This is a genomic window from Variovorax sp. IB41 (assembly GCF_016405905.1).
Lineage (GTDB): Bacteria > Pseudomonadota > Gammaproteobacteria > Burkholderiales > Burkholderiaceae_C > Variovorax.
The window spans coordinates 112,262-169,932 of the sequence record NZ_JAEFCB010000008.1 but is presented as its reverse complement, the minus strand read 5'-3'; the positions used below and the strand labels follow the sequence as shown (position 1 = coordinate 169,932).

Below are 57,671 nucleotides of genomic sequence, written 5' to 3'. Positions count from 1 at the left end.
TCCGCATGCGGTGCTCGCCGCCCTGCTCTTCACCGCTGCCGCCGCGTGGGCCCAGCAACCTCCCGCCGAGGAACCCGGATGGGCCAAAGGCCGACCGAAGAACGAAGCGGCCACGCGCCTCGCACCGGTGCCCTCTTTCCCGATTCCCACTGCGCCCGACCAGTTGCCCACGGCCAAGTTCAAGCTCCCGCCGGGCTTCAAGGTCGAGACCTGGGCGTCGGGCGTGCTCGATGCGCGCGAGTTGCGCCAGGGCGCCAAGGGCACCGTCTTCGTGAGCACGCTGTTCGTGGGCAACAAGGTCTATGCGATCGCCGAGAAGGGCGACCGCAAGCCCAGGACCATCATCGACAAGACCGAGTTCGCCACCGGCATCGAGTTCTACAAGGGCGCGCTCTTCCTGGCCACGCACAAGCAGATCGTGCGCTACGACGGCATCGAGGACAAGCTGGACAACCCCGGCACGCCCGTGGTGCTCAACGACAAGCTCCCCGGTGGACAGGACCACAGCTGGCGGTACCTGCGCATGCACGAGGGCAAGCTCTACTACGCGGTCGGCGCGCCCTGCAACCTGTGCGAGCCCGACGACGCGCATGCGCGCATCTTCCGCATGAACCCCGACGGCAGCGGCATCGAGACGATCGCGCGCGGCGTGCGCAACACGGTGGGCTTCGACTTCGACCCCAAGACCGGCAACCTCTGGTTCACCGACAACGGCCGCGACTGGCTCAGCGAAGACCTGCCCAACGACGAGCTCAACGTGGTGGCCAAGCCCGACCAGCACTTCGGCTACCCGTACTGCCACCAGGGCAACCTCCTCGATTCGGAATTCGGCTGGGGCAAGCGCTGCGACGACTACCAGAAGCCCGCCGCGCTGCTCGGCCCGCACGCCGCCGCGCTGGGCCTCACGTTCTACAACGGCAAGAGCTTCCCGGCCAAGTACCGCGGCGCGATGTTCATCGCCCGCCACGGCCCGTGGAACCGCACCACCAAGTACGCCGACATCGCGGTCGCCTGGCCCGACGGCAAGGGCGGCGCGAAGGTCGAGCCCTTCATGACGGGCTTCGTCGAGAACAACACCTACCTCGGCCGCCCGGTGGACTTTCTCGTGCTCAAGGACGGCTCGATGCTCGTGAGCGACGACCACGCCGGTGCGATCTACCGCATCAGCTACGGCGGACGATGAAGAGAGCCGGCGTCATTGCGAAAGCGATCGCGGCGGGCTTCATGGCGCTGGCGTTGTCATCGGCGATTGCGCAGGGCGCGAAGCCCGCGCCATCGGCCGCTTCGGCCGCATCGGCGCAGCCCAGCTATGCGCAGCGCTATGCGTCGCTGTGCGCCTCGTGCCACGGCGCGAGCGGCCGCAGCGACATGGCCGGCACGCCGGTGCTCGCGGGTCAGCACTCGTTCTATGCGATCACGCAGCTGTTTCTTTTTCGCGAGGGCCGGCGCGACAACCCGGCGATGACGGCGGTCGCCAAGACCATGACCGACGCCGACCTGCGCGGCTTCTCCGAGTTCATCGCCACCTTGCCCGCGGTACCGGCGCCAGCGGCCGCCACACCACCCGACGCCGCGCGCATGACGCGCGGCCAGGCGCTGGCGCAGGAGCATCGCTGCGTGATCTGCCACGGCGCCGACCTGAGCGGTGGCCAGCAGGTGCCGCGCATCGGGCAGCAGCATGAAGACTACCTGCAGCTTTCGCTGCAGGGCTTTCGCACCGGCAAGCGCCCGGGCTACACGCAGGCGATGGGCGAGGCGGTGAGCCGCATCGCGCCCGACGACCTGGACACCCTCGCGTACTACGTCGCGCGCTTTCCAGGCGCTCCCGCCAAGCCTCCACCGAAGTAACACCGTCGTACGACACCTGCGAGTGCGCCATGCGGACGCAGCGCACCGCGCACGCAAAAACGCCCCACCCCACCCCAAAACCACCCACATCGGAGCCGAATCTCTTGGAAGTCTCATTCAGCAAGGAAGTAGAAATGCTGCGTCTCGGCGCAGGCGATACCTTCCACGGCGAGGGCATCCTCGCCATCACCAAGGGCCTGCTGCAGTCGGGCGTGGCCTACGTGGGCGGCTACCAGGGCGCGCCCGTGTCGCACCTGCTCGACGTCATGGTGCAGGGCAAGGCCTACATGGACGAACTGGGCGTGCACGTCGAGGCGTGTTCCAACGAAGCCTCGGCCGCGGCGATGCTCGGCGCCTCCATCCACTACCCGTTGCGCGGCGCGGTGACCTGGAAGTCGATCGTCGGCACCAACGTGGCGGCCGATGCGCTGTCGAACCTCTCGTCGCCCGGCGTGACCGGCGGCGTGCTGATCGTCGTGGGCGAGGACTACGGCGAAGGCGCCAGCGTGATCCAGGAGCGCACGCATGCGTACGCGCTCAAGTCGAGCATGTGCCTCGTCGATCCGCGGCCCGAGCTCGGCACGATGGTGCGCATGGTCGAAGAGGGCTTTCGCCTTTCCGAAACCTCGAACATGCCCTGCCTCATGGAGCTGCGCATCCGCACCTGCCACGTGCGCGGCAGCTTCGCCTGCAAGGACAACGTGGCGCCCGCCGTTTCCACGCGCGCGCTGATGACCGAGCCCGCGGGCTTCGACTACATGCGTCTCGCGCACCCGCCCGTCACCTTCCGCCACGAGAAGCTCAAGGGCGACGCGCGCATCCCGGCGGCGCGGCGCTACATCGTCGAGCACGGGCTCAACGAGCTGATGCCGGGCGAGCGCCATGCGGACCTGGGCATCGTGGTGCAGGGCGGGCTCTACAACGCGTTGATCCGCAGCCTGCAGCAGCAGGGCCTGGCCGATGCGTTCGGCGAGACCGACATCCCGATCCTCGTGCTCAACGTGACCTACCCGCTGGTGCCCGAGCAGGTGGCCGACTTCTGCGTGGGAAAGCGCGCGGTGCTGGTGGTGGAAGAAGGCCAGCCCGAGTACATCGAGCAGGACATCGCGACGCTCCTGCGCCGGCGCGACATCCAGACGCCGCTGCACGGCAAGGACATGCTGCCCGCGGCCGGCGAGTACGGCGTGGAGGTGCTCTCGGGCGGCATCGGCGCCTTCGCCGCGAAGTACATCGAAGCGGGCGAAGCATTGTCGTCGGCGCAGGCGTGGCTCGCGGGCAACCGCGAACGCCGCGAAGCCGTCGCGCGCCAGCTCACCGCGCCGCTGCCCAACCGCCCGCCGAGTTTTTGCATCGGCTGTCCCGAGCGCCCGGTGTTCTCCGCGCTCAAGCTCGCGCAGCAGGAGACCGGCCCCGTGCACATCGCGGCGGACATCGGCTGCCATGCCTTCGGCACCTTCGAGCCGTTCTCGATGGGCCACTCGATCCTGGGCTACGGCATGAGCCTGGCGAGCCGCGCGGGCGTCGCCCCGATGATGAACCGCCGCACGCTCTCGATCATGGGCGACGGCGGCTTCTGGCACAACGGTCTGCTCACCGGCGTGCAGAGCGCGCTCTTCAACGACGACGACGCGGTGTTGCTGATCTTCAAGAACGGCTACACCTCGGCCACGGGCACGCAGGACATCATCTCCACGCCCGACGAAGAAACGAAGGAGCGCGCCGTCGACAAGCAGCAGAGCCTGGTCGACAAGAACCAGACCATCGAGGCCACGCTCACCGGCCTGGGCGTGAAGTGGATGCGCACTGTGACCACCTACGACGTGGAGCGCATGCGCCGGACGCTGACCGAGGCGCTCACCAGCGACTTCAACGGCCTGAAGGTGGTGATCGCCGAGGGCGAGTGCCAGCTGGAGCGCCAGCGCCGCATCAAGCCGTGGATCGCAGGCCTCCTCAAGAAAGGCGAGCGCGTGGTGCGCGTGAAATACGGCGTCGATGAAGACGTGTGCAACGGCGACCATGCGTGCATCCGCCTCTCGGGCTGCCCCACGCTCACGCTCAAGGACAACCCCGATCCGCTGAAGGTCGACCCGGTCGCCACCGTGATCGACGGCTGCGTGGGCTGTGGCCTGTGCGGCGCGAACGCGCATGCGGCCACGCTGTGCCCGAGCTTCTATCGCGCCGAGGTGGTGCAGAACCCGAAGTGGCACGAACGCCTCGTGCATTCGCTGCGCGGCGCGGTCGTTCGCGCGTTGCAACCCGCATGAGCCACCTGAGCCACATGAACCGCGCCATGGAACAGAACCGCCCCCTCACCCTCCTCGTCTGCGCCCTCGGCGGCGAAGGCGGCGGCGTGCTCACCGAATGGCTGGTGGACATCGCGCGCCACGCCGGCTACGCCGCGCAGAGCACCTCGATCCCCGGCGTCGCGCAGCGCACCGGCGCCACCACCTACTACATCGAGGTGTTCCCCGTGCCGCTCGCGCAGCTGGCCGGCAGGCGTCCGGTGTTCAGCCTGAGCCCGGTGCCGGGTGCGCTCGATGCGATCGTGTCCTCGGAACTGCTCGAGACCGCACGGCAGATCGGCAACGGCATGAGCGCGCCGTTGCGCACGCTGGTCATCAGCTCGTCGGCGCGCATCTTCACCACCGCCGAGCGCATGGAGCCCGGCGACGGGCGCGCCGATGCGCAGCGCCTGGTCGATGTGGTGAAAGCCTTCAGCCGCGAGCACCATGTGTTCGACATGAACGCCATCGCGCGCGACAGCGGCACGGTGGTGAGTGCGGTGATGCTCGGCGCCATCGCGGGCAGCGGCCTCTTCCCGTTCCCGCGCGAAGCCTACGAGCACGTGGTGCGCGGCGGCGACACGAGCGCGCCCGAGAAGCTCAACAAGATGGCCGCCGCCAGCCTGCGCGGCTTCGCGGCTGCGTTCGATGCCGTGAGCGCGCCGCGCACGCAAGCCGCGTTCGTCAACAGCGTGATGGCCGGCGACACCGCCGATGCGCCGCCGCCCGCGCGCGCGTTGCCCGACGAACTGGCGCGCCGCTTTCCGCCCGCGGTGCACGACATGCTCGCGCTCGGCCACGCGCGCGTGCTCGACTACCAGGACACCGCCTACGCGGCGCTGTACGCCGACCGGTTGGCCCAGGTGCTCGATGCCGAGCGCGCGGCCGACCCGGCCGGCGCGCACGGCTTCGCCATCACCCGCGAGGCCGCGCGCTGGCTCGCGCTGTGGATGGCGTTCGACGACATCGTGCGCGTGGCCGCGCTCAAGGGGCGCGCGAGCCGCGCGCAGCGTGTGCGGCAGGAAGTGCGCGCCACCGACGAAGACATCGTGAAGGTCTACGACCACTTCAAGCCCGGCGCCGCCGAGTTCGCCGCGCTGCTGCCGCCCGCGCTGTCGCGCCGCGTGACCGCGTGGGACCGCGGCCGGCAGGCGCGCGGACTCGCGCCGTGGGCGCTGCCGCTGAAGGTGGGCAGCCATTCGGTGTTCGGCATGGCGTCGCTGCGGCTCCTGTCTTCACTGCGTTGGCTGCGCCGCCGAGGCAGCCGCTTCGCCGAGGAACAGGCGCTGATCGAACGCTGGCTCGCTGCGGTGGAGCGCGGCACGCGCGAAGCCTGGGCGCTGGGCCACGAACTCGCACTGTGCGGCCGCCTCATCAAGGGCTACGGCAGCACCAACGAACGCGGCAAGGAGAACCTGCTGCACGTGACCGACCATCTCGCAGCGCAGCCCGGCCAGGCGCCGGCCGTGCGCGCGCAATCCATCGAAGCGGCACGCACTGCGGCATTGGCCGACGACGCCGGCCGCGCGCTCGATGCCGCGCTGGTCGCGCACGGCGCGCCCGCGCGCCCGGTCAAGGCCCAGCCCATCCGCTGGATGAAGCGCAAGCCCAACAGCGGCGCCTGAAGCGAGGAGCAACACGATGGCACTGCTCAACGTCGAAGACCACCGCCGTCGCGCGCGCCGGCTGCTGCCGCGCCTGGTGTTCGACTATGTCGACGGCGGCGCCGAGGACGAACGCTGCCTGCAGCGCAACCGCGATGCGCTCGAGCAGCTGCCGCTGATTCCCGAGTGCCTGCGCGACACCAGCGCGATGGACATCGGCATCGAGCTCTTCGGTCGCCGCTGGCGCGCGCCCTTCGCGGTCGCGCCCATCGGCCTCGCCGGCCTCGTGCGCCCGGGCGCCGATGCGCTGCTGGCCGGTGCCGCGCAATCCGCGGGCGTGCCTTTCATTCTCTCGACCGCATCGAACGTGCGCATCGAGGACGTGCGCGCGGCCGCGCCCGAGGCGGCGCTGTGGATGCAGCTCTATGTGATGGGCGAGCGCGCCATCGCCGAGCGCATCGTGAAGCGGGCCCGGGCGGCCGGCTTCGAGGCGTTGGTGCTCACGGTCGATGTGCCTGTGAGCGGCCTGCGGGAGCGGGACCTGCGCCACGGTTTCCGCGTGCCGATGCGCCTCACGCCCGGCACGCTGTTGGACATGGCGCGCCATCCCACGTGGCTGGCGCGGCTCGCTGGCAGCGGCATGCCGTTGTTCGCGAACCTGCTGCCGGACGACGACGACGCGCCGATGTCCGCGCAGACGCAGGCCGCGCTGCTCTCGCGCACCATGGACCGCACGCTCACCTGGGACAGCATCGCCTGGCTGCGCAGGCTCTGGGACGGGCCGCTCCTCATCAAGGGCCTGCTCGGCGCAGAGGACGCCAGGCGCGCCCTGCACCACGGCGCGGACGGCATCGTGGTCTCGAACCACGGCGGGCGCCAGCTCGATGCGGCGCCGGCCACCATCGGCGCCTTGCCGGCCATCCTGGACGCGGTCGAGGGCCGCATTCCCGTGCTGGTGGATGGCGGCATGCGGCGCGGCAGCGACATCGTGAAGGCGCTCGCGCTCGGCGCGCGCGCCGCGCTCGTGGGCCGCGCGCCGGTCTACGGCCTCGCGTGCGACGGCGGGCGCGGCGCGCTCTCGGTGCTGCAGCTGCTCGCGCAGGAAACCGAACGCACGATGACGCTCGTCGGCGTCAGGCGGGTGAGCGAGCTCGGCCGGCACCACGTCGGCCTGCCCGCGCCACCGCACCCCCAGGAAACCCCGCGCGGGAAAGCCTCCATTTACCCGGTGCACGCCGCTGCCTAGGCTGACCGGACTCGACGATTTCACACAGACCATAAAGAAGGAGACCATGAAAACCACCGTCCGCCATCCCCATCGCCACCGCTCGCCCCTCGCACTGCTGGCGGCCTGCGCCGCGCTCGTGCTCGGCACGCCCGCCGTGCAGGCGCAGGACAAGCCCGTGCAGCTCAAGCTCTCCAGCTGGGTGCCCGCGCAGCATCCGCTCAACCCCGCGCTGCAGGCGTGGGCCGACGACATCAAGAAGGAATCGAACGGCACCCTCACCGCGATCCTTTTTCCGTCGGAGCAACTGGGCAAGGCCTTCGACCACTACGACATGGCGCGCGACGGCATCGCTGACTTCTCGTACGTGAACCCGGGCTACCAGCCGGGGCGCTTTCCGGTGATGGCGGGTGCGTCGCTGCCGTTCCTCTTCGCCAACGGCAAGGAGGGCTCGGCCGCCATCGACGCCTGGTACCGCAACTACGCGGCCAAGGAGATGAAGGATGTGAAGTACTGCTTCGCGTTCGTGCACGACCCCGGCACTTTCCACTCGCGCAAGAAGATCACGCTGCCCACCGACATCAAGGGCATGAAGGTGCGCCCGGCCACGAGCACCGTGGGCCAGCTGATCACTTCGCTGGGCGGTACCAACGTGCAGGCCTCGGCGCCCGAGTCGCGCGACATGCTGGAGCGCGGCGTGGCCGATGCCATCACCTTCCCGTGGGGATCGATCGGCCTCTTCGGCATCGACAAGGTGGTGAAGTACCACATGGATGCGCCGCTGTACGTCACGCCCTTCGTGTGGGTGATGAACAAGGGCAAGTACGACGCGATGTCGGCGGGCCAGAAGAAGGTGATCGACGACCACTGCACCAGCGAGTGGGCGCAGAAGGTGGCCGGGCCCTGGGCCGACTTCGAGTTCGGCGGCCGCGCGAAGATCGCCGCGCAGCCGGGCCACGAGGTCTACAAGCTCACGCCCGAGCAACTCGATGCGTGGCGCAAGGCCGCCGCGCCGTCGGAAGCGCAATGGGCCGAGAGCGTGAAGAAGGTGGGCGAAGACCCGAAGGCCGTGATGGATGCGCTGAAAGGCAGCCTCACGAAATACAAGTCGGCGCTCTGAGCGATGGCAGCCCGGTCCGCCAGCTACATGGACCGCGCGATCAACACGATCGAATGGCTCGCCGCCATCTTCGTGGGGATCGTCGCGCTCAACATCTTCGTGGCCGTGGTGCTGCGCAAGTTCTTCGACACCTCGATCCCCGACGCCTACGACTTCGGCCGCATGCTGCTGGGCATCCTGATCTTCTGGGGCATCGCGGCCACCAGCTACCGGGGCGGCCACATCACGGTGGACCTGGTGTGGACGGCGGCGGGCCCGCGCATGAAGCGCGTGATCGACGTGTTCGCCACGCTCGTTCTCCTGTTCGTGGTGGCGGTGCAGACCGCGATGCTGTTTGACAAGGTGCGCAGCACCTACGTGGACAACGTGCTGACCTACGACATGAACATCCCCACCTGGCCGTTCTATGCAGTCGCGTGGGCGGGCGACGTGTGCGCCGTGCTGCTGATCGCGATCCGCACGTACCGGCTGATCTTCCATCCCGAGCAGCTCGAAGAAATCCACGCTGAACAGAAAGCCGACGAATGAGCCCCGACGCAGTTGCCATCCTGGGCTTCGTCGCCCTCTTCGTGCTGATGCTGTTGCGCGTGCCGGTCGGCATGGCGATGGGCTTGGTCGGCGTCACCGGCTACAGCTACCTCGTGGGCCCCGGGCCCGCGCTGAAGCTGGTGGGCCAGACCTCGATGCGCACCGTGACCGACTACACCTTCGGCGTGATCCCGATGTTCATGCTGATGGGCGCGCTGGTGTCGGTCTCGGGCGTGAGCCGCGAGCTCTTCAAGGCCGCCAACTCGATGATCGGCCACCTGCGCGGGGGCCTGGGCGTCGCCACCGTGGTGGCCTGCGGCGGGTTCGCGGCGATCTGCGGCTCGTCGGTGGCCACGGCCGCCACGTTCTCGGCGGTGGCGTATCCGGAGATGCGGCGCTTCAACTATCCGCAGTCGTTCTCCACCGGCGTGATCGCAGCGGGCGGCACGCTGGGCGCGATCTTGCCGCCCTCGACCGTGCTCGCGGTCTACGCGATCCTCACGCAGCAGGACATCGGCAAGCTCTTCATGGCGGGCATCGTGCCGGGCATTCTGGCGATGGCGATGTACGTGCTGACGATCGCGATCATCGTGAAGCTGCGGCCCGACTGGCTGCCCGGCGGCGAGGTGAAGCCCTGGTCGGAACGCTTCAAGGACCTGCGCAACGTGTGGGCGCCGTTGGTGCTTTTCGTGTTCGTGATCGGCGGGCTCTACGGCGGCTTCTTCACGCCCACCGAGGCGGGCGGCGTGGGCGCGAGCGGCGCGTTCATCCTCGGGCTCGTCAGGCGCAAGCTCGACGGCCCGAAGATCCGCGAGGCGCTGCTCTCGGCCACGCGCACGGCGGCGGCGGTGTTCACGGTGCTGATCGGCGCGCTGCTCTTCGGCTACTTCCTCACCATCACGCAGAGCCCGCAGAAGCTCACCGAATTCCTCACGGGCCTCGGGATCGGGCGCTACGGCGTGCTCGCGCTCATCATGCTGATGTACCTGGTGCTCGGCTGTCTCATGGACGCGATGGCGATGATCATCCTCACGGTGCCCATCATCTTCCCGGTGATCGTGCACCTGGGGTTCGACCCCATCTGGTTCGGCGTGATCATCGTGATGACGGTGGAGCTCGGGCTCATCCATCCACCGGTGGGGATGAACGTCTTCGTCATCAAGAGCGTGGTGAAGGACGTGAGCTTCACCACCATCTTCAAGGGCGTGCTGCCGTTCATCGTGACGGACATCGTGCGCCTGGTGATCCTGATCGCGTTCCCGGTCATCGCGCTGTGGCTGCCGACGAGAATGGGCTGATGAAGAACGAAGCGATGAACACAGGCAAAGAGATCACCTACACCGCGCGCGTCGAGTTCGGCGACTGCGACCCGGCCGGCATCGTCTGGTTTCCCAACTTCTTCCGCTGGATCGATGCGGCCTCGCGGCATTTCTTCGTCGGCTGCGGCGTGCCGCGGTGGGAAGAGACGGCGCGGACGCTCGGCGTGATCGGCACGCCGCTGGTCGATACGCACACGCGCTTCGTGAAGTCCGCGAGCTACGGCGACACGCTCGACATCGCGGTGCGCATCACCGAGTGGCGCGACAAGAGCTTCGTGCAGACCTACCGCGTGACGCGCGGCGACGAGTTGATCCTCGAATGCGAAGAAGTGCGGATCTTCGCGGCGAAGCGCGAAGGCGGGGGTATCCGCGCGGTGCCGATTCCGGCGGACATTCGCGCGCTGTGCGAATAGCCGGTCAGACGGCTTGGGCCTGAAGCTTCGCGAGCAGGCCCTCGACGCCGCGATCGATCAGGTCGAAAGCTTCGACGAAGGCCTCCCGGCCGCCGTACCAGGGGTCGGGCACATCGCCTTCGTCCGCTTCGGAAAACTCGGTGAGCAGGTGCACCTTGTGGGCGGTGCCCGCGGGCGCGAGACGGCGCAGCGCGGCGCAGTGGTGCGCCGTCATGCCGACGATCCAGTCGAAGCGCTCGAAGTCGCTCGCGCGGACCTGGCGCGCGCAGTGCGCGTGCATCTGGATGCCGCGCCGGCGCGCCTCGGCGATCGAACGCGGATCGGGCGGGTTGCCGCGCTCCTCGTCGGAGATTGCGGCGCTGTCGACGTCGATCGCCACGTTTGCGAGGCGCGCCTTGTGAAGCAGCAATGTGTGGGCGGTGGGGGAGCGGCAGATATTGCCGGTGCAGATGAACAGGACGGCAGGTTTCGTCATCGGAATGAAAGACTGTTGAAAGGTTGCGGAATGGGTCGACGCCAAATCGCAACAATGAGGCGATAACGACCCTGCTCGCAGTGCAGGACTTGGCCCAAATGGTTGACGCTCATTGTGACGCGGTGCAACAATCCCGCATCTTCATTTCGGAGCCCCGTGCGTGGACAGTGCCAGTTGGATCAGTGACAAGACAACGCGTGCCTCGGCAGGCGTGACACATCCGGCCCTCTAGCGCAGGCTCTCTCGCGCTGTGGCCGCCGTGCACGCAGCGTGACCCGTTCGCCATTCAGGCCAGCGGTTCTCCCCTTCCGAATTTCGTCGTTCCGCGTCACTGACTTTTTCAGTCAGCTTGCGTGTCCGTGCGCGAGGCCCTTCAGCGCGAAGGAGCCTTGTCATGCGTCAATTTCAAACTCGTCAACAGCAGCAACAGCAGCCGCCGATGCAGGCCCCCGTCCGCCCGTCGGCGCACGAGCCTGCGCGTGCGCCGACGGCGCAGGACGTCGAGAACGAAATGCTCGACCGCGCCGCCGCGCTCTGGACCACGCGGCGCATCCGCAGCTTCTTCCTGCTGCTCGAGCAGCCGCCCCGCGCAGCGCACCGCTGACGCGCCCGCAAGACCGCACCGCACCGCAAAAACGCAAGGAGGCCACCATGGACCCGGACCCTCGCTCGCGCCTTAGCGCGCCGCCTTCATTGAACCCATCGATTGCATCCAACCCACGCAGCGCCGCGCTGCGGAGGACGCCTGCCGGCTGAGTGAAGCGGGAGGTTCTTCCTTCGCGGGCGCCGCACCCGAAGGAGAACCTCCCATGACCCGCGAACGCCTGCGGCGTGTCGCGCGAACGGCCACGAACGGCCGCCTCGACGCACCCCGCTTCCATCCCCGACGCCCCTTTCATTCACCGCTGCCGTTGCAGCTTTGGGCCGCATACCTCTGCGGCTTTGCGGCAACGCAGACGCATGCCGCCGGCGGCCATCATTCGGTGGACGACGCCGCGATCCTCGACGGGGACCAGTGCCAGGTCGAGACCTGGTCCGACCGCCACGCGCGCACCTCGCAAGGCCTGCTGCACATCGGCCCGGCCTGCCGCATCGGCGCGGTCGAACTCGGCCTGAACCTCGAGCGCGAGCACGGCGGCGAAGGCCGCACCGTGCGCGCCGGTCCGCAGGTGAAGTGGGCCTTCGAGATCGACGACCGCCTGAGCGCCGGCGTGCTCGCCACGGCCGGATGGCAGAGCGACGCACACGCCACCGCGTTGCGTTTCGCCAGCAGCAGCGTCGTGATCCCAGTGACCTGGCAGATCGACGACAGCTGGCGCGCGCACATCAACGTGGGTCGCGATTTCCACCGCGTGCAACCGCGCACCAGCCATTCGGGCGCGGCCATCGAATGGTCCGCCCTGCCCTCTGTCTCGTTCGTCGCCGAGCGCTTCCGCGAAGGCGGCGGCAACGCATGGCGCGCCGGCATGCGCTGGACGCCGGTGCAGGCGCTGAGCGTGGACCTGAGCCGCGCACGCGGCCTGCGCGCCGACGCACCCGCGTGGTGGACGCTGGGCTTCACCTGGGCCTTCGTGCGCTGACCTGATTTCCCCAAGGAGAAAACAACATGAAAAACGTCCTGAAGTCCTTCTTCGAGAGCTTCCTTCGCAGCCGCCACATGCTGCATCACTTCGAGCGCTGGCAGACCCTGCTGGGGTCGAAGCCCGTCGGCGTGACATCGGTCGCCATGCCACCCGACATCGCGAAGGCACTGGCCGCCGCATCGCGCACCGATGCGGGCGAGATGCTCGTGAAGCTCGACAGCTCGCCGCAAGGCCTGAGCGAAGGCCACGCCCAGGTGCTGCGCAAGCGCCTGGGCAGCAACGAGGTTCGCCACGAGCAGCCGCTGCCGTGGTGGACGCACCTGTGGCAGTGCTACCGCAATCCGTTCAACCTGCTGCTCACGGTGCTGGCGCTGGTCTCGTACGTGACCGAGGACATGAAGGCCACGCTCGTGATCGGCAGCATGGTGGTGCTGTCGACGGTGCTGCGCTTCCTGCAGGAGTCGCGCTCCAACAAGGCGGCCGAGCGCCTCAAAGCCATGGTGAGCAACACCGCCACGGTGCTGCGGCCCGCGCCGGGACGCAGGGCGGGCGCGGCGGGCGACGAAGGCTTCGACACCACGCATGCGGGCACGGTGCGCGTGGAGGTACCGATGCGCGACCTCGTGCCGGGCGACGTGTTCGCGCTCTCGGCCGGCGACATGATCCCGGCCGATGCGCGCCTGCTCACGGCGAAAGATCTCTTCATCAGCCAGTCCGCGCTGACGGGCGAGGCGATGCCGGTCGAGAAGTTTCCCATCGACCGCGGCGCCCACGAGGCCGGCGTGCTCGAGCGCGAGAACCTGCTCTTCATGGGCACCAACGTGATCAGCGGCACCGCGACCGCGCTCATCGTGCACACCGGCGACCGCACCTTCTTCGGCGCCCTCGCGCAGCGCGTGACGGCCACCGACCACGGCACCAGCGCCTTCCAGGCGGGCATCAATCGCGTGAGCTGGGTGCTGATCCGCTTCATGCTGGTGATGGCGCCGCTGGTGCTGGTGATCAACGGCGTGGCCAAGGGCGACTGGTGGGAGGCGGCGCTGTTCGCGCTGTCGATCGCGGTGGGCCTCACGCCCGAGATGCTGCCGATGATCGTGACGGCCACGCTCGCCAAGGGCGCGGTCGTGATGTCGCGCCAGAAGGTGATCGTCAAGCGCCTCGAGGCGATCCACAACTTCGGCGCGATGGACGTTCTCTGCACCGACAAGACCGGCACGCTGACGCAGGATCGCATCGTGCTGGAGCGCCACACCAACGCGTGGGGCGAGGGTTCGAACCACGTGCTGCAGCTGGCGTACCTCAACAGCTTTCACCAGACGGGTTTGAAGAACCTGCTCGACAAGGCCGTGCTGAACCACGCCGAGATGCAACCCGAGACGCGCCTGCAGACGGCTTACCGCAAGATCGACGAAGTGCCCTTCGACTTCTCGCGCCGCCGCATGTCGGTGGTGGTGGAGAACGGCGGCAGCGAGCACCTGCTGATCTGCAAGGGCGCGCTGGAAGAGATCCTGTCGGTGTGCACGTCGGTCGAGCGCGGTGCCGAGGTGCTGGCACTCGATGCCGAACTGCTCGCGCGCATCCATCGCGTGGCGTCGGAGTTGAACAAGCAGGGGCTGCGCGTGGTGGCCGTGGCGAGCCGAACCTTCGGTGCAGATGCACGCAAGCCGGCGTACAGCGTGACCGACGAATCGGGCCTTACGCTGCTGGGCTATGTGGCCTTTCTCGATCCGCCGAAGGAATCGACCGCGCCCGCACTGCGCGCGCTGGCCGAGCACGGCGTCGCGGTGAAGGTGCTCACGGGCGACAACGAACTGGTCACCCGCAAGGTCTGCGGCGACGTGGGCATCGAGGCCGGCCACATCGTGCTGGGCCGCGAGATCGAGGACCTGCGCGACGATGAATTGCGCGCGCTGGTCGAGCAGCACCACGTGTTCGCCAAGCTCACGCCCGCGCACAAGGAGCGCATCGTGCACGCGCTGCATGCCAACGGGCACGTGGTCGGCTTCATGGGCGACGGCATCAACGACGCACCGGCGCTGCGCGCGGCCGACATCGGCATCTCGGTGGACGGCGCGGTGGACGTGGCCAAGGAGTCGGCCGACATCATCCTGCTGGAGAAGAGCCTGATGGTGCTGGAGCAAGGCGTGGTCGAGGGCCGCCGCACCTTCGCCAACATGCTCAAGTACATCAAGCTCACCGCGAGCTCGAACTTCGGCAACGTGTTCTCGGTGCTGGTGGCGAGCGCGTTCCTGCCCTTCCTGCCGATGCTGCCGCTCCATCTGCTGGTGCAGAACCTGCTGTACGACGTGTCGCAGATCGCGATTCCGTTCGACAACGTGGACGAGGAATTCCTCAAGTCGCCGCAGCGCTGGAACCCGGCGGACCTGGGGCGCTTCATGGTGTTCTTCGGGCCGCTGAGCTCGGTGTTCGACATCCTGACCTACACCGTGATGTGGTTCGTGTTCGCGGCCAACACGGTGGAACACCAGACGCTGTTCCAGTCGGGCTGGTTCATCGAGGGGCTGCTGTCGCAGACGCTGATCGTGCACCTGATCCGCACCCGCAAGATCCCGTTCATGCAAAGCCGCGCGGCCTGGCCGCTGCTGGCGATGGGTGCGGCGATCGCGGCTGTCGGCATCTGGCTTCCGATGGGGCCGCTCGCGCACTACTTCAAGCTGCAGGCGCTGCCGCTGGCTTACTTCCCGTGGCTGGTGGCGATGCTGGTGGGGTATGCGGTGCTGACGCAGACGGTCAAAGGCTGGTACGCGCGGCGGTATGGGTGGCAGTGAGGGTCACGCGCTGCTGTTCAGGGCGTGTGCACAGGCCACCGGGTGCTCCCCTCCGCGAATGTCCCCCGGCCTGCGGCCTCCTCCTTGATTTCGCTGCGGGGAGCACCCGGTGCCCTGCGCACATGGGCACGCTCTGGGTGAACCGCGATCAACGACCGCTCTGAAAGCGCTCCCGCCGATGGTGGGCTCTGTTTCGCGAAATCAAGGGGGAGGCCGCAGGCCGGAGGACATTCGCGAAACAGAGCCCACCGTCGGCGGGAGTGCCGCCCCGAACACGCGCATTGCCTTGATGCAACGCCCCCAAACCATCGACCTCAAATATGCTTGAGCTCCCGATGGGAGGCCTTCTGACATGCATGTGACACCCAAGCCCCGCAAACTCTTGGTGCTGGACCTCGATGAAACGCTGATCCACGCCACCGAAGGCACGCTTGCGCACGACGAGGATTTCCGCGTAGGGCCGTATCGCGTTCATCTGCGACCGCACCTCGCCGACTTCTTGAGCACCGTGCTCGCGCAGTTCAAGGTGGGCGTCTGGACCGCATCGGGCGAAAGCTACGCGTCGCAGGTTGTCGAACGCATCTTTCCGAACGGCGGCCTGGAGTTCGTGTGGTCCAGCGCGCGCTGCACGACGGCACGAGACTTCACGACGGGTGGCTATCAGACGATCAAGAACCTGCAGAAATTGAAGTCCAGGGGCTATCCGCTCGAATCGATCATCGCGGTCGACGACACGCCCGCGAAGTACGCGAGGAGCTACGGCAATCTCGTCACGGTGCGCGAGTTCCTGGGCGACCGGTCCGATGCCGAACTGCCATTGCTGGCGGCTTACCTCGCGCATCTCGCGGAGGCGCCGAACGTCCGGACGGTCGAGAAAAGGGCGTGGCGCGAGCACGCCAAGCGCATGCAATCCCCGGACTGAACGCACGCGCTCTCCATTGAAAAAACATCCGATGCAAGCCATTCAAAACTTCAACCTGCCCTCGCTGCTCGACACCTTCGTGAGCGTGGCGATCGCCTTCACGCTCGGCTCGCTGATCGGCCTGGAGCGGCAGATACGCCAGCGCGCCGCGGGCCTGCGCACCAACACGCTCGTGGCCGTTGGCGCCGCAGTGTTCGTGGACATGGCGAACCGCTTGCACGGCCACGACGGCGCCGTGCATGTGGCGGCCTATGTGGTCTCGGGCATCGGCTTCCTGGGGGCGGGCGCGATCATGAAGGAAGGCACCAACATCACGGGCCTGAACACGGCGGCCACGCTGTGGGGGTCGGCGGCGGTGGGCGCCTGCGCGGGCGCGGACCTGATCGGCGAGGCGATGATCGCCGCGTTGTTCGTGCTGGCCAGCAACACGCTGCTGCTGCCGGTGGTGAATCGCATCAACCGTCGCCCGATCAAGGAAGAGTCGAGCGAGGCGACCTACACGGTGCGGGTGATCTGTTCGCGCGCGGCGCGGCCCGAGGTGATGGACCAGCTGCTGCTCCTGCTCGAAGCCGCGAACTACCCGGTGCGCGATGTCGACCAGCACGCCTTCGGGCCGGCCGACACGGAGATCGAAGCGACGCTGTACGCCACCGCGGTCGAGCCGCTGGAGCTCGACCAGGTGATTACAGAACTCGAAGCGCTGAGCGGCGTCCAGCAAGCCTTCTGGAACGCCAGCGCAGACGATTGATCAGACGCCCATGATCGAGACGGCCTTGGTGTTCAGGTACGCCTCGAGCGCCTCGGGGCCGCCTTCCGAACCGTAGCCCGAATCCTTCACGCCGCCGAACGGCATTTCGGGCGACGGGGTGGCCGGCTGGTTGATCCACAGCATGCCCAGCTCGAGCTTCTGGCTCAGCAGGTGGGCGTTCTTGATCGACTTGGTGAAGGCGTAGCCGGCCAGGCCGAAAGGCAGGCGGTTGGCTTCGGCGATGGCTTCGTCGAGCGTGTCGAAACCGCGGATCGCGGCGATGGGGCCGAAGGGTTCGTTGTTGAACACGTCGGCGTCCAGCGGCACGTCGGTCAGCACGGTGGGGGCGAAGAAGTTGCCCGAGTCGCCGATGCGTTCGCCGCCGGCGGCCACGGTGGCGCCCTTCTTGCGCGCGTCTTCCAGCACGTAGGCCATCGCGGTGAGGCGGCGTGCGTTGGCCAGCGGGCCGATGGTGGTGCCTTCGGCGAGGCCGTCGCCCAGCTTCAGGCCCTCGGTGTACTTGACCAGCGTGCGGGCGAACTCTTCGCGCAGGCTGTTGTGCACCAGGAAGCGGGTCGGCGAGATGCAGACCTGGCCCGCATTGCGGAACTTGGCGGCGCCGGCGGCCTTGACGGCCAGGGCGACGTCGGCGTCTTCAGCGACGATCACCGGGGCGTGGCCGCCCAGTTCCATCGTGACGCGCTTCATGTGCGAGCCGGCCAGCGCGGCCAGTTGCTTGCCGACCGGGGTCGAGCCGGTGAAGGTGACCTTGCGGATGATCGGGTGGGCGATCAGGTAGTTCGAGATTTCAGCGGGGTTGCCGAACACGAGACCCACGGTGCCGGGCGGGATGCCGGCGTCGACGAAGGCCTGCAGCAGCGCGGCGGGCGAGGCCGGGGTTTCTTCAGGCGCCTTCACCAGGAACGAGCAGCCGGTGGCCAGCGCCGCGCCGAGCTTGCGCACGATCTGGTTGATCGGGAAGTTCCACGGCGTGAACGCGGCGACGGGGCCCAGCGGCTCCTTCAGCACGAGCTGCTGCGCGGCCAGGTTGCGCGAGGGCACGATGCGGCCGTAGACGCGGCGGCCTTCGTCGGCGAACCATTCGATGATGTCGGCGGCGGCCAGCGTCTCGCCCTTGGCTTCGGCGAGCGGCTTGCCCTGCTCCTGCGTGAGCAGCTTGGCGATGTCGCCGGCGCGTTCGCGGATGAGGCCCGCGGCGCGGCGCATGACGGCGGCGCGTTCGTTGGCGGGCGTGTTGCGCCACTTGTCGAAGCCACGCTGGGCGGCGGCCAGGGCGCGGTCCAGGTCGGCAATGCTGGCATGCGCCACCTTGCCGATGACCTTGCCGGTAGCGGGGTTCACGACGTCCAGCGTCTTGCCGCCGGTGGCGTCGACCCATTCGTTGTCGATCAGGAGGCGGGTGTCGGTGTAGGTGGCGGTCATGGCGAACTTTTCCTTCGGGGACGGATGATGAAAAGGGGAAATCTGGGGTGCGCGGTGCGGCACCCTGGGAGGGTGCGCATGCGACAACGGCGGCAAATCGCCGCCGGGTGCATAGATTAACCCGACTTCGACCAACCCCGCCGGGGCCCGGAAATCGCCCTTCCCGCCCCTTTTTTCGTCCCGTTACAGGATCAGGAGCGCGCGGAAATCGTTGACGTTGGTGTTCGTGGGCCCCGTCACGAACAGGTCGCCGATGGCGTCGAAGTAGCCGTACGCGTCGTTGCGGTCGAGGTGGTCCGAGAGCTTCCGGCCCGCGGCCGTGGCGCGCGCCAGCGTGTCGGGCACGACGAAGGCGCCGGCGTTGTCTTCCACGCCGTCGATGCCGTCGGTGTCCGCCGCCAGCGCCCACACCTGCGGCTGGCCCATGAGCGCACCGGCCAGGCCCATGCAGAACTCGCCCGCCCGGCCGCCCCGGCCCTTGGCCTGGCCCGGCTGGCGCGGGCGGATGGTGACCGTGGTCTCGCCGCCCGAAAGAATGACGCAGGGCCGTGCGAACGGCTCGCCGCGGTGCGCCACGGCGCGGGCCAGCGCGGCATGCACCTTGCCGACTTCGCGCGATTCGCCTTCGATTTCGTCGCTCAGGATGTGCGCCTCGATGCCCGCCTCGCGCGCCGCCCTGGCCGCAGCCTCCAGCGACTGCTGGGGCGTGGCGATCATGTGGGTCTCGTGGCCGGCGAAGGCCTTGTCGTCGGGCTTGGGCGTTTCGAGCTCGCCGCTTTCCAGCTGGGCGCGCACGGGCGCGGGCACTTCGATGCCGTAGCGGTCGAGGATGGCGAGCGCATCGGCGCAGGTGGTCGCATCGGGCACCGTGGGGCCGCTCGCGATGACGGCCGCGTCGTCGCCCGGCACGTCGCTGATGGTGAGCGTCACCACGCGCGCCGGCGCGCAGGCCGCCGCGAGCCGGCCGCCCTTGATGCGCGAGAGGTGCTTGCGCACGCAGTTCATCTCGCCGATGCCGGCGCCGCTGTCGAGCAGTTGCTTGTTGATGCGCTGCTTGTCGGCCAGCGTGAGGCCTTCGGCCGGCAGCACCAGGAGCGACGAGCCGCCACCCGAAATCAGGCACAGCACCAGGTCGTCGGCCGTGAGGCCTTGCGTCAACTCGAGGATGCGCTCGGCCGCCTGCTGTCCGGCCGCGTCGGGCACGGGGTGCGCGGCCTCGACGATCTCGATGCGCTGCGGCACGCCTTCGGGGCGCGGCGGAATGTGGTCGTAGCGGGTGACGACGAGGCCCGAGAGCGGCGCGTCGGCCGGCCACAGGGCTTCGAGCGCCTGCACCATCGAGCCGCCGGCCTTGCCGGCGCCGAGCACCAACGTGCGCCCTTTCGGTGGCTGGGGCAGGTGCGCGCCCAGCGTGGACAGCGGCAACGCCCGGTCCACCGCCACGCGGTACAGGTGTTCGAGGAAGGCGCGGGGGGCTTCGCGCGGATCGGGCGCGGGCCCGAAGGACGGGGTCGATGCGGTCATGGCTTGCGTTGTCTCCATCCGGCAATTGTGCGGGGAGCGGTGGCCCGCTCTCTTGACCGCGGTCTAGTTTGCGAGCTAGTTGGTTTTGGCTCCGCCCTGGAACCAACGGCTGATCAATGCGCGCTCTTCGTCGGTGATGCCGGTCGCGTTGTTCATCGGCATGATCTTGGTGACTACCACCTGCTGGTAGATCGCCTGCGCATGCGCGGCGACCTGTTCGGGCGAATCGACGCGCACGTTCTTCATCTGCACGGCCGCGCCATGGCACATGAAGCAGCGCTGCTCCAGCACCTTCTGCACGTCGGCGTATGCGACCGCGGGCGCCGCTGCGGCAGCCACGGGAGCGGCGGCCGGCTCGGGCTTCATCCACACGATCGTGAGGCCCAGCACCACGATGCCGACCAGCGCATACGGCAGCGGGTTGCCCGCGTTGCCCAGCTTGAAGCGGTGCCGCACCACGAAGAACTGCCGGATGGCCGCGCCGCCCAGCATGATGAGCAGCAGAACGATCCAGTTGTACTTGTGCGTGTAGGTGAAGCTGTAGTGGTTGCTCAGCATCGCGAACAGCACCGGCAGCGTGAAGTAGGTGTTGTGCACGCTGCGCTGCTTGCCGCGCTGGCCGTGCACCGGGTCCACGGGCCTGCCCTCGCGCAGCGCCGCCACGTTCTTGCGCTGGCCGGGGATGATCCAGAAGAACACGTTGCCGCTCATCGTGGTGGCCATCATGGCGCCCACCAGCAGGAAGGCCGCGCGGCCCGCGAACCACTGGCAGGCCAGCCAGGTCGCGAAGACGATGAAGATCGCGATCAGCACGCCCACGATGGTGTCGCCGTTCTTGCGGCGCCCGAAGATCTGGCAGATGCCGTCGTAGACCATCCAGAACACCACGAAGAAAGCCAGCGCCACGGCGATGGCGGCGCCGGGCTGCCAGTCCATCTTCGACTTGTCGATGAGGTAGGTGCTCGCGTTCCACAGGTACGACATGGTGAAGAGCGTGAACCCGGTGATCCAGGTGGAGTAGCTCTCCCAGTACGACCAGTGCAGGTGGTCCGGCAGCTTCTTGGGCGCCAGCGCGTACTTCTGCATGTTGTAGAAGCCGCCGCCGTGCACGGCCCACTGCTCGCCGCCCACGCCCTTGTCGAGCGATTCGGGGTCCTGCGGTTTTTCGAGGCTGTTGTCCAGCATCACGAAGTAGAAGGAGGCGCCGATCCAGGCGATGGCGGTGATGACGTGGACCCAGCGCAGCAGCAGGTTGGCCCAGTCGAGGTAATAGCTTTCCATGTGCTCTCTCGCAACCCTCTAGACGCGTGGGGCGTCCAAGAGGGGTTTCAGCCTGCTCACCACTGCGGGCGCTGTAAGCAGAGAAAGTGCCGCGAACGCAGGCTCCATGAAATGGGCCTCGCTCCGCTGCGGCTTGTTGTGGACTGAAAGTGTATACAGTTTTATCAAGGAATAGGGGGATTTTCTTCAAACGAAGCACTGAAAACCCTCGCTGTGCAACCGAAGCAAGCTCCATTCCAGAAACACCGCGGAACCGGCTTTGCCGGGCCGCTGGTGTTGCCCCCGGTAGGGGGTTGGCGAAGCGACACGCAGTGCCGCGCAGCCTGGGGGCGAGTCATATGCTCAACAACTGTGCCGCCACCGCAACCGCGATCACCTCGGGCTCCTTGCCGGTGATGCCGGGCACGCCGATCGGGCAGGTGATGCGCGCGAACTCGTCGGCCGTGAAGCCGCGCGCTTCGAGCCGGTGGCTGAAGGTCGCCCATTTGGTCTTGCTGCCGATGAGGCCGATGTAGGGCAGGTCGTCGCGCGTGCGCAGGCGCTTCAGGCACGCGATGACGATGTCCAGGTCTTCGGCGTGGCTGAAGCTCATGATCAGCACACGGCTTCCGGGCGCGAGCGCGGCGACGGCGTCCTGCACGGGCTCGGAATGCTCGGTGTCGATCTGCGCGGGGAGCTCATCGGGAAAGACGCCGTCGCGGCTGTCGATCCAGCGCACCGAGAACGGCAGCGCGGCGAGCAATCGCGCGAGCGCGGCGCCCACGTGGCCGCCGCCGAAGAGCGCCACGGGCTTGAGCTTGGCGACGAGTTCGCGCTGCAATGCGGGCGCATCGGCCGCGGTGATGCGCTGGTACGACAGGTACATCACGCCGCCGCAGCACTGCCCCAGGCTGGGGCCCAGCGGGTAGCGCTGGACGCCGTCGATGGCGCGTTTTCCCGCGAGCAGTTCGCGCGCTTCCTGCGTGGCCTGGAATTCGAGCTGCCCGCCGCCGATGGTGGCCGTGAGCGCATCGGCCCACACCGCCATCCACGTGCCGGCCTCGCGCGGCGCCGAGCCCTGCGTGGACTCGACGCGCACCAGCACCGCGTCCTCCGTGCGCAGACGCGCCAGCAGTTGATCGACCGCACCGCTCATGCCCGATACCTTCGGTTGCCGGATCCGCGAGGACTCACGGTATAAACCCGGCGATGAATGTCCAGCTTACGCCGCGCCGCCTTGCCCTGGCGGCATCCGTTCTTTCGTGCGCCCTCTGGCTCGCCGGCTGCGGCAGCCCAGGGGCCGTGCCCGGCCAGTTGAGCGGCGCGAAAGCCGGCGCTTCCGGCGCCGTGCCGCGCGCATCGAATGCGGCCACGGCGCGCGACTACCGGCGCGATGCCGCGCGCCACGTGTACGACCTCAACCGCTCGCGCATCTACAGCGGGCAGTTGCCGCCGATCCTCTACGCGGTCGGCACCCTGCAGGTGAACCTGGACACCGGCGGCAAGGTGGTCTCCATGCACTGGCTCCGCGCGCCGCAGCATGCGCCCGAGGTCATCGCCGAGATCGAGCGCGCCGTGCTGCAGGCCGCGCCCTTCCCGGCCGCCACGCGCCTGGGCGCGGTGACGTGGACCGACACCTGGCTCTGGGACAAGAGCGGGCGCTTTCAACTCGACACGCTCACCGAAGGTCAGCAACAAGGCGACTGACCTCAGGAGCCGCGGTACGTGGAGTAACTCCACGGGCTGACCAAGAGCGGCACGTGGTAGTGCTGGTCGGTGTGCGCCACGCCGAAATCCAGCGACACCTTGTTCAGGAAATTGGGCTCGGGCAGCGTCACGCCGCGCGCCTTGAAGTAGCCCGCCACGTCGAACACCAGGCGGTAGGTGCCGACCTTGATGGAATTGTTGTCGTAGAGCGGGCCGTCGCTGCGGCCGTCCGAATTCAGCGTGAAGCGCTTCACCAGCGTGGCGGCATCGCCGTCGGTGGTGTACAGCGCCACTTCCATGCCGGCCGCGGGGCCGCCGTGCATCGTGTCCAGTACGTGAGTGCTCAAGCCCATGGGGCGCTCCTTCAAAGATCGAGAAAGATCGAGCGATGGGCTCGGATCGGGTGCGGGAAATTCCGGTGGACAAAAGTGTATACAGTTACCGGCTTTGGGTCTATCATGAAAAACATGGAGTCCTCCACCACCCGTTCGATCGTCGATGCCCTCACGAAGGCCATCGTCGAGCACCGCCTGCAGCCCGGCACCAAGCTCGCCGAGCAGAAGCTGGCCGATCATTTCGGCGTCTCGCGCACGCTGGTGCGACAGGCCCTCTTCCAGCTCTCGCAGAACAAGCTCATTCGCCTGGAACCCGCGCGCGGCGCCTTCGTCGCGGCCCCGGCAGTCGACGAGGCCAAGCAGGTGTTCGCGGTGCGCCGCATGCTCGAAGCCGAGATGACGCGCGAGTTCGTGCGCACCGTCACGCCCGCCAAGATCAAGGCGCTGAAGGAACACGTCGCGCTCGAGAAATCCGCCGTGTCGGGCGAAGACATCTCGGGCCGCACCGAGCTGCTGGGCGACTTCCACGTGCGCATGGCCGAGCTCATGGGCAACACGGTGCTCGCGCAGATCCTGGGCGAACTCATCTCGCGCTGCGCCCTCATCACGCTCATGTACCAGAGCACCAGCGCCGCCGAGCACTCCAACGACGAGCACGCCGACATCGTGAAAGCGCTGGCTGCCCGCGACGAAGAGCGCGCCGTGCGCCTCATGACCGAACACCTGGAACACGTCGAGGCGAACCTCACCTTCGACCGCAAGGTTCCCACCAACGACATCTCCCTCGCGCTGTCCTGATCCACACCATGACCGTCTACGACACCACCCTGCCCTACCCGCGCGACCTCGTCGGCTATGGCCGCAACCCGCCGCATGCCCAATGGCCGGGCGGCGCGCGCATCGCGGTGCAGTTCGTCCTCAACTACGAAGAAGGCGGCGAGAACGCCACGCTGCATGGCGACGCGGGCTCCGAGCAATTCCTCTCCGAGATGTTCAATCCGGCCAGCTACCCGGACCGCCACATCAGCATGGAAGGAATCTACGAGTACGGCTCCCGCGCGGGCGTCTGGCGCATCCTGCGCGAGTTCGAAAAGCGCGGCCTGCCGCTCACCGTGTTCGGCGTGGGCATGGCGCTTGAGCGCTACCCCGAGCTCACGGCCGCCTTCAAGGAACTGGGCCACGAGATCGCCTGCCACGGCTGGCGCTGGATCCATTACCAGAACCTCGATGAAGCCACCGAGCGCGAGCACATGCGCCTGGGCATGGAAGCCATCGAAAAGCTCACCGGCGAGCGCGCCCTCGGCTGGTACACCGGCCGCGACAGCCCGCGCACCCGGCGCCTGGTGGCCGACTACGGCGGCTTCGAGTACGACAGCGACTACTACGGCGACGACCTCCCGTTCTGGATGAAGGTGCAGAAGACCGACGGCACGGTGGTGCCGCAGCTCATCGTGCCCTACACGCTCGACGTGAACGACATGCGCTTCGCGCTGCCGCAGGGCTACTCGCACGCCGACCCGTTCTTCCAGTACATGAAGGACACCTTCGACGCGCTCTACGCCGAGGGTGACGCGAGCGGCGACAACAGCCCCAAGATGATGAGCATCGGCATGCACTGCCGCCTGCTCGGGCGGCCCGGCCGCATCACCGCGCTGCAGCGCTTTCTGGACCACATCGCGCAGCACGACCGCGTGTGGGTCTGCCGGCGCGTGGACATCGCGCGGCACTGGAAGCAAACGCATCCCTACACATCCGGCGCCGCATCGGCCGTCACAGGAAGCTGACCATGAGCCTCACCCTCTCCCAACTCAACGCCGCCGTGCCGGCCGAAGCCGTCGCGCTGCTCGACGGCATCTACGAACACTCGCCGTGGATCGCGCAGCGCGCGCTCGCCGCGCGCCCGTTCCGCTCGCTCGCGCACCTGAAGCACGCCCTGGTGCAGGCGCTGGCCGCATCGTCGAACGAAGAGAAGATCGGCCTCGTGCGTGCCCACCCTGAGCTCGCAGGCAAGGCGATGGTGAGCAAGACGCTCACGGCCGAATCGACCAACGAGCAGAGCAAGGCAGGCTTGACCGACTGCACGCCCGAAGAGTTCGCCAGGATCCAGAAGCTCAACGCCGGCTACAACGCGAAGTTCGGCTTCCCGTTCATCCTCGCGGTGCGCGGCCCGCGCGGCACGGGTCTCGCAAAGCGCGAGATCATCGACACCTTCGAGCGGCGTATCTTCAACCATCCTGAATTCGAACTCGGCGAAGCGCTGCGCAACATCCATCGCATCGCCGAGATCCGCCTGAACGACAAGTTCGCGGCCGACGTCTCGCTCGGCAACGACGTGTGGGACTGGCAGGAACAGCTCTCGGCGCACACCGATCCGGGCTATGCCGAGAAAGGCCAGCTCACCGTCACCTACCTCACCGATGCGCACCGCGCCTGCGCCGCGCAGATCAGCGCGCTGATGCGCGACGTGGGCTTCGACTCGGTGCACATCGACGCCGTGGGCAACGTCGTCGGCCGCTACGAAGGCGCGACGCCCGACGCCAAGACCCTGCTCACCGGCTCGCACTACGACACCGTGCGCAACGGCGGCAAGTACGACGGGCGCCTGGGCATCTTCGTGCCGATCGCCTGCGTGCGCGAACTCGCGCGGCAAGGCAAGCGCCTGCCCTTCGCCTTCGAGGTGGTCGGCTTCGCGGAAGAAGAAGGCCAGCGCTACAAGGCCACCTTCCTCGGCTCGGGCGCGCTCATCGGCCATTTCGACCAGCGCTGGCTCGACCAGAAGGACGCCGACGGCATCACCATGCGCGAGGCCATGCAGCACGCGGGCCTGAAGCAAGAAGACATTCCGAAGATCCAGCGCGATCCGGCGCGTTACCTCGGCTTCGTCGAGGTGCACATCGAGCAGGGCCCGGTGCTCACCGAACTCGACCTGCCCCTGGGCATCGTGACCGCCATCAACGGCGGCGTGCGTTTCGTGGGCGAAGTGATCGGCACGGCCAGCCACGCCGGCACCACGCCGATGGACCGCCGCCGCGACGCTGCCGCCGCGGTGGCCGAACTCATCCTCTACACCGAGCAGCGCGCCGCGAAAGACGGCGACTCGGTCGGCACCGTCGGCATGCTCGAAGTGCCCAGCGGCTCCATCAACGTGGTGCCGGGCCGCTGCAAGTTCAGCCTGGACATGCGCGCGCCGAACAACGCGCAGCGCGATGCGCTCACCAACGACGTGCTCGCCGAATTCAAGGCCATCTGCGAGCGCCGCGGCGTGCGCCTGGAGATCGAGGAAAGCATGCGCGCCTCGGCCGCGCCGAGCGCGCCCGACTGGCAGCAGCGCTGGGAGAAGGCGGTCGATGCGCTGGGCATTCCGCTTTTCCGCATGCCAAGCGGCGCGGGCCACGACGCGATGAAGCTGCACGAGGTGATGCCGCAGGCCATGCTCTTCGTGCGCGGCATCAACTCGGGCATCAGCCACAACCCGCTCGAATCGAGCACCAACGACGACATCCAGCTCGCGGTGCAGGCCTTCCAGAACCTGCTGGCCGACCTCGCCGCTGAACAAGCTCATTGATTTTCAAAAGAACAACCATGACCGACTACGCCAAGCTCGACGCCTGGATCGACGCCCACTTCGACGAGGAAGTGAAGTTCCTGCAGGAACTCGTGCGCGTGCCCACCGACACCCCGCCCGGCAACAACGCGCCGCACGCCGAGCGCACCGCCGAGTTGCTCAAGGACTTCGGCCTCGATGCCGAGAAGCACGCCGTGCCCGCGCAGGAGGTGAAGGACTACGGGCTCGAGTCGATCACCAACCTGATCGTGCGCCGCCAGTACGGCAGCGGCGGCCTGACGGTCGCGCTCAACGCCCACGGCGACGTGGTGCCTCCGGGCGAAGGCTGGACGCACGACCCCTACGGCGGCGAGATCGCCGACGGCAGCCTCTACGGCCGCGCCGCCGCGGTGAGCAAGAGCGACTTCGCAAGCTTCACCTTCGCCCTTCGCGCACTCGAAGCCGTCGCCAAGCCAGCCAAGGGCAGCGTCGAGCTGCACTTCACCTACGACGAGGAATTCGGCGGCATCCTCGGCCCGGGCTGGCTGCTCGAGAAGGGCCTGACCAAGCCCGACCTCATGATCGCGGCCGGCTTCAGCTACGAAGTCGTCACCGCCCACAACGGTTGCCTGCAGATGGAGGTGACGGTGCACGGCAAGATGGCCCATGCCGCCATTCCGACCACCGGCGTCGATGCGCTGCAGGGCGCGGTGAAGATCCTCAACGCGCTCTACGCGCAGAACGCGCTCTACCAGGAGGTCACTTCGAAGGTCGAGGGCATCACGCACCCATACCTGAACGTCGGCCGCATCGAAGGCGGCACCAACACCAACGTCGTGCCCGGCAAGGTGGTGTTCAAGCTCGACCGCCGCATGATCCCCGAGGAGAACCCGGTCGAGGTCGAAGCCACGATCCGCAAGGTGATCGCCGATGCGGCCGCCGAAAGCGCAGGCATCACGGTGGACATCAAGCGCCTGCTCTTGGCCAATTCGATGAAGCCGCTCGCGGGCAACAAGCCGCTGGTCGATGCGATCCAGAAGCACGGCAGCGAGCTGTTCGGCGAGCCGGTCAAGGCCATGGGCACGCCGCTCTACACCGACGTGCGCCTGTACGGCGAAGCGGGCATTCCGGGCGTGATCTACGGCGCCGGCCCGCGCACCGTGCTCGAGTCGCATGCCAAGCGCAGCGACGAGCGCGTGGTGCTCGAAGACCTGCGCCGCGCCACCAAGGTGGTGGCGCGCACGCTCAGCGACCTGCTGGCCTGAGCCTCGAGGCCGCCCCGCGCCCTCTTCAGTGGGCGGCCTTCAGTTTTTCGAGCTCGGCCTCTTCCTCGCGCAGCTTGCCCTCGCGCTGCGCGATCTTGTCGGCGCGGCCTTTCTCGTTGGCCTGCGCGAGTTCGCGTTGCCGCTCGGCCACCTTGCGCTCCTGCGCCTGAACGCGCTTGCGGTGTTCGGCCTGCAGCCGCTCTTCGCTGCAGTTGCGCTGGTTGGCGCTCATCGCGCGCTCCAGGCCGCGCACGCGCTGCGCCTGGCCCTTGGCCTTGGCCGCGTCGATGTCGCGCTCGATGGCCTCGCGCTTGGCGTTGCAGCTTTCGCTGGTGATCGGTTGCGCGGCCGCGCTTAACGAGAGGGTCGCGAGGGCCGCGACAAGAATCGATGGGAGAAGGTGTCGCACGTGTTGTCCTTTTTTCTGGCAGGTGACGTCTGCCGGCCGTTCACTGTAGCGAGCGTTCTTGCGGCCCGGCGTGCGGCATTTCCCGTTCAAACCTTTCACCTCACTTTCATCGCCGCGTCACGACAGCATTCCAGACTCCGGTTTCTTCTGAAACCCTCAAGCGACGGCCAGCCTTGCTGGCCGTCGCCATGTCTGTCGTCATGAAACCGCATCCTTTCGCTTCCCGCATCCCCGCCGCCCTCTTGTCCACCCTCGCACTCGCCGCGCTGACCGCTTGCGGCGGCGGCTCCGGCGGCGGCACTCCGTTCGCCGGGCTGCCCATCGTTCCGGCAGCGCCGGCGCCCGCGCCTGCCGCACAGCCGCCCGCGCCGCCGTCCGTGCCGCCCGCGCCACCGGCACCGCCCACCGAGCCGACCGGCCGCTGGACCGTCGGCGACCTGCACATCCACACCATGCAGTCGGACGACACGCAGCAGATCTCCACGCTCGACCAGGTGCTGGCCAAGGCCTTCGACAAGTTCGGGCTCGACTGGGCCGTGCTCTCCAACCACCTGCGCCTGTCTTCGTACGACAACGACGGCAAGAAGCTGCCCGCGCAGATTCCCTTCTCCGAAGGCATGGCCAAGTACGAAGTGCCCCGCATCAAGGCGCTGCAGGCCGGCGGCAAGTACGCGGACAAGACGATCTTCTCGTCCTTCGAATGGGACATGCCCACGCACGACCACGGCAACGTCGGCATCCTCACGGACGACCCGATGTCGGCCTCCGCGCTCAAGGCCGTGAGCCAGTTCGAATACCTCTTCACCGACCGCGCCGCCGCGCTCTTCGCGCCCGAGGACGTCGCCGCCTGGAACGCCAGGGACACCAAGGCCTTCTCCACGCACGCCGACGTGCTCGCGGCCATCGCCTGGCTCAAGAAGAACTACCCCGATACGAGCTACCTGCAGATCAACCATCCCTCGCGCAATCCGGGCAAGTACACGATCGCCCAGCTGCGCGAGATGAACGATGCCGCGCCGAACATCGTGTTCTCGCTCGAGGGCATGGTCGGCAACCAGATGGAGCCCGACCGCGGCGGCTACAACAGCGCCTACACGCCGGCCAACCTGCCCTCTCGCACCTACGGCGGCGTGGACTACCTGGTCGCGAAACTCGGCGGCACCTGGGACGCGCTGCTCTCCGAAGGCCGCCACATCTGGAACGTGGCCGATTCGGACTACCACTTCACCGTGTCGCAAGGCCAGTACAGCAGCGGCTACGCGCCGGGCGAGTACGCGAAGAACCACCTCTGGGGCGACATCAAGGACCCGAAGTCGCTGCTCGCGGCGTTTCGCTCGGGCAAGCTCTTCGCGGTCAACGGCGGGCTGATCGACGCGCTCGACTTCAAGGTGCAAAGCGCCAAGGCCGCGGGCGAGATGGGCGCCGAAGTGGCGGCCGCGCCGGGCGAAGACCTGAAGATCACCATCCGCTTCAGGAGCCCCGAGCGCAACAACTACGAGTTCCAGCTGGGCAGCGGCGTCTTCGCCAACGTGAAGCCGGTCGTGGACCATGTCGACCTCATCGCGGGCGACGTGACCGGCCGCGAGGCACCGGGCACGCCGGGCTACGCGCGCGACACCAACCCGTCGACCCGCGTGGTCAAGCGCTTCACGCGCAGCGACTGGAAGCTGGAGGCCGACGGCTACTTCTCGGTGAGCTACACGGTGAAGGCGGCGGGCAACCAGTATTTCCGCCTGCGCGGCACGAACCTGGGCACCGACGTGCCCAACGAAACGGCGAGCGGCGAGCCGCTGTTCGACGCGCAGACGACCGGCGCGGACAACGTGGCGCGCTTCAACGCGATCAACGCGCGCAACTACAGCGACCTGTGGTTCTATTCGAACCCGGTGTTCGTGAAGGTGGCGGCGCAGTAGCGCAGTCGCGCAAGACGCCGCTTCGGGGCGCCAGGCGCCATGGCCCTTCGCGGGCCATGGCGCTTTTTTCTTTTGGCGCGCCCGCCGCGTGCATCAGGGAATCTACGGATATATGATTTCCCGAATGGTCTTGATTGCGTTCAATTTTTGTATACAAATAACGCACTCGATATGTGGCGCGATATTTGCGTCAAAAAGCGGGCTTCTCTCAAACACTTTCTGCACGAGGAAAAGACCATGAGCACAGTCGTCAGCCACGCCCCCGCCGGGGCCAGCGAAGCGGGCCTTGCGCCGCACGCGGAATCGAATGCCCTCATCAAGCCCGGCTACGACCCGCGCCTGACCAACGAGGACCTCGCGCCGCTGAAGAAGCAGACCTGGGGCCAATACAACATCTTCGCGTTCTGGATGTCCGACGTGCACAGCGTGGGCGGCTACATCACGGCCGGCAGCCTGTTCGCGCTGGGCCTCTCGAGCTGGCAGGTGCTGGTGTCGCTGCTGGTGGGCATCGTGATCGTGCAGTTCTTCTGCAACCTGGTGGCCAAGCCCAGCCAGGTGACGGGCGTGCCCTACCCGGTGGTGTGCCGCGCGCCCTTCGGCGTGCTGGGCGCGAACATTCCGGCCATCATCCGCGGGCTGATCGCGGTGGCCTGGTACGGCGTGCAGACGTATCTCGCGTCGGCCGCCTTCATGGTGCTGGCGCTGCACATGTTCCCGAACCTGGCGCCCTATGCCGACGTGGCGCAGCACGGCTTCGTGGGCCTCTCGACGCTGGGCTGGGTGGCGTTCATGGTCATGTGGGTGCTGCAGGCCTTCGTGTTCTGGCACGGCATGGAAGCCATCCGCAAGTTCATCGACTGGGCGGGGCCCGCGGTGTACGTGGTGATGGCCGTGCTGTGCGGCTGGCTGGTGTGGAAGGCCGGCTGGAGCAAGATCGACCTGAACCTGGGCGGCATCAAGTTCCAGGGCTGGGACGCGCTGCCGGTGATGCTCTCGGCCATTGCGCTGGTGGTGAGCTACTTCAGCGGCCCGATGCTCAACTTCGGCGACTTCTCGCGCTACGGCAAGAGCTTCGATGCGGTGAAGAAGGGCAACTTCTGGGGCCTGCCCATCAACTTCGTGTTCTTCTCGCTGCTGACGGTGATCACCACCGCGGCCACGCTGCCCGTTTTCGGTGAACTCATCACCGATCCAGTGCACACCGTGGGCAAGATCGACAGCACCACCGCCGTCGTGCTGGGCGCGCTGACTTTCATGATCGCCACCATCGGCATCAACATCGTTGCCAATTTCGTCTCGCCGGCGTTCGACTTCTCCAACGTGGCGCCGCAGCACATCAGCTGGCGCACGGGCGGCATGATCGCCGCGGTGGGCTCGGTGTTTCTGACGCCCTGGAACCTGTACAACAGCCCCGAGGTCATCCACTACACGCTCGACGTGCTGGGCTCGTTCATCGGGCCGCTGTTCGGCATTTTGATTGCCGACTACTACATCGTTCGCAAGCAATACATCGACGTCGATGCGCTCTACACCATGAGCAAAGAGGGCAAGTACTGGTACAGCAACGGCTACAACCCGAAGGCGATCCAGGCGCTGGTGCCCTCGGCGCTCGTGCCCATCCTGTGCGTGATGGTGCCGATGCTGCGCGGTGGCGCGAACTATGCGTGGTTCATCGGCATGGGCCTGGGCTTCGTGCTCTACGTGCTGCTGAACCGCAACAACAAGACTTGAAACACTGAAAGAGAAAGAAAGGGCCGCGCCGTGCGCATCAAGATCATCAATCCCAACACCACCTGGAGCATGACCGAGAAGATCGGTGCCTGCGCCCGCGCGGTGGCGCACGCCGGCACTGAAATCGTCGCGGTGAGCCCGGCCATGGGGCCGGTCTCCATCGAGAGCCACTACGACGAGGCGCTGGCCGTGCCCGGACTCCTGCAAGAGATTGCCGCGGGCGAGCGCGAGGGCATCGACGGCTACGTGATCGCCTGCTTCGGCGACCCGGGCCTGAAGGCCGCGCGCGAACTCGCGCGTGGACCGGTGGTCGGCATCGCCGAAGCGGCGATGCATCTGGCCAGCATGATCGGCAGCCGCTTCAGCGTGGTCACCACGCTCGGCCGCACGATGGGGCAAGCGTGGCACCTGGCCGAGATCTACGGCATGGAGCGCTTTTGCGCCAACGTGCGCGCCTGCGAACTGCCGGTGCTCGAACTCGAAGAGCCGGGCTCGCGTGCGCGCGAACGCATCGTCGACGAATGCCGGCGCGCGCTGGAAGAAGACGGCTCCGACTGCATCGTGCTCGGCTGCGCCGGCATGACCGACCTGTGCGAACACATCAGCGAACTGCTGGGCGTGCCGGTGATCGACGGCGTGGCCGCGGGCACCAAGCTCATCGAATCGCTCGTCACACTGAAACTCAAGACCAGCAAGCGCGGCGAGCTCGCGCGGCCGCTGCCCAAGACCATGACCGGCGCGCTCGAAGGCTTCACGCTGCGCGGGTGAGCGTGGGCGCGAGCGCGGTCAGGGCCATCGAACGCTGAGCCACAATCTCCGCATGCCCCGCGCCAGCTCCAAATCCCCTGCCCTTCCCGAAACCATCGCCGCGCCGGCCGAGAACGGTGTAGCCGTTGGCAAGGGAAGCTCCATCGAGCGCATCGCCCAGGACATCGCCACCGCGATCGTCGAGAAGCGCCTGCCGCCCGGCACGTGGCTGCGCGAAGAGGCGCTGGGCCGCGTCTATTCGGTGAGCCGCACGAAGGTGCGCGCGGCGCTCCTGATGCTCTCGAAAGACAAGCTCATCGAGATGATTCCCGACAAGGGCGCCTTCGTCTCGCAGCCCACGGTGCAGGAGGCGCGCGAGGTGTTCGCGGTGCGCCGCATCCTGGAGAGCGAAGTGGTGCGCCTGTTCATCGCGAACGCACGGCCGCGCGACTACCAGGTGCTGGAGCAGCACATCAAGTTCGAGCGCACCGCGCTGCGCCAGAGCCCCGCGATGGGCACGGTGCGCGAGAAGGTGCTGGGCGACTTTCACGTGGCGCTGGCCGAGGCCACGGGCAACCACACGCTGACGGAGCTGGTGCGCGAGCTGGTGGCGCGCAGCTCGCTCATCGCGATGCTCTATCACTCGTCGAACGATCCGCACTGCTCGTCGGACGAGCACTCCGACTTCCTTCGCATCTGCCGCAAGGGCGATGTGGAAGGCGCCGTGGCCTGCATGACCGAGCACCTCGAACGCATCGAGGCCAGCCTGGAGCTGGGCACCGACAAGCCCGACCGGCAACTCGATCTGGTCAAGGCGCTGCTCGCCTGAAAGCAGGAAACAGCCCGACACCATTGCGCGCGGGCGATGCGGGTTTTCCTGCATCCGTATTGCCGCATAAATTGTATACAGTTTCGCGTACACACTTTGTGGACGCCGCGAAACGATGCGCCGTCCGCGCCTTCTCTCCCCTTGCTGCGCCAGGAGATACACGATGACGGCCGAGACCTCTTCCACTGTTCCCACAGTCCACCCGGTGGACCAGCGCCTGCCCTCGGGCAAGCTCGCGGCCCTCGGCCTGCAGCACGTGCTGGTGATGTACGCGGGCGCCGTCGCGGTGCCGCTGATCGTCGGGCGCGCGCTCAAGCTCTCGCCCGACGAGGTCGCGCTGCTGATTTCGGCGGACCTCTTTTGCTGTGGCATCGCCACGCTGATCCAGGCGCTGGGCGCCACGCAGTTCTTCGGCATCAAGCTGCCGGTGATGATGGGCGTGACCTTCGCATCGGTCGCGCCGATGGTGGCCATCGCCAACGCCAACCCCGGGCAGAACGGCGCGCAGTTGCTCTTCGGCGCCATCATCGGCGCGGGCGTGGTGTCGATCCTCATCGCGCCGCTCGTGAGCCGCATGCTGCGGTTCTTTCCGCCGGTGGTCACGGGCACGATCATCGCGGTCATCGGCATCAGCCTGATGCGCGTGGGCATCAACTGGATCTTCGGCAACCCGGTGGGCCCGACGGCGCCCGCGCTGGTCGACCCGGTGTATGCGAAGTGGCTCGCCGAAGTGACGTCGCCCGGCAGTTCGATCCCTGCCGTGCCCAAGGGCTTCGCGATCATGCCCACCGTGCCCAACCCCAAGTACGCGGACCTCTCGGGCTTCGGCGTGGCGGCGCTGGTGCTCGTGTCGATCCTCCTGATCGTGAAGTACGCCAAGGGCTTCGTCGCCAACATCTCGGTGTTGCTGGGCATCGTGATCGGCGCAGTGGTCGCCTCGGCCACCGGCCTCATGACCTACGAGAAAGTCGGCAAGGCCGCGTGGGTCGACATCGTGCTGCCCTTTCACTTCGGCATGCCGCAGTTCGACCCGATCCTGATCTTGACGATGACGCTCATCATGATCGTGGTGATGATCGAATCCACCGGCATGTTCCTCGCGCTCGGCGACATGACCGACCGCAAGATCACGCAGAAGGACCTGGCCAAGGGCCTGCGCACCGACGGCCTGGGCACGCTGATCGGCGGCGTCTTCAACACCTTTCCGTACACCAGCTTCTCGCAGAACGTGGGCCTCGTGGCCGTCACCGGCATCAAGAGCCGCTACGTGTGCGTGGCGGGCGGCGTGATCCTCATCGTGCTGGGCCTCTTGCCCAAGATGGCCGCGCTCGTGGAGTCGCTGCCCACCGTGGTGCTCGGCGGCGCGGGCCTCGTGATGTTCGGCATGGTCGCGGCCACGGGCATCCGCATTCTCTCGGGCGTGGACTTCAAGACCAATCGCCACAACGCGATGATCGTCGCGGTGGCTATCGGCGTTGGCATGATTCCGCTGATCGCGCCCAACTTCAAGCAGTGGATGCCGCACGCGATCCACTCGCTGATCGAGTCGGGCATCCTGCTGGCGTCGATCGCTGCAGTGTTGTTGAACCTGTTCCTCAATGGCGCGAAGCACGACGAGCAGGCGGTGATCGCCGCAGCCAAGCACGCGGACGCGCACTGAAAGGAAATCAGATCATCGCCAACGGCGTCTTGCGCCGCGGCGGCGGGTGCAGGCGGTCCAGCTCGGCGAGGGTCGCGGCATCGAGCTTCAGTTCGGCGGCGGCGAAGTTTTCTTTCAGGTGCGCGCTGCGCACCGCCTTCGGAATCGCGACGACGCCGGGCCGTGCGATCACCGCGGCCAGCGCGACTTGCGCGGCGGTCACGCCCAGGCGCTGCGCCAATTCACCGAGCCCATCGTCATCGGCCAATGCGCCCTGGTCGATCGGGCTGTAGGCCATCAATGGCATGCCGCGTTCGCGCAGCCACGGCAGCAGGCTGAACTCCGGGCCGCGCTCGCCGAGCGACAGATAGACCTGGTTCGCCGCACAGCCCGGGCCGCCGCCGATGACATCTTCCAGCTCTTGCATGTCGTCGGTGTCGAAGTTGCTCACGCCCCAGTGCGCGATGCGCCCATCGACCACGAGCGCATGCATCGCCTCGACCGTTTCACGAAGCGGATGGCTACCGCGCCAGTGCAACAGATAGAGGTCGATGGCGTCGAGCCCCAATCGCGTGAGGCTGCGCTCGCAGGCCTCGCGCGTGCCGCGGCGGCTCGCGTTGTGCGGGTAGACCTTGCTGACGATGAAGAGCTCATCGCGCCGCACATCGCCCGCACTAAGCGCCTCGCCGATGGCCTGGCCGAGCACGGTCTCGGCACCGCCTTCGCCGTACATCTCGGCGGTGTCGATGAGCCGGTAGCCCAGCACGATGGCTTCGCGCACCGCGGCGACCTCGGCAGCGCGGCGGGAGGCCACTTCGCCCATGCGCCAGGTGCCGAGGCCCAGGACCGGCATCTGGCCGCCGGTGGGGAGTGGGAGTGTTCGCATGCGGGCATGGTACGAGCGCGATGCGAAAGGCCGCCATGCCCGCGGTCCGAGTGGGGTGACTTTCGACACTGGCGGACCGGCCGCCGGCCTCCTAGAGTCGCCGCGGAAGCCCTCGATCAATCCGGAATGAACCACGCCGCGCCCGACCCTGTCGCCACCGTTTTCGACGTGGTCGAACTCTTCATCGGCGGCGAAGACGGCGACAGCGACGGCCTGCTCTGGCTCACGCTCGGCTTCGCCTCGCTGGGCGAGCCGCTGGACGTGCTGCACATCGTCTGCGGCAAGACGCCCACCGGCATCCTGGAGGAAGACGCGCTGTACCTGGAGCGCACGAGCCAGGACCTGGCCTGCAGCGGCGAGGTCCTTGCGCTCGCGGTGCGCGACGACGGCCTTGCGCTCACCCTCACGCCCGAAGGCGCCGACGCGCTCGACCTGCCCGCGCACACGCGCTTCACCTTCGAGGCGCAGCCCGCGCTCTTCGCGCAGGCGGTGGTGCAGCTGTCGCAGATGGCGGCGGTCGGGCACGCCTGCATCGCGACGAACGGCCGCGCATGAGCGGCTGCCACTACGTTCTCGAATACGACGACACCAGCAAGGCGCACGGCTGCCCGCCCTTGCTGGCGGGCGACCTCAACCACGAGTGGCAGTGGGACCCTTTCGACCCGAACCCCGATCGCTTCGCCATTACCGCCGCGTACGAGTACCGCGCCCGGCACGGCGCGGTCGATTTCGACTACGGCATGGACGGCTGGCTGGTCTCGGCGCGCTTCGCGCAGGTGTGCCGCGCGGCCGGCATGGCGGTGCGCTGCATCCCGGTGACCATGCTGCAGCCGGACCGGCAGCCGGCGCGCAAGTCGTACGCGTTCATGCTCACCTCGACGTGGCTGCCGGTGCTGGACATGGAACGCTCGGAGTACACGGTGGAGAAGGACCTCGCGAGCGGCGAGCCGGTCTTCGATAAATACTTTCCGCAGGTGCCTTACCTGGAGACTCTCACCAAGGCCGTGGTGGATGCGCGCAGGATGAAGAACTTCGGCATCGTGCGGGCGGTGGATGTGCGGGGCCGGCTGGTCTGCACGGCGGGGTTCAAGCGGGAGTGCGAGCGGCAGCGGTTGTTGGGGATTCGGTTTGTTCCGGCGGAGCAGTTCAACTACAAGCCGCGCTGCCTTTGAAGAAGAGTGAGGGGAAGCCTGTTTCCCCCATGAGATGGGGCGCCATGTCATTACCGAAACAGCACCTCATGCAGTTGCCATCCCACGGCACAGGCGGAAATCATCAAGGTTGCAGATACCCAAGATTGCCATCTCGGCAACTGCGGTGCTTCCTTGTATTCCAAGGTCGCGAGAAGCCCAGGCGCGAGGCCCGTGTACTGCGTTCTCAACGCTTGGGCATCCGCTCCCGCGCTCATGGATTCGAAAACCCTTTTGAACAGATGCCGACCTCCTTGGCTCAGCTTGGAGAGTTGAACCTGACTACCGTCGTACAAATGAATACGAAGCGCTGTGTTGCCTTCCTCGATCGACCGGATAGGGGCTCCGAGGGATCGCAATCGACGTCGCCGAGGTACGTATCCACAGAATCGCACCAAGCCCTCCTCCCGCAACAGACCATACCCGAGCAGCCGCTCGACTTCGTCGCTGCTCTTCGAAATCTCTGTTGTCACATAGAAATGCACTACCAGTTGTCCCAATGTGGCGACGAAGAACCACATTCCGTGGGTCTTGGAAAGGACATAAAGAAAGAGGACGGTAGATACCATCGCATACGCCGCAAGCAGCAAAGAACTGCTCACAAAAGCTTTCAGCGAGGTGTCCACGGAAGGCAGAAAGCACACGCGCATCGATGCGGCAGAGCCCGTCGAATTGGGTGAGGACTGCGCGGGTAAGTCATTTGGCTCTGTCATTGCATAGTCACCTCGACGGCCAACGGAGTGAGGCTCCGTTTCAAGCCGAACATCAACGCCGTAGTACTCCAAGGTGCCGAGCACCGCCCAGGCTCAGAAGCTTGCATTCAGGTTGAACCCAAGCGTGACCTTCGCCGTGCGATACCCCTCTGGCTTGCTGATCGGCGCACCGACGAAGAAGTCGTAGCTCAGCTTGGTCCACTGCCCGCGCACGCCGACGACGGCGCCCGCCAGATTGCGGCCGAGCGTGTCGATGGTCGAGCGCCCGCCGACATGGCCATAGTCCATGCCCGCATAGAGCTCCGCCCCGCTCTGCCCCATGGCCCAGCCGATGTCGTTGCGCAGCAGCCAGCCGCGCTCGCCCATGAGGTTGGTCTCGCCGTCGAAGCCGCGCACCGTGTAGCGCCCGCCGATGGCGAAGCGGTCTTGCGGCGTGAGCGGCGTGCGGTTCCATTGCGCGCGGATGAGGCCCGAGTAGCGAAGCTTCTGTTCGCCGAGCTTGAATGGCGCGTTGAGGCTGAGGTCGGCGGTGTAGAGCTTCAGGCGCGAGGTGCCCTCGCCGAACGCTTCTTCCGGCGCGGTGTGCGAGCCGAAGCCGCCGGTGCCGCGCTTGTAGGCCAGCGTGCCTTCGAGCGTGGCTTCGCCGATGAATTCCTTGTGGCTCAGGCTCAGCTCCCAGCCGCCGACCACGCGGTGCTGCACGTCGACCTCCTGGTCTTCGATGAAGTTGCGCGATTCGCGGCGCCAGCCCTTGATCGCCGCCGTCGTCTTGCGGCTCTGGTCGCGGTAGAGCAGGCGCGAGAGTTTGACCTCGGCGTTGTTGGTCTTGCCGGCGTAGACGATGTCGCCGTTCAAGCCCGCAACGCTCTGGTGGTACTGGCTGTTCGATGCGGTGAAGCCCAGCATCCAGTAGCCGAACGGCAGCGAGTAGTGCGCAGTCTGGCCTTCGGTGCCGTAGCTCGGCTCGGAAAGGAAGTGGCTGTTGATGCTGTGGTTGGCGCTGACGTAGAAGAGGTCGTTCAGGCCGAAGGGGTTGTCAAGGGAGACGGTGGCGCCGGCCTGGTTGCGGCCCGTGGCTTTGGTGCCGCTGTCGTCCAGGCTCAGGGTGACGCGCCATTTTTTGGACTGGACGTACTTGACGACCAGATCGCTGTCGCCGGGTTTTGCGCCGGGGGCCGTCGATGGTTCGATCTGGATGTCGGCTTCGGCGGTGGGTGCGCGCTTCAGGTTCTCGAGGCCTTGTTCGATATCGCGCAGGTTCAGCAGCTCGCCAACGCGCGCGGGGATCGCGGTGGTCAGCAAGGCGGAACTGCCGAGCAACGTGGACGACGAATCCGGCGTCAGGCGAACGGCTGCGATGCGGCCGGGCACGAGGGAGAGCGTCAATGTGCCGGTGGAGAGATCCTGCGGCGCGGCCAGCACGCGGGTGGTGACCCAGCCCTTGGCGATGACGGCTTGCTGCGCGCGCGCCATCACCACGTTGACGCCCGCGGTGCCGAGGCAGCGGCCGATGGGTGAATCGTTGCCCTCGCGGCCTGAGAGATCGGCGACGGCCCACTGGAAGGCTTCGGACTGCTCGCCGACCAGGAGCACGCGGTCGATGCGGAAGCACGGGGACTCGGATTCCGGAATGCGCTGCGCGGGCGCGGGTGGTGCAGCTTGTGGACGCTGATCAACGGTGCGCTCGTTCTGCTCGCGCAAGGCGCGTTCTCGTTCTTGCTGTCGTTGCTGCTCGACGAAGGGCTGCGGTGTGCTCGCCACCTGGGCTTGAGCCAACAGTGGGCCGCCCAACAGCACGCCGGCCAGCATGGCTCGCGAGTTCGTTTTCAAGTTCTCTCCCTGATTGATTCTTGTATTTGCACGCAACCCGCAGGCGCGCACCTAGCGATGAGGAATTGCCTCGTCAGGCCAAAATCAGTTTTCATCGCTGCTGCGGCCTCCTATTTGCCATTACCAACCATGGCACGAGGACAATTTAGTCAACCAATTCAACAATTCTAAATGATTTTTTCCAAAACCTATAAATACATTTAATTTTTATTCGCCCAATTTATTGGGAGCAGGCCAAAAAATTCCCTCCTCTTCCTCCGGTGTTATTGGTTCATCTGAAAAAAGTTCATGCAGCTCAACTTGTCCTATTGGAGGAAGAAATTTCATTAAATTATCGTATGCGGTAATTTCCAAAATCCCCCACTCCAAAAGCCCAGAAAGGTATCCGCGCCATAGCAAAGCAACCTTTTCAGAATTGCCACGCCACGAAATCTGACGCTTGATTCGATTTTCCAATTCTTCAAAAGTTGGATAGCCATTAATCATTTATCGACTCCTTGGAATATGTACTGTTCCAGCACTCGTGATGACGGTAATGCTCTCGATTTTTGAGCCAGACTGATTATCTCTCCCGAATGCTCGTGCTACGCCACGTTCAGCAATTTCAGGTGTCATTCCTTTCTGCCCTCGTGCATCTACAATAATTTGTCCAGATTGGCCTCGAGCATGCATGATTGTGCTGGATAGCGCCTTAGAAATACCGTCAGCCGATTCATTAAGAACGTTGGTCATTGTTTTCAACTCGTACTGAACCCCGTCGATTTTAAAGTCAGGCGTTCGCGCTGCCGATGTAGGAATTACCTCGACGGTCCGCCCTCCCCCGAGCATCTCGTTGACAAATGCCTTCTCCGCCTTAGTCAACCCACCGATTTCCCCAATTAATTTTCCTGCACCTGCATTTCCAGCATTACTTGCCGTTGCTCCAATTGCCGCAGCGCCGACGGCATTCAATAGGCTCGACGCATCACCTGCCGCGGCAGACGCACGTGCGATGTATGCGTTGAGACCGATCACGTCGGTTTGGTCCGTGGTGGCCCCTTCGGCCTTCATATCTGCACGCACCGCTTGCAGTTGAACTAGTGATCCAGCGGCACATGTCGTATCACCCGGTGCGCACAGGTCGAGAGACTTCATCGCATTGATCGCGGTGATCGTGCTCTCCGCCCGATCGCTCACGATTCGGTCATACCGGGTATTGACGTCGTCAGTGCAACTCGTCACGCCTCGGCAGGCATCGAGATTCTGGTTCTTGGCCTTTTTCTCATCCACGCTCAGACCACCGACATTGCGCGGGTCGATCGCGTTCAGACGGTCCAGCCGCTGATCCGCCTCTGTGTAGTTGAACAAGGTCGCGCTCTGCGCGTTGCGAAGCAACTCCAGCGCGCGGGTGTACTCGCCATTCGCATTGGCAGCAATGGCTTGGTCTGTAGCCTGCAAATCGGCCTTCGCAGGGTCGCCATCGCGCTTGCCATCCGCACAGCGCGTCATAAAGCAGGCAGCTTCTGTGAGCTTCCTCTCAAGGTCTGCGTCGCCATTCGCCAACTGCTTGATTTTGGCCTTCTCGTTTTCGTGCAGCAGGCGGTTATTGACCGTGGCGTTGTTGGCGACCGTGGCTCCCAGGCCGGCGTTCCCGGTCGAAGCTCCCACGGCGGCGCCCAACATGGTCGAACTGGTCGTCAGGAGCTCAGCGAACTCCCGATTCGGTGTTCCATCAGCGTTGTACCGGTAGATGCCCTGGCCGTTCAGAGCTCGCTCGATCTCTGGCAGCAGTACTTCGTTCAGTGCGCCGGCTACTGCGCCTGTCAACGCGCTGCCGTCCCCGATCTTGGCCTGGATGATCCCGGCAATGGTGTGCAGCACGATCTTTTCCGTGCCGCCTTCCGCCCACCCTTGCTTGGCCGCCACATCGCCAATGACGTTGTTGATGACCGAGCCCACCAACTGCGCTGCCCGTTGCCGATCCTGCGCTTCCTGTTGCAGCCTCGGAATCTCCTTGGCTTGCTGCAACGTCAACGTGTTGACAAGCGCGCCATTGGCCGTGGCTGGGTCTCGGGCCGTCAGCGTCGCCACATTGGCATTGCTCTTGTCGTCGATCTCCGTGTTACCAGTACCGACGATCTTGATGCTGCCCGGACTGATGACACTCAGGGTCTGGCTGGACTGGCTATTGTTGGCCGGCAGGCCCTTGCCACCGTTGAGATTGGCCAATGCGGTATTGGTCGCACTCCGTGCCACGTTGCTCAGTACGTTGCTTGCGGCACCAGCGCCATAGCTGAAGCTTAGGCTGACCGCGCTGCTGCTTGAACTGGTGTTCTGGCGGTTCTGCAGATCGCTGGTGGTGAGACTGCCGGTCGTGAGGCTGTTCTTGCTTTCGGGAGCTGTGCTTGTGATCGCCCCGCCCTTCAGGTCGGTGTTTCCCTTGACTGATACGTCATAGCCGCCGTTGCCCGCAGCGATGCCGCTTTGCCCGGTGGCGCTCTGGTAGTTGTGATCGACCTTCTGCTTGGAAGCATTGACCGTGGCCGAGACGAACTGGCCGTAGCAGATCGGTGGAATACACAAGCTGACGTCGAGTCCGCTGCTGCTTTGCTTGCTGTTGTAGGTGGTGCTGTCCTGCAAGCTCTCGATGTTCAGGTTGCCACCGATGTCCGCCTTGACCGCATCGGCGGCGATCTGCGCGCCCTTCATGTTCAGATCGCCACCGCTCTTGACCTTCACCGAATTGGTCGCGGTGATCAACGTGTTGTCGTAGTGGGTCTCCAGACCCGTGGCCTTGCCGCTGTTGCTGCCAGCATTGACCTGGATGCTGAAGCCGTTCTGCGAACCGAAGCCAAAGGTGACACCGCCGCCGAGCGAGCTGCCGGAATTTCTGCTCAATGTCGCGGCCTTGTTCTCGGCCGCCAAGAGGTTGATGTCGCGCTTGGCATCCAGCGCAATATCCTGTGCCTGGAGCTTGGCCCCCTGCATGTTGATATCGGTCTCGCGCGCTGTGATTTCGATGCTGCCAGCCTGGATGTTGGTGCCGCGCTGGTTGCTGTAGACCTCGGCCGTGTCGCTGCGCGATCGCGTGCGACTTTCGCTCACGCTCACGCCGACGAGAGCACCGCTCGGATCGCCGCCCGTGCCCGCATCGGTCAAGCTCTGGATGCCGTTGCCCAGGGCTCCGTCGGTTGCCAGCTTGTAGGCGTCGTAGCCCGCCTTCAGTTCGAGCGCCCCCTTCAAGCGGCTGTCGTCGGTCTTGCGCGATTCCTGCGCCGCGTCGTAGGCGCTGGTGATGGCGCCGCCGACGAGGCCGCTGAGCTGCGCGCCGATGGTGTGATTCTTCGATTCCGCGTGGTGCTTGCTACTGCCGCTGTCGGTCGAAGCATTCAGGTTCACGGCATTGCCGGACAAGCTGACCTTGTTCTTGGCCAGCAGGTCGGCGCCTTCGGTGGTGATGTTGCCTTGGCCGGTTCCCGCATATTTGGAATCCAGCCCCGCCACCATCGTGAGATTGCCGCCGTTCGCGCTGATCAGGCTGGTGACGGCAGTGCTGGACTCGCCCGAGCCATCCTCCGAGCCCTTCATGTTGCTGTAGAGCGTGTGACGCGGTGCAAGTCCGGGAGAGGGGCTGAAGCTGCGGCTCTTGCCGCCACTTGCAGTTGCCGAGACAGACGTGTCCTGAGCGGCCAGCACGTCGATGTTGCGCCCGGCGGTGATGGCGATGTTCTTGTCGGCCAGCACGTTGCTGGCGATGATCTGCGCATCGCGCCCAGCGTCGATGCTGACGGAGCCACCGCTGATGGTGCTTCCCACCTGCGTGGTGCTGGCGCTCAGTTGCGTCTGGTTGCTGGAACTACTGCTGTAGCCGCGGCCGTACAGCACGCTGTCCTTGAGACCATTGAGACCGCTCTGGCTCGATTTAAGGACGCTGCCGTTCGCGCTCTGCTCCTGAGCGCTCTCGATGCGCACGTCGCGCCCGGCCCCGAGTGAGAGTTGGTTCTGCGCGCTCACCTGGCTACCGCGGACAACGAGATCGTTGCCGGCAGACATCACGACATCCTTGCCGGAGAAGCTGCTGCCCAGCACAGTGGTATCGGCCTGTGCCTTGATTTCGGAGCTGCTGCTCTTGGAGGTCAAGGTCTTGCGCGACGAGTTGGTCGTCGTCAGGATGGCTTGCGAGGCCTGCCCGGCATCGATGCGAATGTCATGCCCGGCGGCGACCGCCAAGGTGCCGGCGGCTGCGACCTCGGCAGCCCTGGCGTTGACATCGTTGCCGGCCACGAGGGCGACACTGCCACCGCCCACGATGCTGGAGCCGATCTCGCGGGTCTGGGAGGACACGCCAGCGAAGCTGTTGCGGGCGTTGCCGCCACTCGCGAAGATGGTGCTGGATTCAGTGACGGTGCCGAGGTTGACGTCCCGGCCTGCCTTGACCAGTGTTCGGCTGTCCTTGCCGCCGTTGGCGAGGATCGCCCCGACGAGGTTGACGTCACGCCCCGCCGAAGCCAACAAGACGCCGCCAGGATTGCTGACATAGACACCGGCCACGCGGTCGATGGCGGTGTTGTTCAGCATGCCTCCCGTGCTCTGGGTGGTGGTGCGGATGTTGAGGTCGCGGCCTGCAGTCAACAGAGCAGCGTCGCGTGCATCGACAGTTCCTCCAATGAGGTTCAGGTCGGTCCGGGCGTCGAGGGCAACCTGTCCGCCGGAAATGCGGCCTCCGAGGTTATTGATGTTCTCAGCCTTGATCGAGACAAGCGTCCGGCCGGCGATCGTGCCGGTGTTGGTCACGTCGCCCGAGCTCTTGATGACGGTTGCATCTGCGCTCAGCAAAGCGCCGGAACCGTCGATGTCTCCAGGGCGCACGCGCACGTAGACCTGCGGCACGAGCACGCGTTGCGTCGTTCCATCAGGCAGCGTGACCGTCTGCTCCACGAGCCAAACAATGTCGCTGGTCAACTGCGCCATCTGCGCCGCGCTCAGTCCGATGCCTGGTCGCAGGCCGTATTGCTTTGCGAAGGTCGCGCCGGCGTCCATCAACGCGGTGTACTGGTCGTCGTCGTTGCTGTAGCCGTCCAGGTAACGATAGCCCGTGAGCTGCGCGACCTGCTCGCGGATGAGCTTCTGTTCGTAGAAGCCATCGCCCAAGCGCTTGAGCGTGTTGTTCGGATCGAGACCGAGGTTGTTCAGCAGGTAGTCGCTGCTGAGCCAGTTGCGGTAGTTGGCGAAGCGCGGATCGGTTTCGATCAAGTAGCGGCCAGGACCTGCGTGGATGACGAACAGGCTCGCATTGGGAATGCCGATGTTTGGCATGCTGGTGCGCACGACCATCGGCACACCTGCACTGCTCCCTGCGGAGCCAGTAATGGCGCTGACTTCCACCACAACACCAGGCGGGATGCCGCCGTTGGCACCACTGCTACCGCCCGCATTGCCTACACCACCGCTAGCAGGGGCCGAGCCGCCGTTATGGCCTGTGGTGGCATTGATGTTCGGCTGGTACTTGTAGCCGCCCAGAGCGATCGTCTGCGGGGGCACGATGATCGGCACGTTCTGCGCCAGGATATTTCCCTCGTTGTCGATCACCGTGGCCGAGCCAGTGATCGTGCGCGTACCCGACAATTGACTGGACTGGTAGCTTGTGGCGGTGATCGTTCCACCCGCCAGCACCTGGCTGTTCTCGTTGTACAGCTGGCCGTTGACGTTCATGTGCCCACCTGCGACCAGATGCGCAGGGTCGGCATTGATCGCCGTGTCTTCGGTGGTCGTGATCGCGTTGTACCAAATGCCGTAGCCGCCGATGCCAACGAGCTCGCCCGTATCTTTGCGGTAAACAAAACCGTTGATGGGATCGACGTTGACCTCATCCAAGGGATAAGGGGTCGTCCGGCCGACACCGCTTCCCACAGGTGTCATCGGCGCGATGCCTGTCAGGGCGCTGTTTGTCACCTGGGGCGCGCCCAACTGGATGTGTACATCGCGGTTGTTGACATTGGCCATGGCGATGTCCAGGTCGCCGATGGATTCGATGTCGGCACTCAGATTGTTGAGCACCGCCCCCTGGCCTGTGGCTACGCGACTGGCATCGAGCGCGCCGCCGATGTACATACTGCCTTGGCTGAAGATCAGCGCGTGCTCACGGTTGTTGATGGTCGTTGCACCGATGTCCAGGTCGCCGCGCGCCGCTATGGTCCCTGCCTTCGTCACGCCAGCTACTGTCTCGGCGTCGTTGTTGAGCGTTCCGGTCGCTATCGAAACATCGTCGCCGTAGATACGGCCGGTACCGATGTTGTTCAGCGTTCCGGCGTTGATCTGAGTGTTGCCTTGGCTGTCGATCAGGCCGCGGTTGGTCAATGTGCCGCTGGCATTGACGATGGTGTCCGTGCCCGCCATCTCTGCGCTTGCGGTGTTGTCGACGTTGTTGCCGCCCACCGTCAACGTCTGCCCCGCGAGGAGCTTGCCGTTGTTCGTGAAGTTGCCGGTGGTGGTGTAGGTGAGATTGCCGTTGGCCGCCACCTGGCCGTTGTTGACGATGTCCTGCGTGAGCGCAATGCTCAGGTCCTTGCCCGAAAGCGCCTTGCCGTCGCCGCTGAAGGTGGCGGCGTCGATCTTGAGGCTGTTGTCGGCCACGAGCGTGCCGCCCGTGTTCACAAGGTTGAGCGTCTTCGCTGCCGGATTCGCGGCATTCGGATCGACGATGGCCAGGGTGTCGCCGGCCGAGATCAGGCCATTGGTGTTCGTGACGGTCCCGCCGCTGGTGATGGTTGCGTTGACATCGGCGCGAATGGCGCCAGCGTCGTTGTTCAGGTTGCTGACCGCGATGGTGACGTTCTTGCCCTCAATGCCCTGACCCGCGCCTTGGGTCTGGTCGTTGAGGATCGTGGCCGCATTCAGGCTCGTGGTGCCGAGCGAATGGATCAGCCCCTTGGAGTTGATGATGTTCGCGGCATTGATGCTCAGGTCACCGGTGGCGACGGTCGCGTCACCACCATTGGCGATGATGCCGGATGTGTTGTCCACAGTGCCGGCGACGGCGATGCTGCCTGCAGCAGCCCCAGTCTGCACGATCCGGCCTCCGCGATTGCTGAGCGACGCCGCGCCAATGGTGACCTGCTTGGCACTGGTCGCGCCGCCGTCCTGATTGAAGGCGCTCGACATGGCGACCACCAGCGCATTGTTCGTCGTGATCTGGCCGTTGGCGCCGTTGAAGGTGCCGCCCCCGATGGTCAGCGTGCCGGTGCCGGCGTGCTCGATCTTGCCGTTGACATTGCCGATGGTCGCGCCTTGCAGCGTGAGGTCCTGGCCGTTGCTGGCAATACGTCCGCCGTCGTTGTTCAGCGTACCGCTGGTCGCGATGGTGGTCGCACCGGTGCCCGTCTGCACAATCTCGCCGCCGTTCGTGTTGGCAAGGTTCGAGACGTTGATCTGCAACTGGCTGGCGTTGAGCGTGCCTGCGTCATTTGCGAGCGTCTGCGCTGCATTGCTGCTGGCCGTGATGCTCAGGGTGCCCGGCGTCACGACCGTAGCCTTGCTCGTGATCACCCCGCCCTGGGTCGCTGTAACGGCGATGTTGGTCGCACTGGTCTGGCTGCTCGAGACATCGACACTCGCACCTTGCAGCGTGGCATTGCCGGCCGCGAGGTTCGTGCCGTTTGCGACCAGTGCGCCAGAAGTCGTCACGCGCAGCTCGCCAACGCCGCCGAGCTTGCCATCGCTCTGGATGCCAGCGCCAAGCACGCCGGTATTGCTGCCCTGCAAGCTGCCCGCCGTGATCGTCGTGTTACGGCCCGCTGTGACGCTACCGCCGTTGGTCATTGCGCCGCCGACTGCAACGTTGACATCATTCGCGCCGCGCAAGCTGCCGCCGTTGGCAAGCGAACCAGCCTGAATGCCCAGGTCCGCGGCCGCGTTGATGCTGCCGCCGCTGCCGTTGACCAAGGCGTTGGTCACTCCAAGTTGCACACCGGCCTGTGCCGATTGGATGCTGCCCTTGGTGTTGTCCAGTGAGCCGCTGTTGAGCGTCAAGCCTTGATTGGAAGCAAGCGTGCCACCGGTGTTGTTCGTGGCCCCTGCGGCATTCGCAGTCAGCGCGCCCGCCGCGGACATCGTTCCGTGCGTGTTGTCAGCCTTGCCACCCACCATGAGATTCGCATCGGCGGCGCTGGTCAGCGTGCCATCGACGTTGATCAGGTCCCCGCTGCTCGCGATGTTCAGGCTGCCCGCATTCAGCTTGCCACCGGTGTTGTCGAAGCGATCGACATTGGCACTGAAGCCATTGCTGATGTTCAGCGTGCCACCGTGGTTGTCGAATGCGGGCTGGTTGACCGTCATGCTGGCGAGGCTCAGGGTCCCGCCGTTGTTGTTGATGTTCGCGCTCTGCAGCGTGATCGGGCCGCCTGCGTAGATGCGGCCACCGTCATTGAGGATCGCGCCTGCCGCGGTGATGGTGCCCGGCGAGGGTGGGACGTACGGCGCGGGCGTGATGGTGGCCCCGGAACCGCTGCCGCCTCCTGCAGCGGGTGTGCCTGGGGTCGCAGTGCCGCCGCCCGTGTCCGTGCCACCGCCGCTGCCAGGATTCGTGCCGCCGCCGGGCTGCGACGTCGTTTCCGGGACCGGCTCCAGGCCGATCACGCCGCCGTTGGTGTTGCTCAAGGCGGGTGCGGAAATCCCCAGCGCCACACTGCTGGTCTGGCGGATCGTGCCGCCGCTGCGGTTGTCGATATTGCCGGCAGCACTTGCCAGCTCAACGCGCGCGCCCTCGAGCGTGCCGCCCGCACCGTTGAACGAATTGGCCAGCGCGTCCTGCGTCGCAACCTTCAGGTTGCCGCCACTGCTGATGCGGCCGCTGTTGGCAAGATTCGATGCCGCGATGTTTGCATCGGCCGTGGCCTGGATCGTTCCGATGTTCTCGAGACGCCCGGCGCTGGTCACCACCAATTGCCCCGCGCCCGCAAGCGCAGGCGTGCCGGGCGCGGCCTGGATCGTGCCGGCGTTGCGCACGCCAAGACCCGCTTCGGTGCCAATGAGCACGATCTTGCCCGCGTACATGCCGCCGAGCGCGGCCACGTCGAGCGCGAAAGTGGGGGCAGCGCCGGTGCCCGTCGTCGGGCTGATCTGGCTGTGATCGGCAGACACCTGGTTGGCACCGGTCACCACTTTCAGTTCACTGGCCCAGATGCCCGCGTTGGCTTCCACCGCCCGCGCAAGGATGGCCGCGTAGTCGGTCTTGCTGGCATCGAGGCCCGCACCGTTGATGGTGACGGTGCCGCCGCGCACGAGGAAGCTGTCGAGGCCGCCGAGCGCATTGAGCTGCGGGGTGCCCGTGGTCAGCGTGGCACGGCTCGCGTTGATGAAACCTGCGCCGTCCACGTTGATGCCGGCCGGGTTCGCAATGATGATTTCCGCGCGCTGCCCCGCAACTTCCATGTAGCCGCGAAGCTGGCTCACGTTGCCGCCATTGACTTCGTTCAGGATGATGCGCGCCGGTCCCCCCGCCAGATACGGATTGCCCTGAACAATGCCACCGAGTTGCGTTTGCGCATTCGTGCGGCTGTTGTTGAAGATCGCGCCGTCGGGGCCGACGTTGAACTGGTTGTAGACGTTGCGCGAAACGCCGGCAGCCGAAGGCGTCTGGACGTTGATCAGCGGCACGCCGTTGGGCGCCACCAGCACGGTGGGGCGCAGGTTGCCGGGGACATTGGGCGCGCCGACGATCTGGGCGTTCACTGGCGCCATCGCCAGCATCCCTGCGAGCGCTGCGCCAACGAACGCGCCGGTGCCCGTTGTGGAGGTCGCCTTGCTGGCACCTTTTCCGGTACTGGTCGCGGTCTCCTGAACCACCATCCGCATGCCTCGGGCGGCATTGAAGACGATGCGGTGCAAATGGCGGTTCATTCTTTTGGCGCTCCCTGACGTTTAACTATTCGCAACGCTTTGTGACAAGACGCACAAAACGGGACGCGATTATGGAGAGCCGATGCACCCGGATTTAGGCATTAGTTCACGAATGAGAACGGCCTGAAAAAAGGCCACCGCCGGTGTAATCCATACGACTTCAGTTCGTCCGAGGTTTGTTGGTTCTATACGACGAAACGGCAATTCAGGGCGACCCGGGACGAGGCCGCGTGACCTCGCTCCAGTTCACGTTTGGTGCCGGGAATACCCTCTGCCAGCCGATGCACGTTCTTGCCTACATTTCTTGCATGCAAGAAAAAGCGATCCTTGCATGCAACTCTAGACAAGCCATAAAGACAGGAGACTCCCCATGCCTCGCTTCGCCAAATCGCTTTTCGGTCAGGTGGTCATCGCGCTGGTGCTGGGCGTGCTCGCCGGCCTCTTCTGGCCCGAGTACGCCGTCAAGCTCAAGCCGCTGGGTGACGGCTTCATCAAGCTGATCAAGATGATCATCCCGGTGCTGGTGTTCTGCGTCGTCGTGCACGGCATCGCGGGCGCGGGCGACTTGAAGCGCGTGGGGCGCGTGGGCGTCAAGGCGCTGATCTATTTCGAGGTGCTCACCACCATCGCGCTGGCCATGGGCCTCGCGTTGGCCTTCTTGTTCCAGCCGGGCGCGGGCATGAACGTGGACCCGGCCAAGCTCGATCCGGCCGCCATGAGCGCCTACGCGTCGAACGCCGACAAGCTCACCAGCGGCGGCACGGTCGAGTTCCTGATGAAGCTCATCCCCACCACGGTGGTCAACGCCTTCGCCACGGGCGACGTGCTGCAGGTGCTGCTGTTCGCGGTGCTGTTCGGCTGCGCGCTGTCGCTCTTGGGCGATCGCGGCAAGCCGGTGGCGGTGGTGGTGGATGCGCTCTCGCTGGTGCTCTTCAAGATCATGGGGATCATCATCAAGCTCGCGCCGCTGGGTGTGCTGGGCGCCATCGCGTTCACGGTGGGGCAGTACGGCATCGGCTCGCTCAAGCAGCTGGGCATGCTGGTGGCGCTCTTCTACGGCGCGGTGCTGATCTTCGTGTTCGTGGTGCTGGGGCTGGTGATGCGCCTCTCGGGCTTCAGCCTCTGGAAGCTGCTGCGGTACCTGCGCGAAGAGCTCACCATCGTGTTCGCCACCACCTCGTCGGACAGCGTGCTGCCGCAGATCATGGCCAAGCTGCGCCGCATAGGCATCCGCGATTCGACGGTGGGGCTGGTGATCCCGACGGGTTATTCCTTCAACCTCGATGCCTTCTCGATCTACATCACGCTGGCGGCGGTGTTCATCGCGCAGGCGACCAACACGCCCATCTCGATGGCGGACCTGCTCACGATTCTTGCGATCGCGCTGGTCACCTCCAAGGGCGCGCACGGCGTGCCAGGCTCGGCCATCGTGGTGCTGGCCGCGACGCTGCATGCGATTCCGGCGATCCCCGCCATCGGCCTGGTGCTGGTGCTGTCGGTGGACTGGTTCATGGGCATCGCCCGCGCGCTGGGCAACCTGATCGGCAACTGCGTGGCCACGGTGGCGATCGCCGCGTGGGAAGGCGACATCGACCGCGAGCGCGCGCATGCGGTGCTCGACGGCACCTACTCGCCGGACGACGAGCCGCTGGCCGAAGCGCCCGCGGGACTCGATGCGCCCGTGGTAAACACCGGCACCGCAGCTTCCACCGCCCACTGAAAAACACATGCCCGCCGACGTCAGCCCCACCGCCATCGCCGAGCGCGTGGTCGAAGCCATCCTCGCGCAGAAGCTCGCGCCGGGCGAGCGGCTGGGCGAGCAGGCCCTGGCCAAGAACTTCGCGGTGAGCCGCACGATGGTGCGCGAGGCGCTCATGCAGCTGCAGGCGCGCGGCTTCGTCGAGGTGCAGTCGCGCCGCGGCTGGTACGTGGTGGAGCCTTCGGCCGAGGAAGCGCGCGATGCCTTCTCGGCGCGCCGCATCGTCGAGGCCGGCATCCTGGCCGAGAGCGAAGGCCGGCCGCTCGGCAAGGTGATCCGCAAATTGCGCGACCACATCGCCGACGAGCAGCGCGCCATCGAAGGCGCCGATGCCGCCACGCGCGCCTTCCTCCTGGCGGACTTCCACGTGTGCCTCGCCGAGCAGATGGGGCACCAGTTGCTGGTCGACGTGCTGCGCGACCTCACGGCGCGCACCACGCTCGCCGCCACGCTCTACCAGTCCAAGCACGAGGCGGGGCAGTCGTGCGCGGAGCATGGCGCGATCGTCGCTGCGCTCGAAGAAGGCGACACCGACAAGGCGCGCCGCCTGATGCTCGAGCACATCGGCAACGTCGAGCGCGCGCTCGAAGTGGACGCCGCCGCCGAGCCCGATGCGCCGAGCCGCCTGCGCGCCACGCTGGCGCCGGTCGCGCTGCCGCGCGCCAAACGCTGAAGCCATCCGTGCATTAGTGCCGCGGCGCGCTATCGATGACATAGCACGCCGCCCCCGGCAGGCGGGCGTTTCGCGCGGATGCGGCTTCCCACGGCGCTGCGGTGCACAAGGGCGTGCCCGCTGACAGGATCGCGCCGCCGCGCTCGGCTACAGTCCGAGACACCTATGAATTCACCCCAACTCCAGCGCGGCGTGTTCCTCGCCCTGCTCGCCGCCGTCACCGCCGCCTTCGTCTGGGTGCTGCTGCCGTTCTTCGGCGCGGTGCTGTGGGGCGTGGCGCTGGCGATCCTGTTCACGCCGCTCTACAAGTGGCTGCTCAGGAAGATGCCCGGCAAGCGCAACGCCGCAGCGCTCTCGACGCTGGCCATCTGCCTGTTCATCGTGATCCTGCCGCTGGCGATGGTGGGCGTGTCGCTGGTGCAGGAAATCGCGCTGGTCACGCAGAACATCCGCTCGGGGCAGATCAACTTCGCGGCGTATTTCCAGCAGATCCTGAACGCGACGCCGCAGTGGCTGCTCAACATCTTCGAGCGCTTCAACCTGGGCGACATGCAGGCCTGGCAGGACCGCATCTCGGCCGCCGCGGGCCAGGGCAGCCAGCTCATCGCGGGCCAGGCGCTGACCATCGGGCAGAACACCTTCGACTTCATCGTCAGCTTCTTCGTGATGCTGTACCTCCTGTACTTCCTGGTGCGCGACGGCGCGACGCTCTCCAAGACCATGCGCGACGCCGTGCCGCTCGCCAAGCCGCACACGCACTACCTGCTGAACAAGTTCACCACCGTGATCCGCGCCACCGTGAAGGGCAACGTGGCGGTGGCCATCGCGCAGGGCACCATCGGCGGGCTGGCGTTCTGGTTCCTCGGCGTGCAGGGCGCGCTCTTGTGGGCGGTGCTGATGGCCTTCCTGTCGCTCCTGCCCGCTGTGGGCGCGGCGCTCATCTGGGGGCCGGTGGCCATCTACTTCCTGGCCACGGGGCACTTCTGGCAGGGGGGCGTGCTGATCTTCGTGGGCGTGTTCGTGATCGGCCTGGTCGACAACATCCTGCGCCCGGTGCTGGTGGGCAAGGACACGCAGATGCCCGACTACATCGTGCTGATGTCCACCATCGGCGGCATGGCGATCTTCGGCATCAACGGCTTCGTGATCGGGCCGGTGATCGCGGCGCTGTTCATGGCGGCGTGGAGCCTGTTCGCGGACTCGGGCCACGTGGGCAACGGCCACCAGGTGATCGAGCCGCCGCAGGCGCCTGAAGCCGCCGACCCGGCCGCCCTGCCCGAGAACCACAAGCACAAAGGCTGAGCGCTAAGCGCTCCACCAGCCTTCGTCGAACCGCCCCTGCAGGAACGCGACGAACCCCGACACCTTCCCCGGCACCAGCTTGGGCGACGGGAACACGGCGTGGATCTCCTGCTCGGGCAGCGCGTGGTCGCCCAGCACCGCGACCACCTTGCCCGCCGCCATCGACTCGCTCGCCACATAGCGCGGCATGAGCGCGATGCCCAGTCCGTCGCGCGCGGCGGCCAGCACGGCAGAGAGGTTGTTCGAGCGAAAGCGCCCCGAGACCGGCACCGTCACCGGCTCGCCCTTGGGCGTGTGCATGCGCCAGAACTCGTCGCCCACCACGCTGCTGTAGATGAGCGCCACGTGCGCGCCCAGGTCCTGCGCGCGCTTGGGCGTACCGTGCTTCTTCAGGTAGCCCGGCGCCGCGACCATGACCCAGGGGTTCGCGCCGAGATAACGCGCGCCCAGCGATGAATCGGCCAGCTTGCCCATGCGGATCGCCACGTCGATGCCCTGCGCGATGAGGTCGACGTAGCGGTCCTCGAAGCTCAGGTCCAGCTGGACCTGCGGATGCCGGCGCATGTATTCGAGCGCGAGCGGCACCACCACGCGCCGCCCGAACGCCACCGAGGTGCCCACGCGCAAGAGACCCTGCGCCTGGTTCTGCCGCAGCTGCACGATGCTGTCGGCCTCCTCGGCGTCGCGCACGATGGTCTTGCACTTCTCGTAATAGAGCGCGCCCGGCTCGGTGAGGCTCACGCCGCGCGTGTTGCGGTTGAGCAGCCGCACCTTCAGCCGCGTTTCCGTTGCCGCGATCTGCTTGGTCACGGTCGGTTGCGTCGTGTTGAATTCGCGCGCGGCTTTCGAGAAGCTGCCGGTCTCCACGACCCGCACGAACATTTCCATTGCCAACAGTCTGTCCATGAGTACTCCTTGCCCTCACGCTCATCACTGCGTGTATCGCTGCCCCCCAAGGGGGCGCGGTCGCCTCGGGGCGGCCCGGCGATGACCATGGTAGCCAGTTATTCCGCCATGGAATAGGTTTTATGGTCCGCAGCCGTCTTCTTCGAATGGCCCCCGCTTCCTACAGTGGACGTCACTTAACGGAGACAGTCCATGGCAAAGATGAAAGCAGTACAGGCCGCCGTGCTTGTGATGGAAAAGGAAGGCGTCACGCAGGCCTTCGGCGTGCCCGGCGCGGCCATCAACCCGATGTATTCGGCGCTGCGCCAGCGCGGCAGCATCTCGCACATCCTCGCGCGCCACGTCGAGGGCGCCTCGCACATGGCCGAGGGCTACACGCGGGCGGTGGCCGGCAACATCGGCGTGTGCATCGGCACCTCGGGCCCGGCGGGCACCGACATGATCACGGGCCTGTACTCGGCCTGGGCCGATTCGATCCCGATCCTCTGCATCACGGGCCAGGCGCCGCGCGCGCGCCTCTACAAGGAAGACTTCCAGGCGGTGGACATCGAATCGATCTCCAAGCCCGTCACCAAGTGGTCGGTCACCGTGCGCGAGCCCGGCCAGGTGCCGCAGGTGTTCCAGCAGGCCTTTCACCTGATGCGCTCGGGCCGCCCCGGCCCCGTGCTCGTCGACCTGCCCTTCGACGTGCAGATGGCCGAGATCGAGTTCGACATCGACAGCTACGAGCCCCTCACGCCCTACAAGCCGGCCGCCACGCGCGCCCAGATCGAGAAGGCCATCGGCATGCTGCAAGCCGCCGAGCGCCCGCTGATCGTGGCCGGCGGCGGCGTCATCAACGCCGATGCGTCCGACCTGCTCGTGCGCTTCGCCGAAGCCACCGGCGTGCCGGTGATCCCCACGCTCATGGGCTGGGGCGCGATTCCCGACGACCATCCACTCATGGCCGGCATGTGCGGCCTGCAGACCAGCCACCGCTACGGCAACGCGACGATGCTCGCGAGCGACTTCGTGCTGGGCATCGGCAACCGCTGGGCCAACCGCCACACCGGTTCGGTCGACGTCTACACCAAGGGCCGCAAATTCGTGCACGTGGACATCGAGCCCACGCAGATCGGCCGCGTGTTCACGCCCGACTTCGGCATCGTCTCGGACGCCAAGGCCGCGCTCGAACAGTTCGTCGCCGTCGCCGAGGAAATGAAGGCCGCGGGCAAGCTCACCGACCGCCGCGAGTGGGCCAGGTCGTGCATCGAGCGCAAGAAGACCATGCTGCGCAAGACCAACTTCGACGAAGTGCCGATGAAGCCGCAGCGCGTGTACCAGTGCATGAACAACAACTTCAGCAACGACACCTGCTACGTGAGCACCATCGGGCTCTCGCAGATCGCGGCCGCGCAGTTCCTGCACGTGTACAACCCGCGCCACTGGATCAACTGCGGCCAGGCCGGCCCGCTGGGCTGGACCATTCCCGCGGCGCTGGGCGTGCGCGCGGCCGACCCCACGCGCAAGATCGTCGCGCTCTCGGGCGACTACGACTTCCAGTTCATGATCGAGGAGCTGGCCGTGGGCGCGCAGTTCAAGCTGCCGTACATCCACATCGTGGTGAACAACTCGTACCTGGGCCTCATCCGCCAGGCGCAGCGCGGCTTCGAGATGGACTACTGCGTGCAGCTCGCGTTCGACAACATCAACGCCGGCCCCGACGCGGGCATCGAGAGCAGCTACGGCGTCGATCACCTGAAGGTCGTCGAAGGACTGGGCTGCAAGGCGATCCGCGTGAACAAGCAGGAAGAGATCGCCCCGGCCATCCAGCGCGCCGAGGCCCTCATGGCCGAGTTCAGCGTGCCGGTGGTCATCGAGGTGATGCTGGAGCGCGTGACCAACATCGCGATGGGCACCGAGATCGACAACATCACCGAGTTCGAGCCGCTGGCCGAGCACCCCGCCGATGCGCCCACCGCGGTCGCGGCCGAGATGCTGGACTGAGCACGGAGACGCACATGCCCAAGTTCGCAGCCAACCTCACGATGCTCTTCACCGAGCTGCCGTTCATGCAACGCTTCGAAGCCGCCGCCAAGGCGGGCTTCAAGGGGGTCGAGTACCTCTTCCCCTACCCCTTCGAGAAGAAGGAACTCGCCGCAGCCCTCCGCACCAACGGCCTCACGCAAGTGCTGCACAACCTGCCCGCCGGCGACTGGGACAAGGGCGAGCGCGGCATCGCGTGCCTGGCCGACCGCACCGGCGAATTCGCCGAAGGCATCGGCATGGCGATCGACTACGCGAGCGCGCTCGGCTGCCCGCAGGTCAACTGCCTCGTCGGCAAGGTGCCCGAGGGCGCCGACATCAACGTGGTGAACCGCACGGTGATCGACAACCTGCGCCTGGCCGCGCGGGAGCTGGAGGCCGCGGGCATCCGCATGCTGATCGAGCCAATCAACACCTTCGACATTCCGGGCTTCTATCTGAACCGCACCGACAAGGCGCTCGCGCTCATCGAGGCGGTGGGCTCGCCCAACCTGAAGGTGCAGTACGACATCTACCACGCGCAGCGCATGGAGGGCGAACTGGGCAACACGCTCACCAAGCACCTCGCGCAGATCGGCCACATCCAGCTGGCCGACAACCCCGGCCGCGGAGAGCCGGGCACGGGCGAGATCAACTACCCGTGGCTCTTCAGGCACATCGATGCGCTGGGCTACGACGGCTGGATCGGCTGCGAATACAAGCCGCGCAAGGACACGGTCGACGGCCTCGGATGGCGCGAAGCGCTCACGCAATAAGACAGGCAATAAGCCAGGCAACAAGACACGACTTCAGATTGGAAAAAAGAGACATGACGACCACACCCCAGAAAATCGGATTCATCGGCCTCGGCATCATGGGCGCGCCCATGGCGGGCCACCTGCTCGACGCCGGCCACCAGCTCTTCGTGAACACGCAGGGCAACACGCCCGAGCCCTTCATCTCCAAGGCCAAGATCTGCGCCTCTGCCGCCGAAGTGGCGCGCCAGTCGGACATCATCTTCATCATGGTGCCGGACACGCCCGACGTGGAGAAGGTGCTGTTCGGCGAGCCGGGCACGCACGGCGTGGCCGAGGGCCTGAAGGACTCGCGCGGCAAGATCGTGGTGGACTGCAGCTCCATCGACCCGATCGCCACCAAGGCCTTCGCCAAGCGCATCGTGGCGCTTGGCTGCGGCTACATCGACGCGCCGGTCTCCGGTGGCGAAGTGGGCGCCAAGGCCGCGAGCCTCACGATCATGTGCGGCGGCGACGAAGGCACCTTCGAGCGCGTGAAGCCGCTGCTGGACAAGATGGGCAAGAACGTCACGCTG

The 57,671-nt window shown here is 66.3% G+C and carries 45 protein-coding genes (2 of these 45 running past the window's edge); 32 read left to right on the top strand and 13 right to left on the bottom strand.

Annotation, left to right across the window (positions count from 1 at the left end; genetic code table 11):
* The 9 genes from JC881_RS16780 to JC881_RS16740 all read left to right on the top strand — a co-directional run.
* A protein-coding gene (locus tag JC881_RS16780) for a PQQ-dependent sugar dehydrogenase (protein ID WP_198786835.1) crosses the window boundary here: on the top strand, positions 1-1,183 show its 3' portion. 14 nt of this gene lie to the left of the window's left edge; only the last 1,183 of its 1,197 coding nucleotides appear in the window; its start codon lies beyond the left edge, outside the window; the stop codon is at positions 1,181-1,183.
* Positions 1,180-1,848, top strand: a complete 669-nt coding sequence (locus JC881_RS16775) for a c-type cytochrome (protein ID WP_198786834.1) — start codon at positions 1,180-1,182, stop codon at positions 1,846-1,848. The genes JC881_RS16780 and JC881_RS16775 overlap by 4 nt, the downstream gene beginning before the upstream one ends.
* A 104-nt stretch (positions 1,849-1,952) precedes the next feature.
* Positions 1,953-4,112: a thiamine pyrophosphate-dependent enzyme gene (locus JC881_RS16770; RefSeq protein WP_198786833.1), complete on the top strand. Its 2,160-nt coding sequence runs from the start codon at positions 1,953-1,955 to the stop codon at positions 4,110-4,112.
* A gap of 26 nt (positions 4,113-4,138) precedes the next feature.
* Positions 4,139-5,755 (top strand): indolepyruvate oxidoreductase subunit beta family protein, encoded by a 1,617-nt coding sequence (locus JC881_RS16765; protein WP_198786832.1) that lies wholly within the window; start codon positions 4,139-4,141, stop codon positions 5,753-5,755.
* 16 nt (positions 5,756-5,771) lie between these two features.
* Positions 5,772-6,980, top strand: coding sequence for an alpha-hydroxy acid oxidase (locus JC881_RS16760; RefSeq protein WP_198786831.1), 1,209 nt, complete (start codon positions 5,772-5,774; stop codon positions 6,978-6,980).
* Positions 6,981-7,026: 46 nt separating this feature from the next.
* On the top strand, positions 7,027-8,079 hold the full coding sequence (locus JC881_RS16755; protein WP_198786830.1) for a TRAP transporter substrate-binding protein: 1,053 nt from the start codon (positions 7,027-7,029) through the stop codon (positions 8,077-8,079).
* A gap of 3 nt (positions 8,080-8,082) precedes the next feature.
* The gene (locus JC881_RS16750) at positions 8,083-8,607 is read left to right on the top strand and encodes a TRAP transporter small permease (RefSeq protein WP_233101841.1); all 525 of its coding nucleotides are present in this window, start codon (positions 8,083-8,085) and stop codon (positions 8,605-8,607) included.
* The gene (locus JC881_RS16745; RefSeq protein WP_198786829.1) at positions 8,604-9,905 is read left to right on the top strand and encodes a TRAP transporter large permease; all 1,302 of its coding nucleotides are present in this window, start codon (positions 8,604-8,606) and stop codon (positions 9,903-9,905) included. The genes JC881_RS16750 and JC881_RS16745 overlap by 4 nt, the downstream gene beginning before the upstream one ends.
* A gap of 14 nt (positions 9,906-9,919) precedes the next feature.
* On the top strand, positions 9,920-10,339 hold the full coding sequence (locus JC881_RS16740) for an acyl-CoA thioesterase (RefSeq protein ID WP_198786828.1): 420 nt from the start codon (positions 9,920-9,922) through the stop codon (positions 10,337-10,339).
* A gap of 4 nt (positions 10,340-10,343) precedes the next feature.
* Here the strand turns inward: JC881_RS16740 and JC881_RS16735 are convergent, their stop codons facing one another.
* Positions 10,344-10,814, bottom strand: coding sequence for a low molecular weight protein-tyrosine-phosphatase (locus JC881_RS16735; protein WP_198786827.1), 471 nt, complete (start codon positions 10,812-10,814; stop codon positions 10,344-10,346).
* 394 nt (positions 10,815-11,208) lie between these two features.
* On the opposite strand from JC881_RS16735, the gene JC881_RS16730 reads away from it, so the two are divergent.
* The 5 genes from JC881_RS16730 (at position 11,209) to JC881_RS16710 (ending at position 16,856) form a co-directional block, all read left to right on the top strand.
* The gene (locus JC881_RS16730; RefSeq protein ID WP_198786826.1) at positions 11,209-11,418 is read left to right on the top strand and encodes a hypothetical protein; all 210 of its coding nucleotides are present in this window, start codon (positions 11,209-11,211) and stop codon (positions 11,416-11,418) included.
* A gap of 205 nt (positions 11,419-11,623) precedes the next feature.
* Positions 11,624-12,394 (top strand): hypothetical protein, encoded by a 771-nt coding sequence (locus tag JC881_RS16725; protein WP_198786825.1) that lies wholly within the window; start codon positions 11,624-11,626, stop codon positions 12,392-12,394.
* 26 nt (positions 12,395-12,420) lie between these two features.
* Entirely contained in the window at positions 12,421-15,186 is a 2,766-nt protein-coding gene (gene mgtA / locus JC881_RS16720) for a magnesium-translocating P-type ATPase (RefSeq protein ID WP_198786824.1), read from the top strand.
* Between the two features lie 352 nt (positions 15,187-15,538).
* Positions 15,539-16,108 (top strand): HAD family hydrolase, encoded by a 570-nt coding sequence (locus JC881_RS16715; RefSeq protein WP_198786823.1) that lies wholly within the window; start codon positions 15,539-15,541, stop codon positions 16,106-16,108.
* Positions 16,109-16,139: 31 nt separating this feature from the next.
* Positions 16,140-16,856 carry an MgtC/SapB family protein gene (locus JC881_RS16710; RefSeq protein ID WP_198786822.1) on the top strand — a complete coding sequence of 239 codons (717 nt, stop codon included), beginning with the start codon at positions 16,140-16,142 and terminating at the stop codon, positions 16,854-16,856.
* Here the strand turns inward: JC881_RS16710 and JC881_RS16705 are convergent, their stop codons facing one another.
* From JC881_RS16705 to xdhC, 4 genes are all read right to left on the bottom strand, one after another.
* A complete protein-coding gene (locus tag JC881_RS16705; protein WP_198786821.1) occupies positions 16,857-18,299 on the bottom strand; it encodes an NAD-dependent succinate-semialdehyde dehydrogenase in 1,443 nt (480 codons plus the stop codon).
* Between the two features lie 183 nt (positions 18,300-18,482).
* Entirely contained in the window at positions 18,483-19,823 is a 1,341-nt protein-coding gene (locus JC881_RS16700; RefSeq protein WP_198786820.1) for a glycerate kinase type-2 family protein, read from the bottom strand.
* 75 nt (positions 19,824-19,898) lie between these two features.
* On the bottom strand, positions 19,899-21,104 hold the full coding sequence (locus JC881_RS16695; RefSeq protein ID WP_198786819.1) for a urate hydroxylase PuuD: 1,206 nt from the start codon (positions 21,102-21,104) through the stop codon (positions 19,899-19,901).
* A 334-nt stretch (positions 21,105-21,438) separates the two neighbouring features.
* Positions 21,439-22,239, bottom strand: a complete 801-nt coding sequence (gene xdhC / locus JC881_RS16690; protein WP_198786818.1) for a xanthine dehydrogenase accessory protein XdhC — start codon at positions 22,237-22,239, stop codon at positions 21,439-21,441.
* Positions 22,240-22,292: 53 nt separating this feature from the next.
* Between xdhC and JC881_RS16685 the strand changes: the two genes are divergently transcribed.
* Complete coding sequence (locus JC881_RS16685) at positions 22,293-22,790, top strand: hypothetical protein (RefSeq protein WP_198786817.1); 498 nt, start codon at positions 22,293-22,295, stop codon at positions 22,788-22,790.
* Positions 22,791-22,792: 2 nt separating this feature from the next.
* On the opposite strand, the gene uraH is transcribed toward JC881_RS16685, so the two are convergent.
* Positions 22,793-23,143, bottom strand: a complete 351-nt coding sequence (gene uraH, locus JC881_RS16680) for a hydroxyisourate hydrolase (protein WP_198786816.1) — start codon at positions 23,141-23,143, stop codon at positions 22,793-22,795.
* Between the two features lie 114 nt (positions 23,144-23,257).
* Here uraH and JC881_RS16675 point away from each other — a divergent pair, with 114 nt between their 5' ends.
* The 4 genes from JC881_RS16675 to JC881_RS16660 are packed head-to-tail and all read left to right on the top strand — an operon-like array spanning position 23,258 to position 27,934.
* Positions 23,258-23,923 carry a GntR family transcriptional regulator gene (locus JC881_RS16675; RefSeq protein ID WP_233101840.1) on the top strand — a complete coding sequence of 222 codons (666 nt, stop codon included), beginning with the start codon at positions 23,258-23,260 and terminating at the stop codon, positions 23,921-23,923.
* An 8-nt stretch (positions 23,924-23,931) separates the two neighbouring features.
* A complete protein-coding gene (gene puuE, locus JC881_RS16670) occupies positions 23,932-24,909 on the top strand; it encodes an allantoinase PuuE (RefSeq protein WP_198786815.1) in 978 nt (325 codons plus the stop codon).
* A 2-nt stretch (positions 24,910-24,911) separates the two neighbouring features.
* Positions 24,912-26,690, top strand: a complete 1,779-nt coding sequence (gene uraD, locus JC881_RS16665) for a 2-oxo-4-hydroxy-4-carboxy-5-ureidoimidazoline decarboxylase (RefSeq protein WP_198786814.1) — start codon at positions 24,912-24,914, stop codon at positions 26,688-26,690.
* 17 nt (positions 26,691-26,707) lie between these two features.
* Positions 26,708-27,934, top strand: coding sequence for a M20 family metallopeptidase (locus tag JC881_RS16660; RefSeq protein ID WP_198786813.1), 1,227 nt, complete (start codon positions 26,708-26,710; stop codon positions 27,932-27,934).
* Positions 27,935-27,959: 25 nt separating this feature from the next.
* On the opposite strand, the gene JC881_RS16655 is transcribed toward JC881_RS16660, so the two are convergent.
* The gene (locus JC881_RS16655) at positions 27,960-28,343 is read right to left on the bottom strand and encodes a DUF1090 domain-containing protein (RefSeq protein WP_198786812.1); all 384 of its coding nucleotides are present in this window, start codon (positions 28,341-28,343) and stop codon (positions 27,960-27,962) included.
* A gap of 200 nt (positions 28,344-28,543) precedes the next feature.
* Here JC881_RS16655 and JC881_RS16650 point away from each other — a divergent pair, with 200 nt between their 5' ends.
* The 5 genes from JC881_RS16650 (at position 28,544) to JC881_RS16630 (ending at position 35,223) form a co-directional block, all read left to right on the top strand.
* Positions 28,544-30,256: an S-layer protein gene (locus tag JC881_RS16650; RefSeq protein ID WP_198786811.1), complete on the top strand. Its 1,713-nt coding sequence runs from the start codon at positions 28,544-28,546 to the stop codon at positions 30,254-30,256.
* Positions 30,257-30,493: 237 nt separating this feature from the next.
* Positions 30,494-31,987, top strand: coding sequence for an NCS1 family nucleobase:cation symporter-1 (locus JC881_RS16645; protein WP_198786810.1), 1,494 nt, complete (start codon positions 30,494-30,496; stop codon positions 31,985-31,987).
* A gap of 30 nt (positions 31,988-32,017) precedes the next feature.
* Entirely contained in the window at positions 32,018-32,755 is a 738-nt protein-coding gene (locus JC881_RS16640; RefSeq protein WP_198786809.1) for an aspartate/glutamate racemase family protein, read from the top strand.
* 52 nt (positions 32,756-32,807) lie between these two features.
* Positions 32,808-33,563 carry a GntR family transcriptional regulator gene (locus JC881_RS16635; RefSeq protein WP_198786808.1) on the top strand — a complete coding sequence of 252 codons (756 nt, stop codon included), beginning with the start codon at positions 32,808-32,810 and terminating at the stop codon, positions 33,561-33,563.
* A 163-nt stretch (positions 33,564-33,726) separates the two neighbouring features.
* Positions 33,727-35,223, top strand: a complete 1,497-nt coding sequence (locus JC881_RS16630; RefSeq protein ID WP_198786807.1) for a nucleobase:cation symporter-2 family protein — start codon at positions 33,727-33,729, stop codon at positions 35,221-35,223.
* A 7-nt stretch (positions 35,224-35,230) separates the two neighbouring features.
* Here the strand turns inward: JC881_RS16630 and JC881_RS16625 are convergent, their stop codons facing one another.
* Positions 35,231-36,088, bottom strand: a complete 858-nt coding sequence (locus tag JC881_RS16625) for an aldo/keto reductase (RefSeq protein WP_198786806.1) — start codon at positions 36,086-36,088, stop codon at positions 35,231-35,233.
* A gap of 126 nt (positions 36,089-36,214) precedes the next feature.
* On the opposite strand from JC881_RS16625, the gene JC881_RS16620 reads away from it, so the two are divergent.
* Together JC881_RS16620 and JC881_RS16615 are read left to right on the top strand one after the other, a co-directional pair.
* Positions 36,215-36,643, top strand: a complete 429-nt coding sequence (locus JC881_RS16620; RefSeq protein ID WP_198786805.1) for a hypothetical protein — start codon at positions 36,215-36,217, stop codon at positions 36,641-36,643.
* Positions 36,640-37,260, top strand: a complete 621-nt coding sequence (locus JC881_RS16615; RefSeq protein ID WP_198786804.1) for an imm11 family protein — start codon at positions 36,640-36,642, stop codon at positions 37,258-37,260. Before JC881_RS16620 ends, JC881_RS16615 begins: the two co-directional genes overlap by 4 nt.
* A 50-nt stretch (positions 37,261-37,310) precedes the next feature.
* Here the strand turns inward: JC881_RS16615 and JC881_RS16610 are convergent, their stop codons facing one another.
* From JC881_RS16610 to JC881_RS16595, 4 genes are all read right to left on the bottom strand, one after another.
* The gene (locus tag JC881_RS16610; protein ID WP_198786803.1) at positions 37,311-37,904 is read right to left on the bottom strand and encodes a hypothetical protein; all 594 of its coding nucleotides are present in this window, start codon (positions 37,902-37,904) and stop codon (positions 37,311-37,313) included.
* Between the two features lie 180 nt (positions 37,905-38,084).
* Positions 38,085-39,800, bottom strand: coding sequence for a ShlB/FhaC/HecB family hemolysin secretion/activation protein (locus JC881_RS16605; RefSeq protein WP_198786947.1), 1,716 nt, complete (start codon positions 39,798-39,800; stop codon positions 38,085-38,087).
* 228 nt (positions 39,801-40,028) lie between these two features.
* Entirely contained in the window at positions 40,029-40,307 is a 279-nt protein-coding gene (locus tag JC881_RS16600; RefSeq protein ID WP_198786802.1) for a hypothetical protein, read from the bottom strand.
* Positions 40,308-49,697, bottom strand: coding sequence for a hemagglutinin repeat-containing protein (locus JC881_RS16595; protein ID WP_198786801.1), 9,390 nt, complete (start codon positions 49,695-49,697; stop codon positions 40,308-40,310).
* Between the two features lie 370 nt (positions 49,698-50,067).
* Here JC881_RS16595 and JC881_RS16590 point away from each other — a divergent pair, with 370 nt between their 5' ends.
* The 3 genes from JC881_RS16590 (at position 50,068) to JC881_RS16580 (ending at position 53,431) form a co-directional block, all read left to right on the top strand.
* Positions 50,068-51,417 carry a C4-dicarboxylate transporter DctA gene (locus JC881_RS16590; protein WP_198786800.1) on the top strand — a complete coding sequence of 450 codons (1,350 nt, stop codon included), beginning with the start codon at positions 50,068-50,070 and terminating at the stop codon, positions 51,415-51,417.
* Between the two features lie 7 nt (positions 51,418-51,424).
* The gene (locus tag JC881_RS16585; protein WP_198786799.1) at positions 51,425-52,129 is read left to right on the top strand and encodes a GntR family transcriptional regulator; all 705 of its coding nucleotides are present in this window, start codon (positions 51,425-51,427) and stop codon (positions 52,127-52,129) included.
* A gap of 165 nt (positions 52,130-52,294) precedes the next feature.
* Complete coding sequence (locus tag JC881_RS16580; protein WP_198786798.1) at positions 52,295-53,431, top strand: AI-2E family transporter; 1,137 nt, start codon at positions 52,295-52,297, stop codon at positions 53,429-53,431.
* A gap of 3 nt (positions 53,432-53,434) precedes the next feature.
* Here JC881_RS16580 and JC881_RS16575 read toward each other — a convergent pair whose 3' ends face one another.
* Positions 53,435-54,337: a LysR family transcriptional regulator gene (locus tag JC881_RS16575; RefSeq protein ID WP_198786797.1), complete on the bottom strand. Its 903-nt coding sequence runs from the start codon at positions 54,335-54,337 to the stop codon at positions 53,435-53,437.
* A gap of 192 nt (positions 54,338-54,529) precedes the next feature.
* Here JC881_RS16575 and gcl point away from each other — a divergent pair, with 192 nt between their 5' ends.
* The 3 genes in view from gcl to JC881_RS16560 are tightly spaced (at most 53 nt apart) and all read left to right on the top strand, a layout consistent with a single transcriptional unit that may run on beyond the window.
* A complete protein-coding gene (gene gcl / locus JC881_RS16570; protein ID WP_198786796.1) occupies positions 54,530-56,323 on the top strand; it encodes a glyoxylate carboligase in 1,794 nt (597 codons plus the stop codon).
* Between the two features lie 14 nt (positions 56,324-56,337).
* A complete protein-coding gene (hyi, locus tag JC881_RS16565; protein WP_198786795.1) occupies positions 56,338-57,117 on the top strand; it encodes a hydroxypyruvate isomerase in 780 nt (259 codons plus the stop codon).
* Between the two features lie 53 nt (positions 57,118-57,170).
* On the top strand, positions 57,171-57,671 hold the 5' portion of the coding sequence (locus tag JC881_RS16560) for a 2-hydroxy-3-oxopropionate reductase (protein WP_198786794.1). The gene runs 411 nt beyond the window's last position; only the first 501 of its 912 coding nucleotides appear in the window; its start codon is at positions 57,171-57,173; its stop codon lies beyond the right edge, outside the window.

Excerpts from the sequence above, each read along its gene's own strand:
- uraD (WP_198786814.1), top strand. The coding sequence starts at position 24,912 with ATGAGCCTCACCCTCTCCCAACTCAACGCCGCCGTGCCGGCCGAAGCC.
- JC881_RS16575 (WP_198786797.1), bottom strand. The coding sequence starts at position 54,337 with ATGGACAGACTGTTGGCAATGGAAATGTTCGTGCGGGTCGTGGAGACC.
- xdhC (WP_198786818.1), bottom strand. The coding sequence starts at position 22,239 with ATGAGCGGTGCGGTCGATCAACTGCTGGCGCGTCTGCGCACGGAGGAC.
- JC881_RS16760 (WP_198786831.1), top strand. The coding sequence starts at position 5,772 with ATGGCACTGCTCAACGTCGAAGACCACCGCCGTCGCGCGCGCCGGCTG.
- JC881_RS16705 (WP_198786821.1), bottom strand. The coding sequence starts at position 18,299 with ATGACCGCCACCTACACCGACACCCGCCTCCTGATCGACAACGAATGG.
- JC881_RS16635 (WP_198786808.1), top strand. The coding sequence starts at position 32,808 with ATGCCCCGCGCCAGCTCCAAATCCCCTGCCCTTCCCGAAACCATCGCC.
- JC881_RS16765 (WP_198786832.1), top strand. The coding sequence starts at position 4,139 with ATGGAACAGAACCGCCCCCTCACCCTCCTCGTCTGCGCCCTCGGCGGC.
- JC881_RS16755 (WP_198786830.1), top strand. The coding sequence starts at position 7,027 with ATGAAAACCACCGTCCGCCATCCCCATCGCCACCGCTCGCCCCTCGCA.
- JC881_RS16615 (WP_198786804.1), top strand. The coding sequence starts at position 36,640 with ATGAGCGGCTGCCACTACGTTCTCGAATACGACGACACCAGCAAGGCG.
- JC881_RS16700 (WP_198786820.1), bottom strand. The coding sequence starts at position 19,823 with ATGACCGCATCGACCCCGTCCTTCGGGCCCGCGCCCGATCCGCGCGAA.
- JC881_RS16600 (WP_198786802.1), bottom strand. The coding sequence starts at position 40,307 with ATGATTAATGGCTATCCAACTTTTGAAGAATTGGAAAATCGAATCAAG.
- JC881_RS16735 (WP_198786827.1), bottom strand. The coding sequence starts at position 10,814 with ATGACGAAACCTGCCGTCCTGTTCATCTGCACCGGCAATATCTGCCGC.
- mgtA (WP_198786824.1), top strand. The coding sequence starts at position 12,421 with ATGAAAAACGTCCTGAAGTCCTTCTTCGAGAGCTTCCTTCGCAGCCGC.
- JC881_RS16605 (WP_198786947.1), bottom strand. The coding sequence starts at position 39,800 with ATGCTGGCCGGCGTGCTGTTGGGCGGCCCACTGTTGGCTCAAGCCCAG.
- JC881_RS16710 (WP_198786822.1), top strand. The coding sequence starts at position 16,140 with ATGCAAGCCATTCAAAACTTCAACCTGCCCTCGCTGCTCGACACCTTC.
- JC881_RS16595 (WP_198786801.1), bottom strand. The coding sequence starts at position 49,697 with ATGAACCGCCATTTGCACCGCATCGTCTTCAATGCCGCCCGAGGCATG.
- JC881_RS16775 (WP_198786834.1), top strand. The coding sequence starts at position 1,180 with ATGAAGAGAGCCGGCGTCATTGCGAAAGCGATCGCGGCGGGCTTCATG.
- JC881_RS16630 (WP_198786807.1), top strand. The coding sequence starts at position 33,727 with ATGACGGCCGAGACCTCTTCCACTGTTCCCACAGTCCACCCGGTGGAC.
- JC881_RS16685 (WP_198786817.1), top strand. The coding sequence starts at position 22,293 with ATGAATGTCCAGCTTACGCCGCGCCGCCTTGCCCTGGCGGCATCCGTT.
- puuE (WP_198786815.1), top strand. The coding sequence starts at position 23,932 with ATGACCGTCTACGACACCACCCTGCCCTACCCGCGCGACCTCGTCGGC.
- gcl (WP_198786796.1), top strand. The coding sequence starts at position 54,530 with ATGGCAAAGATGAAAGCAGTACAGGCCGCCGTGCTTGTGATGGAAAAG.
- JC881_RS16750 (WP_233101841.1), top strand. The coding sequence starts at position 8,083 with ATGGCAGCCCGGTCCGCCAGCTACATGGACCGCGCGATCAACACGATC.
- JC881_RS16645 (WP_198786810.1), top strand. The coding sequence starts at position 30,494 with ATGAGCACAGTCGTCAGCCACGCCCCCGCCGGGGCCAGCGAAGCGGGC.
- JC881_RS16675 (WP_233101840.1), top strand. The coding sequence starts at position 23,258 with ATGGAGTCCTCCACCACCCGTTCGATCGTCGATGCCCTCACGAAGGCC.
- JC881_RS16650 (WP_198786811.1), top strand. The coding sequence starts at position 28,544 with ATGAAACCGCATCCTTTCGCTTCCCGCATCCCCGCCGCCCTCTTGTCC.
- uraH (WP_198786816.1), bottom strand. The coding sequence starts at position 23,143 with ATGGGCTTGAGCACTCACGTACTGGACACGATGCACGGCGGCCCCGCG.
- JC881_RS16625 (WP_198786806.1), bottom strand. The coding sequence starts at position 36,088 with ATGCGAACACTCCCACTCCCCACCGGCGGCCAGATGCCGGTCCTGGGC.
- JC881_RS16695 (WP_198786819.1), bottom strand. The coding sequence starts at position 21,104 with ATGGAAAGCTATTACCTCGACTGGGCCAACCTGCTGCTGCGCTGGGTC.
- JC881_RS16725 (WP_198786825.1), top strand. The coding sequence starts at position 11,624 with ATGACCCGCGAACGCCTGCGGCGTGTCGCGCGAACGGCCACGAACGGC.
- JC881_RS16730 (WP_198786826.1), top strand. The coding sequence starts at position 11,209 with ATGCGTCAATTTCAAACTCGTCAACAGCAGCAACAGCAGCCGCCGATG.
- JC881_RS16620 (WP_198786805.1), top strand. The coding sequence starts at position 36,215 with ATGAACCACGCCGCGCCCGACCCTGTCGCCACCGTTTTCGACGTGGTC.
- JC881_RS16580 (WP_198786798.1), top strand. The coding sequence starts at position 52,295 with ATGAATTCACCCCAACTCCAGCGCGGCGTGTTCCTCGCCCTGCTCGCC.
- JC881_RS16715 (WP_198786823.1), top strand. The coding sequence starts at position 15,539 with ATGCATGTGACACCCAAGCCCCGCAAACTCTTGGTGCTGGACCTCGAT.
- JC881_RS16585 (WP_198786799.1), top strand. The coding sequence starts at position 51,425 with ATGCCCGCCGACGTCAGCCCCACCGCCATCGCCGAGCGCGTGGTCGAA.
- JC881_RS16660 (WP_198786813.1), top strand. The coding sequence starts at position 26,708 with ATGACCGACTACGCCAAGCTCGACGCCTGGATCGACGCCCACTTCGAC.
- JC881_RS16745 (WP_198786829.1), top strand. The coding sequence starts at position 8,604 with ATGAGCCCCGACGCAGTTGCCATCCTGGGCTTCGTCGCCCTCTTCGTG.
- hyi (WP_198786795.1), top strand. The coding sequence starts at position 56,338 with ATGCCCAAGTTCGCAGCCAACCTCACGATGCTCTTCACCGAGCTGCCG.
- JC881_RS16590 (WP_198786800.1), top strand. The coding sequence starts at position 50,068 with ATGCCTCGCTTCGCCAAATCGCTTTTCGGTCAGGTGGTCATCGCGCTG.
- JC881_RS16740 (WP_198786828.1), top strand. The coding sequence starts at position 9,920 with ATGAACACAGGCAAAGAGATCACCTACACCGCGCGCGTCGAGTTCGGC.